The 57671-nt window shown below is 40.4% G+C and carries 59 protein-coding genes and 1 other annotated feature (1 of these 60 running past the window's edge); of the genes, 46 read left to right on the top strand and 13 right to left on the bottom strand.

Annotated features, from left to right (window positions below; all coding sequences use genetic code 11):
* Nucleotides 1-570: 570 nt before the first annotated feature.
* The 4 genes from GPDM_RS13735 to GPDM_RS13750 are packed head-to-tail and all read left to right on the top strand — an operon-like array spanning nucleotide 571 to nucleotide 4194.
* Complete coding sequence (locus GPDM_RS13735) at nucleotides 571-1521, top strand: ABC transporter permease (protein WP_008432293.1); 951 nt, start codon at nucleotides 571-573, stop codon at nucleotides 1519-1521.
* Nucleotides 1514-2464, top strand: a complete 951-nt coding sequence (locus tag GPDM_RS13740; protein WP_008432295.1) for an iron chelate uptake ABC transporter family permease subunit — start codon at nucleotides 1514-1516, stop codon at nucleotides 2462-2464. Before GPDM_RS13735 ends, GPDM_RS13740 begins: the two co-directional genes overlap by 8 nt.
* Nucleotides 2461-3222, top strand: coding sequence for an iron ABC transporter ATP-binding protein (locus GPDM_RS13745; RefSeq protein ID WP_008432297.1), 762 nt, complete (start codon nucleotides 2461-2463; stop codon nucleotides 3220-3222). Before GPDM_RS13740 ends, GPDM_RS13745 begins: the two co-directional genes overlap by 4 nt.
* A gap of 21 nt (nucleotides 3223-3243) precedes the next feature.
* Complete coding sequence (locus tag GPDM_RS13750; RefSeq protein WP_008432298.1) at nucleotides 3244-4194, top strand: siderophore ABC transporter substrate-binding protein; 951 nt, start codon at nucleotides 3244-3246, stop codon at nucleotides 4192-4194.
* Nucleotides 4195-4248: 54 nt separating this feature from the next.
* Here GPDM_RS13750 and GPDM_RS13755 read toward each other — a convergent pair whose 3' ends face one another.
* Nucleotides 4249-5544: an ammonium transporter gene (locus GPDM_RS13755; RefSeq protein WP_008432299.1), complete on the bottom strand. Its 1296-nt coding sequence runs from the start codon at nucleotides 5542-5544 to the stop codon at nucleotides 4249-4251.
* Between the two features lie 12 nt (nucleotides 5545-5556).
* Nucleotides 5557-5898, bottom strand: coding sequence for a P-II family nitrogen regulator (locus GPDM_RS13760; RefSeq protein WP_008432301.1), 342 nt, complete (start codon nucleotides 5896-5898; stop codon nucleotides 5557-5559).
* Between the two features lie 78 nt (nucleotides 5899-5976).
* On the opposite strand from GPDM_RS13760, the gene GPDM_RS13765 reads away from it, so the two are divergent.
* The 18 genes from GPDM_RS13765 (at nucleotide 5977) to GPDM_RS13850 (ending at nucleotide 24610) form a co-directional block, all read left to right on the top strand.
* Nucleotides 5977-6663 (top strand): uracil-DNA glycosylase, encoded by a 687-nt coding sequence (locus GPDM_RS13765; RefSeq protein WP_050789219.1) that lies wholly within the window; start codon nucleotides 5977-5979, stop codon nucleotides 6661-6663.
* Between the two features lie 90 nt (nucleotides 6664-6753).
* Nucleotides 6754-7563: a zinc transporter ZupT gene (gene zupT / locus GPDM_RS13770; RefSeq protein WP_008432305.1), complete on the top strand. Its 810-nt coding sequence runs from the start codon at nucleotides 6754-6756 to the stop codon at nucleotides 7561-7563.
* A 55-nt stretch (nucleotides 7564-7618) separates the two neighbouring features.
* Nucleotides 7619-8566, top strand: a complete 948-nt coding sequence (locus GPDM_RS13775) for a DUF4003 family protein (protein WP_008432307.1) — start codon at nucleotides 7619-7621, stop codon at nucleotides 8564-8566.
* 143 nt (nucleotides 8567-8709) lie between these two features.
* On the top strand, nucleotides 8710-9927 hold the full coding sequence (locus tag GPDM_RS13780) for an MFS transporter (protein ID WP_008432308.1): 1218 nt from the start codon (nucleotides 8710-8712) through the stop codon (nucleotides 9925-9927).
* 134 nt (nucleotides 9928-10061) lie between these two features.
* A complete protein-coding gene (locus tag GPDM_RS13785; protein WP_008432310.1) occupies nucleotides 10062-10910 on the top strand; it encodes a GNAT family N-acetyltransferase in 849 nt (282 codons plus the stop codon).
* Between the two features lie 87 nt (nucleotides 10911-10997).
* Nucleotides 10998-11966, top strand: a complete 969-nt coding sequence (locus tag GPDM_RS13790; protein WP_008432312.1) for an ABC transporter ATP-binding protein — start codon at nucleotides 10998-11000, stop codon at nucleotides 11964-11966.
* On the top strand, nucleotides 11963-12601 hold the full coding sequence (locus GPDM_RS13795) for an ABC transporter permease (RefSeq protein ID WP_008432314.1): 639 nt from the start codon (nucleotides 11963-11965) through the stop codon (nucleotides 12599-12601). The genes GPDM_RS13790 and GPDM_RS13795 overlap by 4 nt, the downstream gene beginning before the upstream one ends.
* A gap of 12 nt (nucleotides 12602-12613) precedes the next feature.
* Nucleotides 12614-13516 carry a glycine betaine ABC transporter substrate-binding protein gene (locus GPDM_RS13800; RefSeq protein WP_008432315.1) on the top strand — a complete coding sequence of 301 codons (903 nt, stop codon included), beginning with the start codon at nucleotides 12614-12616 and terminating at the stop codon, nucleotides 13514-13516.
* A gap of 184 nt (nucleotides 13517-13700) precedes the next feature.
* A complete protein-coding gene (locus tag GPDM_RS13805; RefSeq protein WP_008432317.1) occupies nucleotides 13701-14849 on the top strand; it encodes a thiolase family protein in 1149 nt (382 codons plus the stop codon).
* 26 nt (nucleotides 14850-14875) lie between these two features.
* The gene (locus GPDM_RS13810; RefSeq protein ID WP_008432318.1) at nucleotides 14876-15646 is read left to right on the top strand and encodes a 3-hydroxyacyl-CoA dehydrogenase; all 771 of its coding nucleotides are present in this window, start codon (nucleotides 14876-14878) and stop codon (nucleotides 15644-15646) included.
* A gap of 14 nt (nucleotides 15647-15660) precedes the next feature.
* Nucleotides 15661-16809 (top strand): acyl-CoA dehydrogenase family protein, encoded by a 1149-nt coding sequence (locus GPDM_RS13815; protein WP_008432319.1) that lies wholly within the window; start codon nucleotides 15661-15663, stop codon nucleotides 16807-16809.
* A gap of 440 nt (nucleotides 16810-17249) precedes the next feature.
* Nucleotides 17250-17485, top strand: a binding site (T-box leader).
* Nucleotides 17486-17548: 63 nt separating this feature from the next.
* Nucleotides 17549-18541: an anthranilate phosphoribosyltransferase gene (gene trpD / locus GPDM_RS13820; RefSeq protein WP_008432322.1), complete on the top strand. Its 993-nt coding sequence runs from the start codon at nucleotides 17549-17551 to the stop codon at nucleotides 18539-18541.
* Complete coding sequence (gene trpC, locus GPDM_RS13825; RefSeq protein WP_008432324.1) at nucleotides 18538-19311, top strand: indole-3-glycerol phosphate synthase TrpC; 774 nt, start codon at nucleotides 18538-18540, stop codon at nucleotides 19309-19311. Before trpD ends, trpC begins: the two co-directional genes overlap by 4 nt.
* A complete protein-coding gene (gene trpB, locus GPDM_RS13830) occupies nucleotides 19308-21104 on the top strand; it encodes a tryptophan synthase subunit beta (RefSeq protein WP_008432326.1) in 1797 nt (598 codons plus the stop codon). The genes trpC and trpB overlap by 4 nt, the downstream gene beginning before the upstream one ends.
* Nucleotides 21101-21862 (top strand): tryptophan synthase subunit alpha, encoded by a 762-nt coding sequence (gene trpA / locus GPDM_RS13835; protein WP_008432327.1) that lies wholly within the window; start codon nucleotides 21101-21103, stop codon nucleotides 21860-21862. Before trpB ends, trpA begins: the two co-directional genes overlap by 4 nt.
* Before the next feature lie 29 nt (nucleotides 21863-21891).
* The gene (locus GPDM_RS13840) at nucleotides 21892-22482 is read left to right on the top strand and encodes a DNA-3-methyladenine glycosylase (protein WP_008432328.1); all 591 of its coding nucleotides are present in this window, start codon (nucleotides 21892-21894) and stop codon (nucleotides 22480-22482) included.
* Nucleotides 22483-22551: 69 nt separating this feature from the next.
* On the top strand, nucleotides 22552-23076 hold the full coding sequence (locus GPDM_RS13845; RefSeq protein WP_008432329.1) for a type 1 glutamine amidotransferase domain-containing protein: 525 nt from the start codon (nucleotides 22552-22554) through the stop codon (nucleotides 23074-23076).
* Nucleotides 23077-23314: 238 nt separating this feature from the next.
* Nucleotides 23315-24610 (top strand): arsenic transporter, encoded by a 1296-nt coding sequence (locus GPDM_RS13850; RefSeq protein ID WP_008432330.1) that lies wholly within the window; start codon nucleotides 23315-23317, stop codon nucleotides 24608-24610.
* Between the two features lie 43 nt (nucleotides 24611-24653).
* On the opposite strand, the gene GPDM_RS13855 is transcribed toward GPDM_RS13850, so the two are convergent.
* Nucleotides 24654-25463, bottom strand: a complete 810-nt coding sequence (locus GPDM_RS13855) for a GNAT family N-acetyltransferase (RefSeq protein WP_237704167.1) — start codon at nucleotides 25461-25463, stop codon at nucleotides 24654-24656.
* A 208-nt stretch (nucleotides 25464-25671) separates the two neighbouring features.
* Between GPDM_RS13855 and GPDM_RS13860 the strand changes: the two genes are divergently transcribed.
* From GPDM_RS13860 to GPDM_RS13875, 4 genes are all read left to right on the top strand, one after another.
* Complete coding sequence (locus GPDM_RS13860; protein WP_008432332.1) at nucleotides 25672-26598, top strand: manganese-dependent inorganic pyrophosphatase; 927 nt, start codon at nucleotides 25672-25674, stop codon at nucleotides 26596-26598.
* Nucleotides 26599-26775: 177 nt separating this feature from the next.
* A complete protein-coding gene (locus GPDM_RS13865; protein WP_008432333.1) occupies nucleotides 26776-27483 on the top strand; it encodes a DsbA family oxidoreductase in 708 nt (235 codons plus the stop codon).
* A 110-nt stretch (nucleotides 27484-27593) separates the two neighbouring features.
* On the top strand, nucleotides 27594-28232 hold the full coding sequence (locus tag GPDM_RS13870) for an FMN-dependent NADH-azoreductase (RefSeq protein WP_008432334.1): 639 nt from the start codon (nucleotides 27594-27596) through the stop codon (nucleotides 28230-28232).
* Nucleotides 28233-28651: 419 nt separating this feature from the next.
* Nucleotides 28652-30202, top strand: coding sequence for an FAD-dependent oxidoreductase (locus GPDM_RS13875; protein ID WP_008432335.1), 1551 nt, complete (start codon nucleotides 28652-28654; stop codon nucleotides 30200-30202).
* Between the two features lie 44 nt (nucleotides 30203-30246).
* On the opposite strand, the gene GPDM_RS13880 is transcribed toward GPDM_RS13875, so the two are convergent.
* Nucleotides 30247-30771, bottom strand: coding sequence for a YceI family protein (locus GPDM_RS13880; RefSeq protein WP_008432336.1), 525 nt, complete (start codon nucleotides 30769-30771; stop codon nucleotides 30247-30249).
* Between the two features lie 200 nt (nucleotides 30772-30971).
* Between GPDM_RS13880 and murB the strand changes: the two genes are divergently transcribed.
* The 4 genes from murB (at nucleotide 30972) to GPDM_RS13900 (ending at nucleotide 35074) form a co-directional block, all read left to right on the top strand.
* The gene (gene murB, locus GPDM_RS13885; protein WP_008432337.1) at nucleotides 30972-31883 is read left to right on the top strand and encodes a UDP-N-acetylmuramate dehydrogenase; all 912 of its coding nucleotides are present in this window, start codon (nucleotides 30972-30974) and stop codon (nucleotides 31881-31883) included.
* Between the two features lie 105 nt (nucleotides 31884-31988).
* Nucleotides 31989-34355 (top strand): penicillin acylase family protein, encoded by a 2367-nt coding sequence (locus tag GPDM_RS13890; protein WP_008432338.1) that lies wholly within the window; start codon nucleotides 31989-31991, stop codon nucleotides 34353-34355.
* Between the two features lie 36 nt (nucleotides 34356-34391).
* The gene (locus GPDM_RS13895) at nucleotides 34392-34745 is read left to right on the top strand and encodes a fluoride efflux transporter FluC (protein WP_008432339.1); all 354 of its coding nucleotides are present in this window, start codon (nucleotides 34392-34394) and stop codon (nucleotides 34743-34745) included.
* On the top strand, nucleotides 34742-35074 hold the full coding sequence (locus GPDM_RS13900) for a fluoride efflux transporter FluC (RefSeq protein WP_008432340.1): 333 nt from the start codon (nucleotides 34742-34744) through the stop codon (nucleotides 35072-35074). The genes GPDM_RS13895 and GPDM_RS13900 overlap by 4 nt, the downstream gene beginning before the upstream one ends.
* A gap of 125 nt (nucleotides 35075-35199) precedes the next feature.
* On the opposite strand, the gene GPDM_RS13905 is transcribed toward GPDM_RS13900, so the two are convergent.
* Nucleotides 35200-35619 (bottom strand): universal stress protein, encoded by a 420-nt coding sequence (locus GPDM_RS13905; RefSeq protein ID WP_008432341.1) that lies wholly within the window; start codon nucleotides 35617-35619, stop codon nucleotides 35200-35202.
* 12 nt (nucleotides 35620-35631) lie between these two features.
* Nucleotides 35632-37098: a SulP family inorganic anion transporter gene (locus GPDM_RS13910; RefSeq protein ID WP_008432343.1), complete on the bottom strand. Its 1467-nt coding sequence runs from the start codon at nucleotides 37096-37098 to the stop codon at nucleotides 35632-35634.
* A 270-nt stretch (nucleotides 37099-37368) separates the two neighbouring features.
* Between GPDM_RS13910 and GPDM_RS13915 the strand changes: the two genes are divergently transcribed.
* The 3 genes from GPDM_RS13915 to GPDM_RS13925 are packed head-to-tail and all read left to right on the top strand — an operon-like array spanning nucleotide 37369 to nucleotide 40930.
* Nucleotides 37369-37725 (top strand): ArsR/SmtB family transcription factor, encoded by a 357-nt coding sequence (locus GPDM_RS13915; protein WP_008432345.1) that lies wholly within the window; start codon nucleotides 37369-37371, stop codon nucleotides 37723-37725.
* A complete protein-coding gene (locus GPDM_RS13920; protein ID WP_008432347.1) occupies nucleotides 37718-39787 on the top strand; it encodes a heavy metal translocating P-type ATPase in 2070 nt (689 codons plus the stop codon). The genes GPDM_RS13915 and GPDM_RS13920 overlap by 8 nt, the downstream gene beginning before the upstream one ends.
* Before the next feature lie 21 nt (nucleotides 39788-39808).
* The gene (locus GPDM_RS13925; RefSeq protein ID WP_008432349.1) at nucleotides 39809-40930 is read left to right on the top strand and encodes a GNAT family N-acetyltransferase; all 1122 of its coding nucleotides are present in this window, start codon (nucleotides 39809-39811) and stop codon (nucleotides 40928-40930) included.
* A gap of 139 nt (nucleotides 40931-41069) precedes the next feature.
* Here the strand turns inward: GPDM_RS13925 and GPDM_RS16595 are convergent, their stop codons facing one another.
* Nucleotides 41070-41225: a lmo0937 family membrane protein gene (locus GPDM_RS16595; protein ID WP_008432351.1), complete on the bottom strand. Its 156-nt coding sequence runs from the start codon at nucleotides 41223-41225 to the stop codon at nucleotides 41070-41072.
* 176 nt (nucleotides 41226-41401) lie between these two features.
* Between GPDM_RS16595 and mntR the strand changes: the two genes are divergently transcribed.
* The 6 genes from mntR (at nucleotide 41402) to GPDM_RS13955 (ending at nucleotide 45937) form a co-directional block, all read left to right on the top strand.
* Nucleotides 41402-41824 (top strand): transcriptional regulator MntR, encoded by a 423-nt coding sequence (gene mntR / locus GPDM_RS13930; RefSeq protein WP_008432353.1) that lies wholly within the window; start codon nucleotides 41402-41404, stop codon nucleotides 41822-41824.
* A 21-nt stretch (nucleotides 41825-41845) separates the two neighbouring features.
* A complete protein-coding gene (locus tag GPDM_RS13935) occupies nucleotides 41846-42706 on the top strand; it encodes a CvfB family protein (RefSeq protein ID WP_008432354.1) in 861 nt (286 codons plus the stop codon).
* A gap of 53 nt (nucleotides 42707-42759) precedes the next feature.
* On the top strand, nucleotides 42760-43647 hold the full coding sequence (locus GPDM_RS13940; RefSeq protein WP_008432356.1) for a DUF1002 domain-containing protein: 888 nt from the start codon (nucleotides 42760-42762) through the stop codon (nucleotides 43645-43647).
* 129 nt (nucleotides 43648-43776) lie between these two features.
* Nucleotides 43777-44742, top strand: a complete 966-nt coding sequence (locus GPDM_RS13945) for a ring-cleaving dioxygenase (protein ID WP_008432357.1) — start codon at nucleotides 43777-43779, stop codon at nucleotides 44740-44742.
* Nucleotides 44743-44760: 18 nt separating this feature from the next.
* Nucleotides 44761-45042, top strand: a complete 282-nt coding sequence (locus GPDM_RS13950) for a GNAT family N-acetyltransferase (RefSeq protein ID WP_008432359.1) — start codon at nucleotides 44761-44763, stop codon at nucleotides 45040-45042.
* Nucleotides 45043-45382: 340 nt separating this feature from the next.
* On the top strand, nucleotides 45383-45937 hold the full coding sequence (locus tag GPDM_RS13955) for a DUF4064 domain-containing protein (protein WP_008432362.1): 555 nt from the start codon (nucleotides 45383-45385) through the stop codon (nucleotides 45935-45937).
* A gap of 29 nt (nucleotides 45938-45966) precedes the next feature.
* Here the strand turns inward: GPDM_RS13955 and GPDM_RS13960 are convergent, their stop codons facing one another.
* Nucleotides 45967-46458 carry a GNAT family N-acetyltransferase gene (locus GPDM_RS13960; RefSeq protein ID WP_008432364.1) on the bottom strand — a complete coding sequence of 164 codons (492 nt, stop codon included), beginning with the start codon at nucleotides 46456-46458 and terminating at the stop codon, nucleotides 45967-45969.
* 94 nt (nucleotides 46459-46552) lie between these two features.
* On the opposite strand from GPDM_RS13960, the gene GPDM_RS13965 reads away from it, so the two are divergent.
* The gene (locus GPDM_RS13965) at nucleotides 46553-47005 is read left to right on the top strand and encodes a GNAT family N-acetyltransferase (RefSeq protein WP_008432366.1); all 453 of its coding nucleotides are present in this window, start codon (nucleotides 46553-46555) and stop codon (nucleotides 47003-47005) included.
* 118 nt (nucleotides 47006-47123) lie between these two features.
* A complete protein-coding gene (locus tag GPDM_RS13970) occupies nucleotides 47124-47492 on the top strand; it encodes a hypothetical protein (RefSeq protein ID WP_100069908.1) in 369 nt (122 codons plus the stop codon).
* A gap of 39 nt (nucleotides 47493-47531) precedes the next feature.
* Here the strand turns inward: GPDM_RS13970 and GPDM_RS13975 are convergent, their stop codons facing one another.
* On the bottom strand, nucleotides 47532-48659 hold the full coding sequence (locus GPDM_RS13975; protein WP_008432368.1) for an MFS transporter: 1128 nt from the start codon (nucleotides 48657-48659) through the stop codon (nucleotides 47532-47534).
* Nucleotides 48660-48767: 108 nt separating this feature from the next.
* On the opposite strand from GPDM_RS13975, the gene GPDM_RS13980 reads away from it, so the two are divergent.
* From GPDM_RS13980 to GPDM_RS14000, 5 genes are all read left to right on the top strand, one after another.
* Nucleotides 48768-49664 carry a diacylglycerol/lipid kinase family protein gene (locus tag GPDM_RS13980; RefSeq protein ID WP_008432370.1) on the top strand — a complete coding sequence of 299 codons (897 nt, stop codon included), beginning with the start codon at nucleotides 48768-48770 and terminating at the stop codon, nucleotides 49662-49664.
* Nucleotides 49665-49985: 321 nt separating this feature from the next.
* A complete protein-coding gene (locus GPDM_RS13985; protein ID WP_008432372.1) occupies nucleotides 49986-50771 on the top strand; it encodes an AraC family transcriptional regulator in 786 nt (261 codons plus the stop codon).
* A gap of 169 nt (nucleotides 50772-50940) precedes the next feature.
* Nucleotides 50941-51723 (top strand): membrane protein insertase YidC, encoded by a 783-nt coding sequence (gene yidC / locus GPDM_RS13990; protein WP_008432374.1) that lies wholly within the window; start codon nucleotides 50941-50943, stop codon nucleotides 51721-51723.
* Nucleotides 51724-51772: 49 nt separating this feature from the next.
* Nucleotides 51773-52018, top strand: a complete 246-nt coding sequence (locus GPDM_RS13995; protein ID WP_008432376.1) for a hypothetical protein — start codon at nucleotides 51773-51775, stop codon at nucleotides 52016-52018.
* Nucleotides 52019-52419: 401 nt separating this feature from the next.
* Nucleotides 52420-53265, top strand: a complete 846-nt coding sequence (locus GPDM_RS14000) for a M15 family metallopeptidase (RefSeq protein WP_008432378.1) — start codon at nucleotides 52420-52422, stop codon at nucleotides 53263-53265.
* Nucleotides 53266-53317: 52 nt separating this feature from the next.
* Here GPDM_RS14000 and cls read toward each other — a convergent pair whose 3' ends face one another.
* From cls to GPDM_RS14020, 4 genes are all read right to left on the bottom strand, one after another.
* Nucleotides 53318-54772, bottom strand: coding sequence for a cardiolipin synthase (gene cls, locus GPDM_RS14005; protein WP_008432380.1), 1455 nt, complete (start codon nucleotides 54770-54772; stop codon nucleotides 53318-53320).
* Between the two features lie 143 nt (nucleotides 54773-54915).
* The gene (locus tag GPDM_RS14010) at nucleotides 54916-55746 is read right to left on the bottom strand and encodes a squalene/phytoene synthase family protein (protein WP_008432381.1); all 831 of its coding nucleotides are present in this window, start codon (nucleotides 55744-55746) and stop codon (nucleotides 54916-54918) included.
* Between the two features lie 188 nt (nucleotides 55747-55934).
* Entirely contained in the window at nucleotides 55935-56654 is a 720-nt protein-coding gene (locus GPDM_RS14015; RefSeq protein WP_008432382.1) for an HAD-IIB family hydrolase, read from the bottom strand.
* On the bottom strand, nucleotides 56599-57671 hold the 3' portion of the coding sequence (locus tag GPDM_RS14020; RefSeq protein ID WP_008432383.1) for a glycosyltransferase. It continues 190 nt past the right edge of the window; the window shows 1073 of its 1263 coding nt (coding positions 191-1263); its start codon lies off the right edge, out of view — the gene reads right to left on this strand; the stop codon is at nucleotides 56599-56601. Before GPDM_RS14020 ends, GPDM_RS14015 begins: the two co-directional genes overlap by 56 nt.

The following is a 57671-nucleotide window of genomic DNA, read 5'->3' on the forward strand; positions in this document are numbered from 1 at the left end:
TCTTCGTGGACCAGCCCAGTTGAAGGCTTCTTGCTACAAGAAAAGTGAGATTCTTTACTGTGCTTCATCGTATAAATAACGTGTCAAAAGATTTTTTCCTACTCACTCCAGGATTCGGAGCACCTAGTGGCGAAGGGCAAAGACATGCTCCTGCATCGCTGCGCTAGCTTCGTCGCAAAGCCACTGCACGAAGTCCCTTCGGTCACTGACTTTCCAGCGGAAAAACGAAGTGGTGAGACCCCGCAGGAGCTTGCGACGAGGAGGCTCAGCGCGGAGTCCGCGGAAAGCGTCCACTAGGTGTGGAGAATCCCACATGCATACAAAAAAATGAGTAACTATTCTTTTGTCTACAAGCAGAGAGCCTACCAATTTGGTAGGCTCTCTTTTTTCTAGTGATAACAATGTTGTAAATTTGATGAATTAGTACATATTTATATCTAAATGAAAATTATTCTCATTTAATCATTGACTGGTTTTTAGTGGGTGCTATACTGAAATAGGTAAGTCAGTGATAATGATTATCACTATCAACTAATCAATAGTCGTTATTGGAGACAGATGAGGGCAGCTATGAAAAAACGCTATTTAATACCAATATTAATCATACTGTCGATCATTTCCTTGTTTGTCGGAGTGAGCAGTATCAGCATAGTTGATTTGTTTGACTTCCAATCGGAAGAGACACAAATATTCTTAATTAGCCGTCTGCCGCGGCTGGTTGCGATTTTACTAGCGGGTGCAGGAATGAGTATGGCAGGACTCATTATGCAGCAGTTAAGTCGCAATAAATTCGTGTCTCCGACAACAGCAGGTACATTAGATGCTACTCGGCTTGGGATTCTCGTATCTATGCTTTTGTTCGCGAATGCATCGATGCTAGAAAAAATGACAGTAGCTTTTGCTTTTGCACTTGCTGGGACATTTCTTTTTATGCAAATTCTTAACCGCATCAAATTTAAAGATGCGATATTTATTCCTTTAGTTGGGTTGATGTTTGGAAATATCTTATCATCCATCACAACATTTTTCGCTTATCGAGCAGATGTTATTCAAAACATGTCTGCCTGGTTACAAGGTGACTTTTCCATGGTTATGAAAGGGAGTTATGAACTTCTTTACGTCAGTGTTCCGGTATTTGTTGTCGCCTATCTCTACGCTAATCGATTTACGGTAGCGGGTATGGGGGAAGACTTCTCAAAGAATTTGGGAATGAAATACCGCAGTGTTGTAAACATCGGATTGACACTCGTAGCCTTGATTACTGCGACAGTTGTTTTGACAGTAGGGGTTATCCCGTTTCTTGGGTTGATCATCCCAAACATTGTCTCAATTTTTAAAGGAGATCATCTTCAAAAAACATTGCCGCATACCGCAATGCTTGGCGCGATTTTCTTATTAGTATGCGATATTTTAGGAAGAGTGCTGATTTACCCGTATGAAATTTCCATCAGTTTGATGGTGGGCGTGATTGGCAGCTTTATTTTCCTCTTCTTGTTGTTTAGGAGGAAAGCATATGCGTGATTTACATAAAATGCTCATCCTTATTGGTTTAGCTTTAGCGGCTTGTGCTGTGTATTTGTTTCAAGACTTAAACGGAAGTTTTGATTATGCCTTGCCAAGACGTGGCGTGAAAGTGTTTGCGATGGTGTTAACGGGTGTAGCTATTGCTTATGCAACAGTCGTTTTTCAAACCATTACTCATAACCGGATATTAACACCGAGTATTATGGGCTTGGATTCACTTTATATGTTGCTTCAAACCTTGCTGGTCTTCTTTCTAGGCTCGAGCCACGTGACGATTGTGAACAAGCAAGTAAACTACATGTTGTCGATTGCCGTCATGGTCGTCTTTGCCTTGTTGTTTTACCGTTTACTGTTTAAAAAGAATGATCGCCCCATTTACTTTCTCTTGTTAGTGGGAATTATTTGTGGAACTTTCTTTGGAAGCATTACAACATTCTTACAAGTGCTCATCGACCCAAACGAGTTTTCGATTATTCAAGATCGTATGTTTGCGAGCTTTAACAATGTTAACGCCGATTTAGTTTGGACGTCGCTTGTCATCATCACCTTATTGATCGCTTTTGCTTGGAAGCAAAATGCCTCTTTAGATGTTTTGACACTAGGTCGTGATACAGCGATTAATCTAGGGGTCAATTACGATGCGTTAGTTAAACAAATGCTTGTATTATCAGCCGTTTTAATCGCCATTGCGACTGCACTTGTTGGACCCATTACTTTTTTTGGTTTGATTATCGCAAATTTATCCTACCAGTTTTTCACGTCGTATAAACATTCGGTTTTATTGACGGGAGCGATTATCATCAGTGTCATCGCTTTAGTTGGTGGTCAGTGGGTAGTAGAGCGGATTTTTACTTTTAATACGACGTTGAGTGTCATCATCAATTTCATCGGTGGAATTTACTTTATCTACCTATTACTAAAGGAGAGTCGATCTAAATGATTCAAGTTCGCGAATTGACAAAGCTGTACGGAAAAAAACAAGTTGTCGAAAATGTCTCTGTGGATATCCAACGCGGTCAAATTACATCGTTCATCGGTCCAAATGGTGCAGGTAAGTCTACATTGTTATCGATGGTCAGTCGTTTGTTAGATGCAGATACCGGCGAAGTGCTCATTGATTCAACCAATACCAAAAAGTTGAAATCCAATGAGTTTTCAAAACGCGTATCCATATTAAAACAGTCGAACTACATGAATGTCCGCTTAACGATTCGTGAGCTTGTCTCTTTTGGTCGCTTTCCTTATTCAAAAGGTCGCTTAAATGACGAAGACGAGAAAATGGTCGATCAATCAATTGATTATATGGATTTAAAGGACATGGAAAACGCTTATCTTGATGAATTGTCGGGTGGACAACGCCAACGTGCATTTATCGCCATGGTGATTGCGCAAGACACCGATTATATCTTGCTAGATGAACCGTTAAATAATTTGGACATGAAGCATTCTGTTCAAATTATGAAAATCTTACGTCGCTTGGTTGATGATTTGGGCAAAACAGTAGTGATTGTTTTACATGATATTAACTTTGCTTCTGTTTACTCAGATCGTATCGTGGCGTTGAAAAATGGTCGCGTCGTAAAAGACGGCCCAACTGAAGAGATTATTCAAAGTGCGGCATTAAAAGAAATTTACGATATGGATATCCCCATTCAACAAATGAATAACTGCAGAATTTGTGTGTATTTTAATTCTTAAAAAAGAGGAGCTCGAAACAATATGAAAAAATGGATATTGGTCGCATTTACGTTAATGATGGTAGCAGTTTTAGCTGCTTGTGGGTCAACCGAAGAAACTGCAGAATCCGATACAGCAAATGCAGAAACAGAAGAAATGACAGTAACGCACGAACTAGGTGAAGCAACTTTTACTAAGAATCCAGAAAAAGTAGTGGTTTTTGATTATGGGGTTCTGGATTCACTAGATAAGTTAGGTATTGAAGCGGTTGCTGGAGTGCCTCAAGAATCTTTACCAGCTTACTTAGAAAAATACGAGGATGCGGAAAAATACGAGAATGTTGGGACATTAAAAGAAGCTGACTTTGAGGCAATCCACGCAATGGACCCGGATTTGATTATTATTTCTGGACGTCAAGCAGATATGTACGAAGAGTTTACTGAAATTGCGCCTACGATGTATATGGCTGTAGACACAGAAAAGTACATGGAGTCATTTGAAGAAAATATGACAACGCTTGGTGAAGTTTTCGGGAAAGAAGATCAAGTAGGCGAAGAACTTGCGGCGATTGATGCGCAAATTGAAAAAGTGAAAGCGATAGTAAGTGAGTCGGATGAAAAAGCGTTAATTACGCTTGCGAATGAAGGGAAAGTAAGTGCGTACGGTGCAGCTTCTCGGTTTGGTTTGATCCATGATGTATTTGGTGTCAAACAAGCCGACGAAGGCATTGAAGCGTCGACTCATGGACAAAGCATTTCATATGAATATATTTTGGAAACAAACCCAGACATGATGTTTGTGGTTGACCGCAATGCGGTAGTAGGCAATGGGACAAACGCAGCTGAATCGCTTGAAAATGAATTGGTTCAAAAAACAAACGCTTATAAAAACGATAAAATTATCTACTTAGATCCAGATTACTGGTACCTATCAGGTGGCGGATTGCAGTCTGTCGCTCAAATGGTAACGGATGTCCAATCTGCATTTGAATAAAAATCACAAAAAAGAAGTTCCTGATTTAGTTCAGGAACTTCTTTTTTTGCTGTATTAAGAGATTGATTTTTTAGGAGAAGGAGTAGGTACTTCGCCGAGTTGATTCAATCGGTGCGCAAATGAATTGCTATGTCCAGCAGGCGAACCGTGCAAAACATCTTGCATTGAGTAAGCTTGTGAACCGTGTTCTGAAAAGTCCAATCCAGCTTCTTCATGTTCTGCAGTAACTCGAAGAGGAACGACGCTGCCAATAGCCAATAGCACCAATCCAGTTGATATAGAAGCCCATGCAATAACAGCGAACACCCCGACAGCTTGAATGCCAAGAACTTCAGCGCCGCCTCCGTAAAGTAATCCACCAGTCGTATCAAATAATCCGATGGCAAGTGTTCCCCAAATACCGGCAATTCCGTGAACGGAAATAGCGCCGACTGGATCATCAATGCGAATTTTTGAATCGAGTAAACGAATTGCTTCCGTCATGATAACGCCTGCCAATAAACCGATAGCAATCGCACCGACAAAAGAGACGTTTGCAGCGCCTGCGGTAATACCGACAAGTCCGGCAAGTGCTCCGTTCATGGTTAAAGAAGCATCAATGCGTCCGTAGCGTAGTCGAGTATAGCTGGCAGTAGCGATTATTCCGGCAGAAGCAGCTAATAATGTATTGGCAATGACAATTGGCACGAGTGCAGGGTCAGCCGCTAATGTACTACCGCCATTAAATCCAAACCAACCAAGCCATAGGATGAAAACGCCTAAAGCACCGAGTGGTAAACTGTGTCCTGGAATTGTATTTACGGATTTCCCGCTATATTTCCCAAGACGAGGTCCGATTTTCCAAGCTGCAATCAAAGCAGCTACAGCACCTGTTAAGTGGACGACTGTTGAACCGGCAAAATCGATAAAGCCGATTTGCGCTAACCAACCGCCACCCCATACCCAATGACCAACAATTGGGTAAATAACGGCAGTCATCGCGATAGTTAATAAAATATAGGCAGATAAATTCATGCGTTCTGCTACGGCACCTGAAATGATGGTTGCACAAGTAGCAGCGAAAACAGCTTGGAAGACAAAGAATCCAATGTCTTCAACACCTGACAGTGCGAATCCTTGTGTGCCGATTAATCCAAAAGAAGAAGGGCCGAACATCAGTGCATATCCAACGATAAAGTAAAGAATGGAACCTAATGAAACAGTAATCATATTCTTCATTAATATATTTAATGTATTTTTAGAGCGAGTAAATCCTGATTCCACCATCGCAAATCCTGCGTGCATAAAAAATACCAACATAGCCCCGAGCATCACCCAAATCATATCTACTGAACTTTGAACTGCTTCCATCCAATCTCCTCCTTATCCAATCGCGACTGTGCCGCGTTCTTTTGTTCTAATTCTGATTGCTTCTTCAACCGGGTAAATGAAAATTTTGCCATCCCCGACTTGGCCGGTAGATGCATAGTCGAGTAAAGCTTGGATGATGTCTTCGACTTTGTTGTCATCCACTACCATTTCTAACTTAAGCTTCGGAGAAAATTCCATCGTATAAGCATTACCGCGGAACAAGCCAACCCGACCTTCTTGCTTTCCGATTCCTGCAATTTCCGTTACACTCAATCCGTCTATTCCTTCAAGTGCCAAAGCTTGTCGAACATCTCCAAAAACGGAAGGGCGAATAATCGTTTCAATCTTTTTCATGGTTTTCTCTCCTTCATGTTAGGTTTGTTAACATAATAGTTTATATTTTCTGACAATGCAAGTGTTTTTTGAAATTAAATGTTAGGTTTCCTGACATTAATAAATAGTAGGGGTGATTTTGTGTATAAAATTCCAGAAGAATTAGCTGCCCTCGGCAAGGAAAGAATTGATGGATATCCGGTTGAAGGTTTTGTGTGGGGGAGTGGTCCGGAAAATCCGGCAATTATGCTAGTAGGAGAAGCTCCAGGAGAAAATGAAATCGAAACAGGGATCCCTTTTACAGGGCGGGCAGGAAAAGAATTAATGGCTTCTTTGGAAAGTGTCGGCTTGGTAAGAGAAGATGTTTATATTACAAGTGCAGTCCGCAGCAGACCTTATAAATGGGGAACTAAGAAAAAGCGAAATGGTGAAGTAATTGAACGAAAATACAACCGGGCACCAACAAAAAAAGAAATTATTGCTCATGCGCCAATATTGGATACAGAAATTCGAGACATTCATCCGCCGTTGATTGTGACATTAGGAAATGTTGGTTTACAAAGGTTAATTGGACCGAAGGCTAAAGTTACAGAACTTCATGGGTTGTTGATCGAAACACCGATACTATACTGGGATGATGTAAACAATTGCTTTAAAGAAACCGATGAGGTTTATCATATTTTCCCTACGTTCCATCCAGCTAGCGTTTTTTATAATCCACCTGTTCGGGAATTGAAAGATGAAGATTGGCGCAGGTTAAAAGAACTTTTAGGGAAAGTAGAATGATTATAAAAATTAGGCATGAAAAAAGTTTTGAAGAAAATCTTTTTGACGTATACTATTTGTATTCACTAGAGTTAGAAAAGAGGCGCGTTTATGGATAGTTCTGTTTTATTTGCACTTGGTTTGACTCTTTTTGCTGGACTCGCTACAGGAATCGGCAGTTTAATCGCATTTTTTGCGTCTCGTACGAATACGAAGTTTTTGTCGATTTCATTGGGCTTTTCAGCTGGAGTTATGATTTATGTTTCCATGATTGAAATTTTCTTCAAAGCAAAAGATGCCTTGACGAACGCGCAAGGTGAAGTTGTTGGGTATTGGCTGACTCTTGCAGGTTTTTTTGGTGGGATGATTTTCATGGCGATGGTCGATCGAATCCTGCCAAAATTGGGAAACCCGCATGAAGTAAAAAAAGTGGAGGACATGGATGAAGGGCCAACAAATGATGAATATGCCCGATTACGAAAAATGGGTATTTTTACAGCGTTGGCGATCGGTATTCATAATTTCCCTGAAGGCATAGCTACGTTTATGTCGGCTATACAAGACCCGGCTCTTGGTATTGCGATTGCAATCGCCGTAGCAATACACAATATTCCTGAAGGGATTGCAGTTTCGGTACCAATTTACTACGCAACTGGAAGTCGGTTAAAAGCTTTACAATACAGTTTTCTATCGGGTATTTCAGAGCCGGTTGGAGCGCTTGCTGCATGGTTGTTCTTAATGCCATTCTTAAGTGATACATTGTTTGGTGTTATATTTGCGGGTGTTGCAGGGATTATGGTCTTTATCTCGCTTGATGAATTATTACCTGCTGCAAAACGGTATGATGAAGCTCATTTATCTATTTATGGACTAGTAGCCGGTATGGCTGTTATGGCTGTTAGCTTAGTGCTGATTGTTTAAAAGTGAAACTTAACGCCTCCCTTTCTCGTAATAAAGAGAAAGGGAGGCGTTTTTGATGGATAGTAAGCGCATTGAACAAACTTTCTCAGAAGTGTCGAAAACAACTGGTTGGGCAGTAGACAAACGAATATCATTAGCTGTGACGAATATATACTTAGGGCGTGGGCAAAAGTTTGACGCCGGCTTGCATGAGGGAGCCGTCAATATTATTAAAAAAAATGAAGGATGGACGTCCCCATTACGATCTCATTTACTTCATGTTGCAGCTGCTTTTATAGTGTTAAAAGAAGAAAGTATAGAAAGCTCGTTAAAATTGGTGAATCAAAACCAACAAGCTCTTAACGATGCAGGATTTTGGAAAACATCGTATACGTATTTAGCTGCGTTAATGATGAAAAACCCTGAAGAAGCAACACGTGCAAGAGCCTTATATGAAGAAATGAAGAAACATCATAAATTTCTAACATCGAATGAAGATATTCCTTACGCAGCCTTATTGGGGAGCAGAGAAGGAACGGTTGAAGAACGAGCGGCGACTATGAATATGTATTACAAAGACTTACGGGAACAAGGGTTTTCGATGGGGAATGACCTGCAGTGGTTGTCTCAAATTATGACGTTTGAATCTCCTGCTTATAATCCGGAAATGGTCGGAAAAGTATTGGCGATCCAGCAATTCTTTAAAGATGAAAAAATCAAAATTAAGTATGCGCAATATCCTACTCTTGGTTTTTTGGCAGTAACAGGAGTAGGTGGCAATGCACTAAACGAAATTGTGTCAAATACCCGTGAACTTGAAAGCAACAAAATTTTTCGTTGGTACAAAGATATGGCATTTTCAACGGCAGTTCAACAGACGATGGCTGACAATATAAAAGGTCAAGATATTGTCGATATGGCTTTTTCAACATCACTGGAAGCGTTGATGCAGGCGCAACAAGCAGCCATGATGGTCAGTATTAATGCTGCAATTATCTCAACCACTAATAATTCATCCACTTAACGAGGAGTGTCGAAAATGAACTAAGTTTCTATTTTAGTTGCTTGAAAAAATAGACTTTATTTCATAGCTTGTCATCATTCTTTCATCGGAGTATAGTGGTATAAAGATGTAACTATACATGTGTAAAGACAAGGGGAATGATGATGTCAACTTCAGTTGAGAAAAAAACAGGTGCGATATCAAGAAATAAATTGTTAGGGATTGCGGGGCTTGGATGGCTCTTTGATGCAATGGATGTCGGCATCTTAGCGTTTGTAATCGCAGCGCTCCATGCAGATTGGGGATTAACTTCTAACCAAATGGGATGGATTGGCAGCGTGAACTCAATCGGAATGGCGGTTGGCGCATTTGTTTTCGGTATTTACGCTGACCGTGTAGGTAGAAAGAAAATATTTATCATCACGCTTTTATTGTTTTCGATTGCAAGCGGTATTTCTGCTTTCACTACCACTCTTGCAGCATTTCTGATTTTGCGATTTTTTGTCGGAATGGGATTGGGCGGAGAACTTCCGGTAGCTTCTACTTTAGTGGCGGAAAGTGTACCGGCAAGAGAACGTGGTCGCGTGATTGTGTTATTGGAAAGTTTCTGGGCGGCTGGTTGGTTAGTTGCTGCGATCATTTCGTATTTTATCATTCCTTCTTTCGGATGGCGCGTAGCGCTGTTGTTGACTGCTTTACCGGCATTTTACGCATTATACTTGCGCATTAATTTACCGGATTCTCCACAGTTTTCGGCCAAAAAAGATGTCTTACGCTCGATATCTACAAATATTAAAGACGTATGGTCAAAAAAGTACAGACGACCTACAATAATGTTGTGGATTGTTTGGTTTATGGTCGTCTTTTCATATTACGGAATGTTCTTATGGTTACCGAGTGTGATGGTATTAAAAGGATTTACGCTTATTAAGAGTTTTCAATATGTGTTAATCATGACTCTTGCACAGTTGCCGGGGTATTTTACAGCAGCGTGGCTAATTGAGCGTATTGGACGAAAATTTGTACTAGTGACTTATTTAACCGGGACCGCTGCCAGTGCTTTAGCTTTCGGTAATGCTGATTCTATTACAGGCTTGATTGTTGCGGGTGCTTTCTTATCCTTCTTTAACTTAGGAGCTTGGGGTGCTTTATACGCTTATTCTCCAGAACAGTATCCGACGATTATTCGTGGAACTGGGACGGGGATGGCTGCTGCGTTTGGGCGTATTGGGGGTATTCTCGGACCGCTATTGGTTGGGTCGCTTTTAACTGCGGGAATTGGAATCAATATAATTTTTGCGATTTTCTGTGGGGCCATTCTTATTGGCGCTATGGCTGTAGCCTTTCTTGGTACCGAAACAAAACAAATGGAATTAGAATAACTTAAAAAACAACGTCTTCAGTGCAAACTTGGAGGACGTTGTTTTTTTTCTCCAAAATAAAAAAAGGGTATTGTTCGTAGTTTAGCTAATACCTTTATATAGGGATAAAACATGGTAGAAATGGACGTGGAGATATGGAATTGATCATTTACTCGGATTCGTCGGTTTTTGAAGAGCGAGTATCGCCTTTGTTAAATCGGAATGAAGACCGTAATAGTTTGTTTTTAGGGATACTTGGACAAATCCAAGCCAATCGGTACGACGATTATTTTCTAGCACTAGCCGAAACAGAAGATGAAGTTGTCGCGGCGTGCTTAATGACGCCGCCGCATGCTTTGCAATTAGTAATATTTCGTCGGTTGCCTGAAATTGAAAAGGAAATTGCCGGCCATTTACAAAATCTCGGAGTTAAAGTTAGCGGCATTGTAGGTGAGCATGATACATCTCGTCTTTTTGCTAAAGCTTGGACCGATCATACCGGTGAGCAAGTGAAAATACTAATGGATCAAGGCTTGTATCGCATTGATGCAGTTAATAAGGGCTTGCAGAAAAGTGGAGGCTCTTGGCGAGTTGCAAGTAATAAAGACGCAAAATTATTAATAGAATGGTATAAACTGTTTGAAGAAGAAACGGGAATCGATCGTCGTTCTACCCAGGAACAAGCTACACAACGAATTGAGGAGTTTTTAGAGAGGAAAGAAGTTTATGTGTGGGAAGTAGACGGGGAGGTTGTCTCTTGTATGAAAAAAGCACGCCCTTCGAAAAACGGCATAACCGTGTCTTTTGTTTTCACACCCGTGGCTTACAGAAAGAAGGGGTATGCGCGGACCTTAGTCGCTGAGGTCACAGACGAATTGTTGCTAGAGTATGATTTTGTTATGCTTTATACGGATCTTGCCAACCCAACGTCCAATAAAATTTACCGAGAAATTGGCTACGAACAAATTTCAAATCCAGTTCACCTCATTTTTTCAGATAAATAAAATTTCCTTAAGTAATTTTAGGAGTAAAAAGGTACTTTATAGGGTATAAAAAAGCTAGGCTTAAAGAAGCAGGAAGGAGTGAGGGCTATGATTCGTTTTGAAAATGTCACGAAGCGGTTTTCAGATGGTACAGAAGCATTAAAAGACATTTCGCTTGTTTTACCGACCCATCAATTGACTGCTATCATTGGTCCTAGTGGCTGTGGAAAAACTACGTTGATGAAAATGATTAATAAATTAGAAAAACCTACCGAAGGAAGCATCTATATTGATGAAAAACCTATTAATGACATGGATGAAGTTCAGTTGAGGCGCTCGATTGGCTATGTTATTCAACGCATTGGGTTGTTTCCTCATATGACCATCTCAGATAATGTGGCATTAGTACCAAAATTACTTGAATGGTCTAAAGAAAAAAAGGAAGAACGAGTACGCGAATTGCTCCAACTGGTTGGTTTGGATCCTGAAGTTTATATGGAACGTTACCCCCTCGAATTAAGTGGAGGGCAACAGCAACGTGTGGGAGTAGTCCGAGCGCTTGCTGGAGATCCTAACATTGTTTTAATGGATGAACCCTTCTCAGCACTTGACCCCATTAGCAGGGAACAACTGCAAGATGAACTTCGAAACCTTCAACAAACCATCAATAAAACCATCGTTTTTGTAACTCATGATATGGATGAGGCATTAAAAATTGCCGATACTATTATCGTCATGCGCGCTGGAAAAGTAGAGCAGACGGGAACCCCGCAACAGCTAATTGATAATCCCGCGAACGAATTTGTTCAAAACTTTATTGGTATCGAACGGATCAGTCAAAAGCGAACATTTGGCGAGCGGAAATTAGTAGAGTTTCTGTCTATTTTCACATCGGATTGGTCGGGAGAGTTTAAAGAAATATCAGCAGAATCAACGTTTGAAGACGCGTTTGCGAAATTAGACGAAAGCGATCAAGAATATTTAGCGATTACTCATAACGATCAAATTGTAGCTTACGCTAATGAACGTGATTTGTTGAAAGCGGCCCTCGCTAAAGAAACGGGGGTATTAACATGACAAACTTTTTCGACACGCTTGTCAGTCGTCAAGATATGATTATTAGCGCACTTATTGAACATATGTATTTGTCTTTTGTCGCAGTAGCTGTTGGTATAGCGATTGCATTGCCGCTAGGGATACTGATAACGCGCTACCGACGCTATGCCGAATCGATTATTGGTGTAACGGCTGTATTTCAAACGATTCCGAGTCTTGCTTTGTTTGGATTTTTAGTTCCTATATTAGGAATTGGATCGCCTACAGCGCTAATCGCACTTATCATTTATGCATTGTTGCCGATTTTACGAAATACTTATGCAGGAATTGCAGGGGTTGATGGGTCTACTATTGAAGCAGGTCGAGGTATGGGCATGACACGTACACAAATTCTTAGACAAATCGAATTGCCGCTAGCATTGCCGTTTATCATGGCGGGAATACGCACAGCTACGGTATTGACGGTGGGAATCGCAACACTTGCAACATTTGTTGGAGCAGGTGGTTTAGGTGATATCATTTACCGAGGATTACAATCATATAATAATTCATTAGTGCTAGCAGGTGCGCTTCCAGTAGCGCTGTTAGCGATTGGGTTTGACCAAATCTTAAAGTGGATTGAAAAACGCGCAACACCAAAAGGGCTAAAAATTTAGGGGGAAAACAAAGTGAAAAAAGCGACATTAGGAATAGTTTTAGCTGCAACAACTGTTATTGCAGGATGTGGTTCGGGTGGAGATGAATTAGATCCATTAGTTATCGGTGGTAAGCCGTGGACCGAGCAGTATATATTGCCTTATATTCTTGGGGAATACATTGAAGCAAATTCAGATTACACTGTGGAATATGAAGATGGATTAGGAGAAGTATCGATTTTAACGCCTGCTTTGGAAAAAGGTGACATCGATATGTACGTAGAATATACCGGTACCGGCATGAAAGATGTATTGAAAGAAGAATCAGTTCCGGGTCAAACGTCTGAAGAAGTGCTAGAAATTGTGCGTGCAGGTTATGAAGAGACGTTAGGCGCGACTTGGTTAGAGCCGCTTGGTTTTGAAAATGGCTACACACTTGCTTATTCAAAAGACAGTGGTTACGATGCAGAAACTTATTCAGACTTAGCTGAAATTTCACAGTCAGAAGCGATGAGTTTTGGAGCGCCGCATCCTTTTTACGAACGGAAAGGTGATGGCTTTGATGATTTAGTTTCCACATATCCGTTTGAGTTTGCAGAAACAGACAGCTTTGATCCTGCTATTATGTACGAGGCTGTTGAAAGTGGAGAAGTAGATGTCATTCCGGCATTCACAACAGATAGCCGAATTGGATTGTTTGATCTAGAAACAACGAAAGACGATCTTTCGTTCTTCCCGAAATATGATGCTGCTCCTGTTGTACGATTAGAAACGCTTGAAGAGTACCCAGAGCTTGAAGAGGTATTGAACGAATTGGCTGGAAAAATTTCTGAAGAAGAAATGCTCAAGATGAATTCTCGGGTAGATGTAGATCAAGAGGTAGCTAGCGATGTAGCTCGTGAATTCTTGATTGAAAAAGGATTAATCGAAGAATAATGGCAAATTCCGTAGCTTAGGCTACGGAATTTTTTTGTGGAGATTGTTTATCATCCTAGTTTTAACTTCTGCTCTTTTCTAATAGCATTTAAGAAATGGTTCTTGTACAATAGAATAAATGAGTGAATAGTCATTCAATTCAGTTAAATGTAAGCGATTTCAACTAAATAATGAGGTGGATAAAGTGAGAGAAGTTGTAATTATAGAGGGTGTGCGCTCGCCAGTAGCAAGAAGAAAAGGTGGTTTTGTTAACACACGCCCCGATGAGTTAGCGGCCATCGTATTAGATGAGCTAGTTTCACGGGCTGGAGTTGCAAAAAGTGACGTAGAAGATGTTATTTTAGGGTGTGTTTCTCAAGCAGGTGAACAAGGCGGCAATATTGCGCGGACTGTAGCGTTAATTGCAGGATTTCCGGATTATGTTCCTGGAGTCACGATTGATCGTCAATGTGGTTCGAGTCAGCAAGCGGTTCACTTTGGTGCACAAGCAATTTTGGCAGGAGATATGGATATTGTTATTGCGGGCGGCGTAGAAAGCATGACGCGCGTGCCGATGTTTTCCAATATGCAAGGAGCAAAACCAAGTAAGAAATTAACCGATCAATACGAAATTATCAACCAAGGACTATCGGCAGAACGCATTGCCGACAAATGGGGATTTACCCGTGAGCAACTCGACGCGTTCTCGGTGCAAAGTCATGAACGAGCGCAACATGCGATTAAAGAAGGTCGCTATAAGCGAGAAATTGTTCCGATCCAAACTGAAGGACCAAACAATGAAGCGCTTATAGTGACCGAAGATGAAGGTCCGCGTCCCGGAACAACACAAGAAGTTTTAGGGAGTCTGAAAACAGTGTTTGATGAAAATGGAGTTATTACTGCAGGAAATGCGAGTCAAATGAGTGACGGTGCATCTGCTGTTTTATTGATGTCAGCTGACAAAGCAAGGGAACTTGGTTTAAAGCCAAAAGCGCGAATTATCGCACGTTCAGTAGTTGGGTCTGATCCGACGTTAATGCTAACAGGACCTATTGCTGCGACAAGAAAAGTACTCGCAAAAACAGGTCTGGAAATTGGAGATATGGATCGTTACGAAGTAAATGAAGCCTTTGCACCAGTTCCGCTTGCATGGTTGCACGATATTGGAGGAGATCCTGAAAAGTTAAATGTTAATGGTGGTGCGATTTCGCTAGGGCATCCACTCGGTGCAACGGGCACCAAATTGCTTGTGTCATTATTGCACGAATTAGAGCGGACAAATGGACGCTATGGATTGTTGGCGATTTGTGAGGGAATGGGCATGGCGAACGCTACGATTATTGAGAAGTTATAATCGCTTGAAACTAAGGGGGAGTAATAGTGGATTTATCAAAAGTTAAAGCAGTGGTTACAGGTGGAGCATCTGGACTTGGTGAAGCGACCGTTCGTCGAATTGTTAAAAGTGGTGGGAAAGTCGCGATTTTTGATTTGAATGCCGATCGTGCCAAAAAGTTGATTGATGAATTAGGTAAAGAATCTATCATCTATATAGAAACTGATGTGACGAATGGTTCGCAAGTTGAACAAAGTATCGACAAAGCAGTTGAACAGCTTGGCGGTATTAATTTGGTTGTGAATTGTGCGGGTATCGGAACTCCTGGAAAAGTTTTGTCTAAAGGGACACCCATTGCGCTAGATCAGTTTGAAAAAGTCATCAAAGTCAATTTGGTCGGCAGTTTTAACGTGATTCGAGTGGCGGCGTCAGCGATGCAGAAGAATAAACCGAACGAAAAAGGCGAGCGTGGCGTTATTGTTTCGACAGCGTCTGTTGCGGCTTATGAGGGGCAAATTGGTCAAGCAGCTTATAGCGCATCAAAAGGTGGAGTTGTTTCCATGACCTTACCGATTGCGAGAGAACTAGCAAGAGATGGAATACGCGTAATGGCGATTGCGCCTGGTTTAATGGAAACGCCAATGGTCGAAGGGTTACCAGATTCAGCTATTGCTTCCTTGTCTGCAGCTGTACCGTTTCCGCAGCGACTCGGAAAACCGGATGAATTTGCGCAGTTGGTAGAAAGTATTGTGACAAATCCGATGTTAAACGGTGAAACGATACGCCTCGACGGAGCGATCCGCATGCAACCGAAATAAGGAGGGTGAAAAAGATGGCGAAATACCGTTTTGAAGAAGAAGAACATGTTATGTTCCGTAAATCGTTGCGTAAGTTTTTAGAAAAAGAAGCAATTCCAAACTACGATCAATGGGAAAAGGATCGTATCATTCCTAAATCTTTTTGGAAAAAGCTTGGAGATATGGGCTTTCTTTGTCCGCAAGTAGAAGAACAATACGATGGACTTGGATTGGATTTTCGTTATGCGGTTGTGATTGGAGAAGAAATGGAACGAGTTGGTGCGAGTTTAACGGGTGTAGGGTTACATAATGACATCACAGTTCCTTATATTGAAGCTTACGGAAACGAAGAGCAAAAACAACGTTGGTTACCGGGGTGTGTTTCGGGGGACCACATTACAGCTATCGCTATGACGGAACCCGGAACAGGATCTGATTTGGCGAACATCTCAACAACTGCTGTTCGAGATGGTGACAATTACATTGTGAATGGTCAAAAAACCTTTATCACTAATGGCATTAATTCGACATTGGTGTTGGTGGTTGTGAAGACGGATCCGAAAGCCGAACCAAAGCACCGCGGAATTTCATTATTAATGGTTGAAGAAGGAACGCCGGGGTTTGAGAAAGGGCGGAAACTCGATAAAGTCGGACTGCATGCTCAAGATACGTCCGAACTGTATTTTGAAGATTGTGTTGTGCCGGCGGCAAATTTAATCGGTGAAGAAAACAAAGGATTTACGTACTTAATGGAAAAATTGCAGCAAGAACGTTTAGTGGTTGCCTTAGCAGCGCAGATTGCATCAGAAGACATGCTTGATATGACCTTAGAATACGTGAAATCGAGAAAAGCCTTTGGAAAGCCGATTGGTTCGTTTCAGAATTCTCAATTTAAGTTGGTAGAAATGGCAACAGAAATTGAATTGGGTCATTCGTTTTTAGAATCGTTAATTGAAGATCATATGGCTGGAAAAGATATTGTGTCAAAAGTGTCAATGGCAAAGTATTGGCTAACCGATACAGCGAAGAAAATTTCGGGTGAATGCATGCAGCTACACGGTGGATATGGCTACATGGAAGAATACAAAATTGCGCGCCGTTACAGAGACATTCCGGTAGCGGCAATTTACGCGGGGTCTAATGAAATAATGAAAACCATTATAGCGAAACGCATGGGTCTTTAAAAGAAGCTACTTTAAGAAGGTGTAATCCTTACCTATTATCTGTTAGGTTTGTCTGCAAATATTTTTGTGGGCGGAAGTCATCAAAGTTGGACCTTCTGAGATCGCAGCAACTTGTTGTATAAATGTAAACATATTGGAATTAGTGAAAAGAGCACCACTCAGCTGGTCTGTCTTATGCCCGTCGAATCTACACGGGCGCTTACGCTTTTCAGTGTCCAGGCTCCAGCAGCCAGCCCCTCGAGTCGCTTCAGCCTAGTCAGCAATGGCAAACCCCGCCATTACCGCCTAGGCTTCCAGCGCTTGTCGGGGCTAAACGGCTGCTTACGCTTTTCTTTATACTTGACAGAATATACGAAACCTTTTAGTATAAGGGACAACTTGTTGAACGGAAACAAGTCTGTTTGAGAGTAGAGCCTAGAGAAGATGAGAATAGAAGAGTGTATAAATCGAGGATTGAGACGAGTAGGCAGGGAAATCTATTTAGAGAGTCAGCGGCTGGTGGGAGCTGATTAGATAAACTGCGCGAATGGACTTAGGAGAGCTGACCTGAAAGCGGAAGCGAGTAAGGGAGACGTAAGCCCTGCGTTAAAGGGAAAGGTGAAGAGCCTGTTTAAGTGAATGTAGAGTAACTCTGCATTAATGCGTGGTGGTACCGCGGTTTTAACCCGTCCCCGCAATCAGATAGCTATCTGATTGCGGGGATTTTTGTATTCAAAAAACGAGATGAGGAGAGATTAGCGTGAGCAGAGCAGAGAATATGAGTGAACAAGTGATGTACGAAAAATCAATGGAAATATTGAACGGCGATATAAATGAACAACAAGTGAAAAAGTTTTTGTCTGATTTGCACGAAAAAGGAGAAACGGCAGACGAGCTAGTTGGATTGGTTAAAGCGATGCGTGAAAAAGCTGTAACTCTTCCAAAAGTGGAAGGAGAACTTGTGGATGTTTGTGGAACAGGCGGCGATCGTTCGAATAGCTTTAACATCAGTACGCTGACAGCTTTTGTTTTAGCAGGATGCGGCTTAACGGTTGCCAAGCATGGCAACCGCAGCGTTTCGAGTAAAACAGGCAGTTCAGATGTATTAGAGGCACTTGGGATTTCCACTGAAGCGGATGTTTCTTCCATTCCAACAATGCTTGAGCAAACTGGCATTGCGCTCCTTTTCGCACCAGCGATTCATCCAGCGCTTGGCGGTCTGCGTCACATTCGCAAGGAGATTGGAACACCGACTATTTTTAATTTAGTTGGACCTTTAGCCAACCCACTCCCTATTACAATTCAAATGACCGGTGTTTACCGCCGTGATATGTTAGAACCGATGGCAGATGCTTTAATTCGACTGGGTCGAAAAAAAGGTGCGTTGGTTCATGGGGCAGGGGGATTAGATGAATTATCTCTTGCAGGAACTAATGAGTTGCTCATTTTTGATGAACATGGCAAGCGAAAGATGACGATTCATCCGCACGAAGTGGGATTAGAAGTTGCGCCAGTAGAAGCGATTCGCGGGGGTGACCCAAAACGCAACGCAGAAATTTTCATGGATGTATTGTCAGGGGCCGACAGTCCATATTTAGATACGGTAGCATTAAATGCAGGTGTTGTATTATACGTAAGCGGCAAAGCAGGGACAGTGGCTGAAGGTGTGAAAAGAGCGAGAACTTCAATTCAATCAGGCGAAACCGCGCGGGTCTTCGACTTGCACCGGTTAGCGGCGGAGGTATTGGTATGACGATATTAGATAAAATCATTGCGACAAAACACGAAGAAATTAAAAACTATGAATCACTTTCATTTGAAGATCATGTTTTTCCAAAAAAATCTAAGTTGCTGCAACGTCTATTAGATGGAAATGGTGTCATTTCAGAAATTAAACGAGCTTCTCCTTCTAAAGGAGATATCCAAACAGAAGTGGATATTGTAGCGCAAGCGAAAAAGTACGAAGAAGCAGGGGCTGCAGCTATTTCAGTGCTGACGGATGAAACGTATTTTAAAGGATCCATTCATGACTTGCACGAAGTGACACAAGTTGTCTCAATTCCTGTTCTTTGTAAAGATTTTATGGTGAGCGAAATTCAAATCGATCGTGCTAAACAAGCAGGCGCAACAATTATCTTATTGATTGTAGCGGCGTTAGAAAAACAGCAACTAAAAAGCCTAAATGACTATGCTCTTTCTAAAGGACTTGAAGTATTAGTAGAAGTTCACGATGAGGAAGAGCTACATATAGCATTAGCGCTAGATGCCAAGTTAATCGGAGTTAATAATCGGAATTTAAAGACCTTCGAAGTGTCGATTGAACGTACTGCGCAATTGGCTAAGGAATTTCCATTTGACGAAGGTCGCGTATTAATTAGTGAAAGTGGCATGAATACAAAAGAAGATGCACAATTTGCTTATGCTAAAGGAGCATCTGGCATTTTGGTAGGTGAAGCCTTAATGCGATCTGAAGATCCAGGCCGCTGGATTCGTGAAGCGACGAGTGAGGAGGCGTTAAAATGACTAAAGTAAAGATTTGTGGTTTAAAAGAAGAACAACATGTCCAAGCGGCAAGTCGAGCGGATGCCATTGGGTTTGTGTTTGCTCCAAGCAAGCGCCAAGTGACAATTGAACAAGCAGCCGAACTAGCGAAGCATGTACCGATAGATGCTGAAAAAATCGGGGTATTTGTAAATGCGACTTTAAAAGAAATTGAAGAGACCGTAGCAGGTGTTCCCTTAACAATGGTTCAACTTCACGGGGACGAGTCGGACGAATTAGTTAGAGCCATTCGAGTTCCAGTTATTCAAGCGTTCTCGATTCGAACAAAAGAAGATGTGGTGAAATTAAAACAATCGTTAGCTGATTATGTATTGGTGGATGCGCCAGGTACGGATTACCGCGGAGGTAGTGGCAACGTTTTCGATTGGTCATTGCTTGAGGGGGCGGATATTGATCCTGCTCGACTGATTGTAGCAGGTGGCTTGAATCCCGGAAATGTTCATGCAGCGATTGAACAAACAACTCCTTATATGGTGGACGTTTCAAGCGGTGTAGAAACAGATAACCGAAAAGATACAGTGAAAATACAAGAGTTTATTAAAAGCGTAAAGGGTGATTTTGTGGAAGAGACAATGGAGAAAGTCGGTTTTTTCGGCAAATACGGTGGCCAATTTGTGCCTGAAACTTTGATGAAAGCAGTGAAAGAATTAGAAGATGCATATAATGAGGTGAAAGAAGATCCAGAATTTCACAAAGAGTACCATCATTATTTATCGGAATATGTTGGACGTGAACAACCTTTAACATATGCGCAGCGAATGACAGAAGCATATGGTGGGCCGAAGATTTATTTGAAGCGAGAAGATTTAAATCACACAGGCGCGCATAAAGTAAACAATGCCATTGGACAAGCGTTACTTGCGATGCGCATGGGCAAACGTAAAATTGTAGCAGAAACAGGAGCGGGACAACACGGCGTTGCAACAGCGACAATTTGTGCGCTGTTCGATTTGGATTGCGTTATTTTCATGGGTGAAGAAGACATTAAGCGTCAACAACTAAATGTATTCCGTATGAAATTATTGGGAGCACGCGTTGAAAGTGTCACGAAAGGCAGTGCTACGTTAAAAGATGCGGTCAATGAAGCTTTGCGTTACTGGGTAGCGAATGTCGAAGATACACATTATTTAATTGGTTCGGCTCTTGGGCCTCACCCGTTCCCAACAATGGTTCGTGATTTCCAAAGTGTTATTGGTGAAGAAACAAAGCGTCAAATTTTAGCAAAAGAAGGACGGTTACCGGATGCGATTTTAGCATGTATTGGCGGCGGTAGTAACGCGATTGGAATGTTTTATCCATTTATTCAAGATAAAGAAGTCGAGTTGATTGGTGTTGAAGCGGCTGGTCAAGGTGTCGATACAGCTAAACACGCGGCCACCTTAACAAAAGGGACAGATGGAGTTCTTCATGGTGCACTGATGAAATTATTGCAAGATGATGCGGGTCAAGTACAAGAAGCGCATTCGATTTCAGCGGGCCTTGATTATCCCGGCATTGGTCCGGAACACGCTCATTTAGCGGACACGGGACGTGTGGAATATCGTTCAATTACAGATGATGAAGCATTAGCGGCTGTAATTAGCATGTCACGTCTTGAAGGTATTATTCCGGCGCTTGAATCTGCTCATGCTATTGCAGAAGCTGAGAAACAAGCGAAACAAATGACGGCTGATCAAATTTTGGTTATTTGTGTATCTGGGCGCGGTGACAAAGATATGGCGACATATGCGGAAAAACTGGAGGGACTGGCATGAATCGATTAGAGCAACTGAAAAGTTCAGGAAAAAAAGCGTTCGTCGCTTATGTAATGGCAGGTGATGGCGGTCTTGATCGCTTGAAAGAGCAAGTTCAATACTTACAAAGTGCAGGTGTAACAGCTATTGAAATTGGCATTCCGTTTTCAGATCCAGTAGCGGATGGCCCGACCATTGAAGCAGCTGGAAATCGTGCCTTGAACCAAGGTGTGACCCTCCAAAAAGTATTAGAAGAACTACAAAGTTGGACATTTGATATTAAAATTCCATTGCTAGTAATGACGTATTTGAATCCTGTGCTGAGATTTGGTGTGGAGCGCTTTACAACTGAATGTAAAAAAGCGGGAATTTCGGGTGTGATTATTCCGGACCTTCCATATGAGCATAAACAATTGGTTCACCCGTATTTGGATAAAGAAAACATCAAATTAATTCAATTAGTGACGTTAACGACAACGGATATACGACTAGATGAAATTCTGCGCGAGGCAGAAGGTTTTGTTTATGCGGTAACCATTAAAGGAATTACGGGGTCGCGCGATGAATTATCACACGACGTAAAAACGTTCATGCAAAAAATTCGTAAGAAAAGTCCAGTTCCCGTGTATGCAGGATTCGGAATTTCAAAAAGCAGTCACGTAGATATGCTTCGTGATGATGTGGATGGCTTTATTGTAGGTAGTGCAATTGTGGAGGCATTTAATGCAGGCAAAATCGAAGAAATTGAACCCCTTATCCGTGCAGTAACTACCGCTTAATCGGTATACTACCGATAGGAGGGGATTTGATGTTTACACCAGTAACCGAGGAATTTTTTGATGCTCCAACTTTGGAGTTGTCTCGTAGTTTGCTTGGTCAAATTCTTGTTCATGAGTTACCTGAAGGAATAATTGCGGGGCGCATTGTAGAAACCGAAGCTTATATGGGTGCAGAAGATCGAGCGGCTCATAGTTTTGGCAATCGTCGTACAAAGCGTACAGAGATTATGTTTGGCAAACCAGGACTTGTTTATACGTATCAAATGCATACTCATACATTAATCAATGTGGTTGCTGAAGCTGAAGGAACTCCGCGAGCGATTTTGATTCGTGCGGTTGAACCAGTAGATGGTATTGAACTGATGGAAGAGCTTCGAGGCATTCATATGCCGGTGAAGCAGTGGACAAGCGGACCAGGTAAATTAACGAAGGCGATGGCTATCACAATGGATTATTACGGTCATCACTTTACGGAAAAACCACTTTATATTGCTCAAGGAACTCCGGTTCAGGATGTATCAGTTGGTCCGCGCGTGGGTATTGGTAATTCGTTAGAAGCGGTGCATTATCCTTATCGCTTTTGGGAAACGAAAAATCCGTTTGTATCGAAATTCCGCTGAGTTTTGTTTAAATTCATCCTTTTGTGGAATACTGAAAGAGAATGAACAAAACAGAAGGAGTGGAAGATAGTGGCAAAAATTGCAACGTTAATTACCGATATGTTTGAAGATGTGGAATATACAGATCCCTCAAAATCATTTAATGAGGCAGGTCACGAAGTTTTCACGATCGAAAAAGAAGCAGGTAAAGAAGTAAAGGGTAAACAAGGCGAAGCGGTTGTAACAATTGATAAAAGCATTGACGATGTCAGCCTAGAAGATTTTGATGCATTGTTCTTACCGGGCGGATTTTCACCAGATTTACTACGGGAAGATGAGCGGTTTGTGAAATTTGCAAAAGCATTTATGGACGCAAAAAAACCGGTCTTTGCCATTTGTCATGGACCTCAATTATTGATTACAGCCAAAGCATTAGAAGGCCGTAAAGCCACAGGTTATAAATCGATTCAAGTTGATATGGAATATGCAGGTGCTACTGTAGTCGATGAAGAAGTCGTTGTATGCCAAGATCAGTTGGTGACAAGTCGTCAACCCGATGATATTCCAGCATTCAGCAAAGAATCGCTACGTATTCTTGAACAGTTAAACAACTAAACATTCAAGCTCAAACCCGAACCAGCAGGGCTGGTTCGGGTTTTTTATGAGCGATGAAAGTTAAGGAAATACGATTAGCTCTTGAATACATAAGTGACTGCTTATATAATGGGAGAAGTGTTGCAGTGGGACCGGGAATTTTGGTCTGCTATCTATACAAAAAAGCATTTTCGATATCAGTATAAACTCATCTAAAGAGTTGTTGATTAGAGAAGAGAGAATAAGGAGTTGTGTACAAGTGGATGTATGGTTAGCAAGTTTTATTTTTATTGTGACATTGATCTTTGTCATTTGGCAGCCGAGGGGTTTGTCGATTGGTTGGTCTGCGATTGCAGGAGCCGTTGTTGCCCTTTTATTTGGAGTAGTTGATTTTGGTGATGTGTGGGATGTGACTGGCATTGTTTGGAATGCGACATTAACGTTTGTTGCGTTAATAATAATTTCATTAATTCTTGATGAAATCGGCTTTTTTGAGTGGGCAGCATTACATATGGCGCGCTTCGCAAAAGGAAGCGGCTTACGAATGTTTTTCCTCGTAACAATGTTGGGGGCATTTGTCGCAGCATTATTTGCCAATGATGGCGCGGCGCTAATTTTGACACCTATTGTTTTGGCGATGGTTCGCGCATTGAAATTTAAAGATGCGATGATTTTGCCATTTATTATGGCTAGTGGATTTATTGCAGATACAGCATCGCTTCCATTTGTGGTAAGTAATTTGGTCAATATCGTCTCTGCTGACTTTTTTGATATTGGTTTTACTGAATACGCTATTAAGATGGTTGTGCCAAACTTGTTTAGTATTGCTGCAAGTATGCTTGTACTGTATTTGTATTTCAGAAAAGATATACCAAAACATTTTGACGACAGCATTTTAAAAACCCCGGCTTCTGCGATAAAAGATATCCGTATTTTCCGTATATCTTGGGTTGTGCTCGTCATTCTACTAATTGGTTACTTTAGCAGTGAGGCGTTCGGAATTCCGGTATCCTTTATTGCTGGATCAGTAGCGATTATTTTCTTAGCTATTGCTCGAAACAGTAAGTCAGTAGAAACAATGACTGTGTTAAAAGGGGCACCTTGGGCAGTTGTCTTTTTCTCTATTGGTATGTATGTAGTTGTGTACGGTTTGAGAAATGTAGGGCTTACGTCGGTACTAGCCACGGCAATTGAGTGGACATCAAGTCATGGTTTGTACGCTGCGACTATCGGCATGGGCTTTATCGCGGCAATACTATCTTCTGTTATGAATAATATGCCAACAGTTATGATTGATGCGCTAGCAATTGCTGAAACCAATACGACAGGGGTTGTTAGAGAAGCATTGATCTATGCCAACGTAATTGGTTCAGATTTGGGGCCGAAAATCACGCCAATCGGTTCATTGGCGACATTGTTGTGGTTACATGTGTTAAAGACAAAAGGGGTAGAAATTTCGTGGGGGTATTACTTTAAGATTGGGATTATCTTAACGGTGCCTACGCTGTTCATTACGCTAACAGGACTATATTTGTGGTTGACGATTTTAACTTAAACACATAGAAAAAGGAGCTTGCCTTTGGGCATGCTCCTTTTCATTAGTCTAAAAACTTAGCTAAATACAATTCGTTATGGGGTTTGTCGTCAATCATCATCGATTTTTCACGAATGCCTTCAGATTTAAACCCAGCTTTTTCGTATAAATTACGTGCAGCTTCGTTTTCTTCGACAATTGATACTTCGAGTCGAGAAATGCCTTTTTCTTTAGACCATTCTTCTGCCTTTTTCAAAAGTGCTTTGGCAATACCTTTGCCTTGAGCACCTTTTTGTAGACCAAGCTCAATAGTAGCGCGATGCGCAGCACGTTTTGCATCATTGCCGATAATCATTAAAAAGCCTACATGCTGACCGTTAAGTATAGCGAGAATAATAGTGGAGTGACCACTTTGCTTCCATTCGATAATTTGTTTGCGAACTTTTTGGGTCGATTGTGTACGCTCGTCTTTAGCGTAGAGCATATAATCAGATTCAGACTCTACTGTTTTTTGTAAGGCGGCAAGAGAGCGTGCATCTCCGTGCTCTGCTGTTCGAATTAATAAAATATCTTGATCTTCTTCATCTGTGCCTGTGCCTGTCCCGTTAGTAGAATCGATTCTTTCGAATACCACAAACCGGTCAGGTTCAACTGTCGTGACAAAATAGCCCGCATCTACCCAGGCGTGAAAATGTTTAGCAGGTGCCTTTACTTTTTTCCACCAACTTTTGTTTAAGTAAGCGGCATTGGGCAAATTTTGACCCATAATTTGTTCGATTTCAGAAAATGTTAATTTTATTGAGGAATTAGTCGCTCCAGAAAAATAATTAGCTAGAGGAATGTATTTCTTTTCCAGTAAAATAGTCACAGGCATCTCTTCCTTCCACATAACTTAGAATTAGTTAGTCATATTATACCATTGAACTATGCTAAAGTACACAATAAATTTTAAATATACAGATAATTCTATAAACTTAGACCTTTTTTATATTTGTTAACAATTTATAAGGTGTAATTTTTTCAAATGCTTATATTATGATAGAATAAACACAGAAACTAAGTTTTTCAGGAGGCTATTATTCATGTCAAAAGTTTTAGTATTAGGTCATAAAAATCCGGACACCGATTCTATTTGTTCGGCCATTTCGTACGCATATTTAAAAAATGAAATGGGCATGGTTGCTGAACCGATTCGTTTAGGTGAAGTTAACAATGAAACGTTGTTTGCTTTAGAAAGCTTTAAATTCGACCAGCCTAGACTTGTGACACAAGTTGCTAAAGAAGCAGAGCAAGTAATCTTAGTAGATCATAACGAACGCCAACAAAGTGCGGATGATATTGATGAAGTACAAGTGATTGAAGTTGTAGACCATCATCGTATCGCAAACTTTGAAACAACTGATCCGTTGTACTTCCGTGCTGAGCCGGTAGGGTGCACAACGACAATTCTCCTTAAGCTATTCAAAGAAAACGGTGTAGAAGTTCCTACTAATATTGCAGGCTTGATGTTATCTGCGATTATTTCAGATTCACTTCTTTTTAAATCGCCAACATGCACACAACAAGATATTGATGCTGCAGCTGAACTAGCGAAGATTGCCAATGTTGATGCAGAAAGCTATGGTCTCGACCTTTTAAAAGCTGGAGCAGATTTAAGCAATAAAACATTAGAAGACTTAATTTCATTAGATGCAAAAGAATTCGAAGCAGGCGATCATCGATTTGAAGTAGCGCAAGTGAACGCTATTGATGTCGAAGAAGTTATGGTCCGCCAAAAAGAGCTTGAAGTCTTAATGGCTAATGCCATTTCTACTAAAGAGTTAGGGTTGTTTATGTTTGTTGTGACAGACATACTGAATAACAATTCAGTAGCCATCGTTCTTGGAGAAAGAGCAAACGTTGTAGAAGCTGCTTTCAAATCAAGTGTGATTGATAACCGCGTCCTATTGCCAGGTGTAGTATCACGAAAAAAACAAATCGTTCCTGTTATTACAGAAGCGTTAAGCTGATTCCCTATGTGGAGTCAGTTTTTTTGTGGGTGTAATAGGAGCAGAGGGTATAATATTCCCTTGTTGATATTTTATAAACCCATGTATAGAAGGGGTTTACACTTGATTTCCTTTTTATAGGCAAAAAAATTGAGGGTTGTTGTTTTCGTTGCTATAGTTAATGGCGAGGTGGAATATATGAAAATTGAAGTTTGGTCAGATTACGTATGCCCATTCTGTTATATAGGCAAGCGAACATTAGAAAAGGCATTAGTTCAAGCAGGTTTTGATAGCCAGGCAGAAGTCTCATATAAGGCTTATCAGTTAAATCCAAATACGCCAATCGATTCGGCTGTTCCAACATATGAAAGCTTAGCGAAAAAATTTGGGCAGTCTGTTGAACAGGCAAAAGAAATGACTAAAGGTGTGGCAGAACATGCTCGCACGGTCGGTTTAGAATATGATTTTGATAACATGGTAGAAGCGAATACGTTAGCAGCTCACCGTTTAGTGAAATGGGCTGAAACGCATGGCAAAGATGGAGAACTTACGGAAAAGCTAATGGATGAATACTTTATCCAAGCGAAAAACGTAGGCAATCATGAAGTGTTAGTTTCGATTGCGGAATCGATTGGTTTACCAAAAGATGAAGCGGTAAAAGTACTTGAATCCGATCAATTTATGGGGCAAGTTCAAGTAGATATTGCTGAAGCGGGTCAAATCGGTGTTCAAGGTGTACCGTTCTTCGTCGTTAACCGCAAATATGCAATTTCGGGTGCTCAACCAGTAGAAGCATTTGTGGAAGCGTTAGAGCAAATCGCGGAAGAAGAAGGCATTCGTCCGAAACTAAAACCGATGGGCAAGAAAACGAGTTTTTGCACAGGCGATTCATGTGATGGTCTTTAATGAGTTCAAGCAGAGTAATTGACTTTTACTCTGCTTTTTCTTATGATAAGAAAGTGCTTTTAATTCGAGATAAATATTTTTAGTATAATTACGGAAGGAGTTTTAAAATAATGACCAATGTATTAGTAGTAAAAGCAAATAACCGCCCTGCAACTGAAGGGGTTTCAAGTAAAATGTATGAAATATTCATGGATGCAATCGGAACGGGTACAGAACTGAACGTCAATACGTTTGATGTTTTCAAAGAAGACATGCCGTATTTTGGCCAAGATTTTTTTGACGCTATGCAAAAATCAGCTCAGGCTGAACCGTTAAACGAGCTGGAGCAACGCATTTTGACTGCAGCAAACAAAGCGATGGATGCTTTCATGGAGGCAGATGTTGTGGTTTTCGCATTCCCATTATGGAATAAAACCATTCCAGCACCATTGCAAACATTTATTGATTATGTTTACCGTGCGGGTGTGACATTTAAATACACAGCAGAAGGCCCAGTTGGTCTTGTGCCAGAGAAAAAAGTCATCATTTTAAATGCACGCGGTGGCGTGTATTCAACACCTGAAATGGCACCAGCTGAAATGAGCGTTAACTATATTCGATTGATCATGGATTTCTTCGGAATTACCGATATCGAAGAAGTCATCATTGAAGGGCATAATATGTATCCTGATCGTGCTGAAGAAATTAAAGCTGAAGGCATGAAACGCGTAGAACAAGCAGCAAGCTCGTTAGTTAAAGTGTACGCTTAATGATTGTGCGAAAGGACAACCTTAATTGGTTGTCCTTTTTTCGTTTGGACAGTAAATGTGGTGAATTGGCTAGTATTTCGTGGATTTGGACAGTATTTGAGTCGAATCGGACAGTATTCAACTCAAACTGGACGGTATGTCCAATTTTTTCCTCTTGAATCAACTACCCCTCAATGCCCAAGACAGGGAAAGCGCGAAGTCGCGCTTTCCACTAAACCTATGTGAATTTTTGATTTGGACAGTATTTTGTGTAATTTGGACAGTAAACCATCTGAAACGGACAGTATTTTAGAAATTTGGACAGTATTTAATGTCAACTCGACAGTAAGCCCAAATAACTGGAAAAAGAACCGGTTTTGGATTAGGAATTACCAATAGGGGTAGATAGGTGATAAAAGCAATTGAGGAGGAATGACAAGGTGCAAAACGAACGCGAGAGTCAAATTTCACAGGAACAGAAATCGTATTGGAGAGAATATAAGGACATTCCGAGCTACCCTGCGCTACAGGCAAACGAGTCGACTGATATCGCCGTGGTTGGTGGAGGAATGGTCGGTGTCATTAGTGCGTACTTATTAACGAAAGCTGGCAAAAAAGTAACATTAATTGAAGCAGGAAAGTTAGTGGACGGGGTAACGGGACGAACCACTGCAAAAATAACGGCGCAACATGGTTTGTATTATGACTCCTTAATTCAAATAGTGGGAGAAGAACAAGCGAAACTGTACTACCAAGCCAATATAGATGGGTTGAAATTTATTGAAGACACCGCTAAAGAGCTGTCAATCGATTGTGATTTCTCTCATCACAATGCATTTGTTTATGCCAATACAGCTGCTGGAGCTAAGCAAATTGAAAAAGAAGCTGAAGCTTATAGGAAGTTAGGCATTGACGGTGAATTGGCAAAAGATGAAGTGGAATTGCCATTTCCAGTGGAAGAAGCCATTGTCATGCGCAATCAAGCGCAATTTCACCCAGTGAAATTTTTAGCAGGCTTAGTAAAAGAAATTGAACGGCTCGGCGGGAAGATTTACGAACAAACGCGAGCGATGAAAATTTTAAGCAAAAACGATCCGGTCATCCAAACCGAAAACCTATCCCATTTGTCGTGCAATAAAGTTATTGTCGCCAGTCATTATCCTTTTAATGATTTCGATGGCGTGTATTTTTCGCGTTTAACGGTCAACCGTTCGTATGCCATTGCGGCTAAAGTGAGTGGGAAAGTTCCAAATGATATGTACATTAGTGGAGACATGCCTTCTCGATCCTTGCGTTATGCACCAGGTGAAAACGGTGAAAAATTATTATTAATTGGTGGCGATGGCCACGCTACAGGTAAAAGTTCGAGCGAAACGATCGAGCATTATTACAATCTTGAAAAATTCGGCAACGAGCATTTTGGAATTGAGGAAATTCCGTACCGCTGGTCATCACAAGATATGACCACACTTGATACGATTCCTTATATCGGGACCATCACAGCCGGGTACAACAATATTTTAGTGGCTACTGGATTTCACAAATGGGGAATGTCAAATGGCGCATTAGCTGGAATGTTACTCAGTGATCAAGTACTCGGCAACGAAAATCGGTATGCACCGGTGTTTGATCCGACGCGCACAAAAGTGAAAACCAAAGATGCAATGAGTTTCGCAAAAGACAATGCTTCAGTTGCGAAGTCGTTAGTTACTGGGAAATTAAAAAGGCCATCTAAAACAGTGGATGACTTGGCTAAAGACGAGGGTTCACTCGTCAAAGTGGGCAAGAAAAAAGCAGGAGGTTACCGCGATGAATACGGGCAAGTTCATCTAGTTGATACGGCGTGTACGCATATGGGGTGTGACGTTAAGTGGAATGATGCCGAACGTTCGTGGGATTGTCCTTGCCACGGCTCGCGTTTTTCGTATACGGGAGATGTGTTAAATGGACCAGCTGTAAAACCTCTTAAAAAAATAGAAACAGAACGATAGAAAAAAGGCAGTGAGGAAATTTTTCCTCACTGCCTTTTTAAAAGTTATTCAGCTGGGTTAGCTTGAATTTCTAAATGAATTTTAATGTCTTCGCCCACCATTACGCCGCCTGTTTCAAGCGCTTGGTTCCATGTAAGGCCGAAATCTTTGCGGTTTACTTTACCATCTACATTGTATGCAACAACTTCAACGCCCCATGGGTTCGTGCCTTTACCGTTATATTCTACATCGAAAGTTACTGGATGCGTTACACCTTTCATCGTAAGGTCGCCAGTCATTGTATATTCATCGCCTTTTTTAACGATTTCATTTGCGTTAAACGTAATATACGGAAATTGCTCTGCATCAAAGAAATCTGCAGAACGCAAGTGAGCGTCACGATCTTTGTTTTTCGTGCTGATGCTTGCTACCTCGATTTTAAAATCGATCAATGCGCCTTGCAAATCTTCTGCGTCTGCTTCAATTGTTGCTTCATAAGACGTAAAAGTACCTCTTACTTTTGAAATCATCATATGTTTTACTGAAAATCCGATTTCTGAGTGTGCTGTGTCTACGTTCCATTTTTTCATGTTCAATTCCTCCTAAATTTAATATCTATCGTTAATATATCAAGATTAAATCTCGAAGTCAATACTCTTTAATTAATAAGTCTTTAATTCGAGATTAAATTAACTAGTCTTTTGTACTGAACTTTACATTATTGCTTGTCAAATCAAGATGAAAATTAGATACTAATAGAAGCTATAAGTTAAGAAGGGATTTGCATTAAATGACGAAACAACAATGGTTGACGGATTTACGTAGTTTCTTAACAGACGATCACGTCAAAGTGGATGAGCCGCTACACCTTCATACACTAACTAAAATGGGTGGGCCTGCTGATATTTTTGTGGCACCAACGACTGAAGAAGAAACTGCTTTCACTGTAAAGTATGCATATAAAAATAATATACCTCTATTACTTCTTGGGAACGGATCGAATATGGTCGTCCGAGATGGAGGATTTCGTGGAATTGTTCTCACTCTAAAAGGGTTACAGACAATCCGCATAGAAGGTACGAAAGTATATGCTCAAGGCGGAGCAAACATTAAAAAAGTATCGAAAGCAGCTGCAGCCAAACAATTAACTGGTTTTGAGTTTGCTTGTGGGATTCCAGGATCGATTGGTGGAGCGATGGCGATGAATGCCGGAGCTTACGGTGGAGAAATTAAAGACATCATAAAACAAGCGACGGTTCTTTCGAAAGAAGGAGATTTGCTCGTTTTATCTAAAGAAGATTTAGGTCTTGGTTATCGGAAAAGCGTGATTACCAAAAAAGGTTTTTATGTGTTATCGGCCGAGTTCGACTTAGAAGTGGGCAAACAAATGGTGATCGATGCGAAAATGAGCGAATTGACGTATCAACGAGAATCAAAACAGCCTTTAGAATTTCCTTCTGCCGGTAGTGTGTTTAAACGCCCACCTGGTAATTTTGCAGGAAAGTTGATACAAGATAGTGGCTTGCAAGGAAAAGGATTTGGCGGTGCAGAAGTTTCTACAAAGCACGCTGGATTTATCGTGAATAAAGATAATGCAACGGCCAATGACTATATTAAAACCATTGAAATGGTTAAAACAACAGTGTTCAACAATTTTGGTATTGATTTAGAGCTTGAAGTGAAAATTGTTGGAGAAGATTGAATATGAGTAATGCGGATGTCCTTTTAAAGGGCATCTTTTTTTATGCAGAAAAGGGATTTATCCTTCGGTAGTCGAATAAAGCACTAAAGAAAAGGGGGAAGATTCATGAGGGGGAAAGTGAAAAACAAAAGATGGCTAAAGTGGTTACTGGGCACGTTAGGTATAATTGTCATTGTAATAGTGGCATTGCTGATTTTTATAAATGTTTTCCTAAACAAGTCTAAACCGCTTATTGAAGGAGAAGTAGCAGTAGAGATTTTAGATAAGGATGCAACAGTGGTTCGTGATGATATAGGAGTTCCACATATTAAAGCAGATACGGATGCTGATTTATATCGTGCACAAGGGTACGTGCAAGCGCAAGATCGCATGTTCCAAATGGATCTTTCTCGTAGACAAGCAAGCGGTCAGTTAGCAGAAGTTATTGGAGCAGATGCGGTCGATACTGATAAGTTTTTTAGAACCTTTAGTTTACGTGATGCAGCTGAAAAATCTTGGGACGGATATGATGATGAAGCACAGCAAGTATTAGAATGGTATGCAGAAGGCGTTAATGCTTATATGGAAGAAGCAAAAGCAAACAACAGTTTAAGCTTTGAATTTTCTATTCTTGGATACGAACCAACTGAATGGACACCTGTTGACTCGTTGACGATTGGCAAGTTTATGGCTTACGACCTTGGCGGACATTGGAATACACTCGCCGTTCGTCATTGGGCGTTGAACGAGTTTCCAGAAGACAAAGCACGTGAGTTGTTTATAGAGTACCCTGATAATGCACCTGCAATTTTAGCGGCAAACAAACAGCAACAAGTTCAAGTAGCTGGTGAGTTTGATGCGTCAGTGATTTCGCCAGAATTTAACGGCAGCAATAACTGGGTAGTGTCAGGAGATAAAACAGCAAGTGGCAAGCCTTTACTGGCGGACGATCCGCATCTTGGGCTGAGCACACCATCTATTTGGTACCAAATGCATTTAGAGTCTCCAGAACAAAATGTCAGTGGCGTTATTTTTGCTGGAATCCCGGGAATTATTCTAGGACACAATGAAGAAATTGCTTGGGGAGTAACAAATGTTGGCCCTGATGTTCAAGACCTTTACATTGAAACGCCAAACCCCGAAGACCCTACACAGTTCGAATACGAAGGACAGTGGGAGCAAGCAGAAGTACGAAAAGAACCAATTAAAATAAAAGACGAAGAAACAGAAGATTTCGAAGTACTAGTAACAAGGCACGGACCTGTTGTTTCAAATATTCTTTATGATAAAGAACAACCAGGCGCGGTATTTTCAATGCAATGGACAGCATTAGAGCCGACGCTCGAACTGCAAGCAGTTTTGAATTTCAATAAAGCATCTAATTGGGAAGAGTTTGAATTAGCACTCGAGGATTTCCAGGCACCTGCGCAAAACTTTGTTTTTGCATCTACAGATGGCACCATTGCCTATAAAGCGAATGGACGCATTCCAATTCGTAAAACGGGAGATGGTCAATTGCCGGTTCCGGGGAATTCAGCAGACTATGGATGGGAAGGCTATGTGCCTTTTGATGAATTGCCACGATCAGTAAATCCGGAAAATGGGTTTATTGCAACAGCAAACAATGAAGTCATTGATGATTCGTATCCTTACCACATTACGGATTTTTGGGCACAACCTTATCGTTATGAACGAATTGCTGAGGTATTAGAAGCGTCAGATAATCTGACGGCTGAAGATATGATGAACTTGCAAATGGATCAAAAGAATTTATATGCAGCTGAATTTTTAGAAGATATGATTGCTACCGTACGTGACAGTACAAAAGATTATGACGAAGTTCTGTCGATGCTAGAAGATTGGGACCAAGTAGATAGCAAAGATCAAGGCGCGCCACTAATCTTCCATAAATGGATAAAGCAATTGCCTGAAACTTTACTAGCAGATGAATTTCCGAAAGACGTTTATAAAATGCTAGATGGAAAAAATCATATTACAGATGAAATGATGCGAGATGCTTTTGCTGGAAACGAAGGAGTGTGGGTAAGCGAGTACGGAGGCGCAGCAAAATGGCTGGTGGATTCATTGGAAACAGTTGTCGCTGAAATTGAAGAAGAGCAAGGGAACGACTTGGCTGACTGGAGTTGGGGAGAACACCATCAATTAACCTTCCCACACCCACTAGCAGGCGCATCTCCAATTTTCGCAGAGTTTCTAAATCCAGAGCCGGTACCAATCGGAGGTTCGAATATCACCGTTCAAGCAGCGGCGTTCACGCCAGATGGCGACGTCGACCACGGGGCATCTTGGCGATTTGTTGCGGACCTATCTGATTTATCGAGTGCTTATCATATTGTAGGACCTGGATTAAGCGGTCATATGAAATCGGATTACTTCCATAACCAAGTAGACGATTGGGCGCAAGGTGATTTTCATAAAACAGAAATAGAAGACGACGTTAAAGGTTCGACATTAATATTAAATGCCGAATAAGTTATACTGGGGAAAAACGGATGTGAGGAATAACCAATGAAACAGATACTAGCGGTAGGACTTGGTGGAATGATCGGAGCACTTTTGCGTTCCGGAATATACATGGTAGCTGCTGACGGTCTGGGGCTTTGGCTTGTTAACATGATTGGCAGTTTTTTAATCGGCGTGGCAGCCATTCGTTTGTCCCATAAATCAGCGGAACTGCGATTGTTGATTTCGACAGGTCTGCTAGGATCTTTCACAACGTTTTCAGCATTTTCTTCTGCGTGGTTCCATTACCTGGAGTCTTCTATTTGGCTAGGTATTGCATTTGCTTTCAGCATGACACTGGCATGTATTGTAGCAGCAGGTGCAGGATTATGGGTAGGTAGAAAAGAGGTGTCCTCGTGATTGGCATTGCAATCGGTGGATTTTTAGGAGCGATTACACGCTATTTATTTTATTTATTCGTTGAAAGCCGGGCTTGGCAACCAAAAGTTGCTACCTGGCTGGTAAACAGCCTGGGTTCATTTGTGTTAGGTTTATTAATTGGAAGTGGAAGCTTATCGGTTTTCTGGATTACTGGATTTTTAGGAGCATTTACAACGTTCTCAACAATGGCTTTAGATGTTGTGAAAGATATGGAAGACGGCAAATGGCTAAAAGGTGGATTCTATATTACGGCTACTTTAACTTCCGGAATTGCGTTGTTCAGCTTAGGATATATTTTAATGCAGTAAAAACCTCATTATAATAAATGAGGGGGCTAGGCAGATACTTCACTAAACTACTTAGTCAATTTAGATATTTCTTCGAAAACGTTAAAAGAGCCCTTTGCGAAAATCGCAAAGGGCTCTTCTTTAATTTATTTAACGATAATAACAGGTGATTGTACACGTTTCGCCACTTTATGGCTAACGCTGCCAAGCACCATTTCTTGCAGTGAGTTTAATCCGCGGCTACCGATTAGTACAACGTCATAGCCAACTTCATTTGCATGCTTGACGATCGTAGGTCCTGGAATGCCATGAAGCGTTTTTGTTTCGAAGTTAATACCAGCAGAACGGAAAATTTCTTCGAGCGGTACTAAATGCTTGCGACGTTCCAAATGAACTTCGTCGCTGCTTTGGCCATGAAGAATCTCAGTACGAGCTTTTTCATAATCAATCACATAAAGTAATGTGACAAATGCTTGGGGATTGGCTTTCGCCATTCTTACTGCTTCATGAGCAGCACGTTTTGAATGATCCGAGCCATCTGCTGCAACTAAAATTTTCTCATACATAGAGCATCCTCCTTATGATGTACCTTTACCCGCATTGCTGTAAGTTGCCAACTTATCAACAAGCTTTTGGCTTGAAGAGTTTAACCCGACAATTGTAACGGTTTGCCCCTGTGCTTGTAGTTTGTTCATAACTCGGTCGATTGCACCGACACCTGAGTCGTCCCAAACGGTAGCATCTGTAAAGTCTAAAACAACTTCTTTCGAAACTTCTACATCGTCGAATTCGGAGACGAAGTCTTGAGAAGAAGCGAAAAACAATTGTCCGTGTATCGTATATCTATTCGACACATTGCTTTCCAATCCTTCTTTGCGTACTTCCACTTTGGAAATTTTAGCAGCAAACAGCACTGCACTTAAAATAACACCTGCAAATACACCTTTAGATAAATCATGTGTATAAACTACAACAACAACCGTTAACAACATAACAATTGCATCAGCTTTTGGAGCCGTCGCTAAATACTTGAAAGAACCCCAGTCAAAAGTACCGATACACACCATTACCATAATACCGGCTAAAACTGGCATTGGAATTTGAATAACCCAGTTGCCCAAAACGATAATTAAGAACATCAAGAACACACCAGCAACAAAACTCGATAATCGTCCACGACCACCAGAACGAACGTTAATGCCCGATTGACCGATCATCGCACAACCTGCCATTCCGCCGAAAAAGCCTGTGATAATGTTCGCGATTCCTTGTCCACGTGCTTCTTGGTTTTTATCTGATCCGGTTTCTGTTGCATCATCAATAATCGATGCCGTTAATAAAGACTCTAGTAAACCGATTACAGAAAGTGCCAATGCAGTCGGAAAAATGATTTGCAAAGTTTCAAAGTTAAACGGTACGCTTGGGATAAAGAAACTTGGCAATGTTTGCGAAATCGTGCCCAGACTGCCAACGTTTTGCATATCAATACCCGTGTAGATGACAACCCCTGTTAAGACGAGGATAGCAATTAAGGGAGCCGGAATAGCGGTAAAGAAGCGAGGTAAAATATAAACAATCGCTAACGTAACGCCGACAAAAACATAAGTGATTGTATTAATGCCGAAGATAAATGGCACTTGTGCCATAAAGATTAAAATAGCTAATGAGTTAACAAAGCCAATCATGACCGCTCTAGGGATAAATTTCATAAAGCGCGCAACCTTTAAAACGCCAAAAATCAATTGCAGCACACCTGTTAAAACAGTAGCTGCTAGTAAGTAATCCAATCCGTGATCGCGGACCAATAGCACCATTGCAAGCGCCATAGCACCTGTTGCTGCAGAAATCATACCCGGTCGACCGCCGACAAAAGCGATAATAACAGAGATAGAAAACGATGCGTACAAGCCAACCATCGGGTCAACACCAGCGATGATAGAGAAAGCAATCGCTTCTGGTATAAGAGCAAGTGCGACAACAATTCCGGCTAAAATGTCTCCGCGAATGTTTCCGAACCATTGCTCTTTGTAAGATAAAGTATTCAAAAATTCCCACTTCCTTCTATATTAATTTGTATTAATACCGTATCCAATAAACTAGTATGCAGCTTGTTGAAAATAGGTGAAAAGAAAAATTCATTCTTCATTCCTTTTCCTCAAGCTAGAAATGTTTTTTCAATTATAGGCTATAAAACTGTATCACCTTTTTTTTCAGATGTAAATACAATTCATTCAAACGCAGGTTTGACTGTGAAGGTTTGAGCGAATATACTAAAAGGAACAATCAAACTCTTATTTGAATGAAAGAGGTGCCATATGAAAGAGTTATGTGAAGTGACAAAAGTCCATCCGGAAGTTGTAGATCGTGTCCAGCAAAATATGCCTGACTTAGGGGACGTAGCCAATTTATTTAAAGCATTGGCAGATGAAACAAGATTAAGCATTGCGTATGCTTTAACAATAGAAGAAGAAATGTGTGTTTGTGACATTGCAGCGGTTATCGGCTCTTCAATGGCGACAGCCTCTCATCATTTACGGTATTTGAGAGAACGGTCATTAGCGAAGTCTGAGCGCAAAGGAAAGCAAATTTATTACTCGTTATCCGACAACCATGTACGTCAATTGGTGAAAATTGCTCACGAACATACGAAAGAAGGTGTGGAAATTGGTTAAAACTTATCGTCTAGAGAATTTATCATGCACGAGTTGTGCGGCCAAATTCGAAAAAAATCTACGAGGGTTGCCTAATATAAAAAATGTCGATTTAAATTTTGGAGCTTCTAAGTTAACAATTGATGGGGATGTCTCTATTGAAGCACTTGAAAAAGCTGGGGCTTTTGATCATATTCGTGTTTATCCCGAAAAAGAAAAAGTTAAAGCAGTTCCATTTTATCAACGCAGACAAACGGTAGAGACAGCTTTTTCTTTGCTATTGCTAATCGCAGGGATTATTGTTTCGTTTCAAACGAGTGAAACAAATCCTTGGGCCATCACATTCTTTGCAGGTTCTATGACAATTGGTGGATACCATATGTTTTGGACTGGCTTAAAAAACTTACGTGAGTTTCAGTTTGATATGAAAACGTTAATGACTATCGCCATTATTGGGGCGGTCATTATTGGCGAATGGCGAGAAGGGGCAGTTGTTGTCTTTCTCTTTGCTGTCAGTGAAACATTAGAGTCATTTTCGATGAACAAAGCGCGTCAGTCGATTCGCAGTTTAATGGATTTAGCACCAGCACGAGCGTTAATTCAACGTGCTGGTGAATTGATCGAGTTGGATACAGAAGATATTCGCATCGGGGACATTTTAATCGTCAAACCGGGACAGAAAATTGCAATGGACGGCACGGTTCTTCGCGGAGAATCTGCTGTTAACCAAGCGGCAATTACTGGAGAATCGATTCCCGCGTTTAAAACTGTGGGGGATGAAGTATTTGCCGGCACCATGAACGAAGAAGGTGCGTTAGAAGTTACTGTCACAAAGCGAGTTGAAGATACGACGATCACCAAAATTATTCATTTGGTTGAAGAAGCGCAAGCTGAAAAAGCACCAACTCAGAAGTTTGTGGATCAATTCGCCAAATATTATACACCTGCGATTATTGTCATCGCATTTTTAGTAGCACTAGTACCTGGCTTTATAACCGGTAATTGGGAACTATGGGTTTATCAAGGATTGGCAGTACTTGTTGTCGGTTGTCCGTGTGCTTTAGTTGTTTCAACACCTGTAGCAATCGTAACCGCAATCGGTAACGCCGCGCGACAAGGTGTACTGATTAAAGGTGGTATTCACCTGGAAGAAACGGGACAGATTAAGGCAGTTGCTTTTGATAAAACTGGAACCTTAACAAAAGGTTATCCCGAAGTAACAGACGTAATCGCTCAAGACATTACTACAAAAGAAGAGTTATTAAAGCTAGCGTCATCTGTAGAAACCATGTCGCAGCATCCTTTAGCAAAAGCGATTTCGAAAAAATCTGCAAGCACGTATCCTTCAGAGAATTTTAATTCGGTCACAGGAAAAGGTGCATATGCCACAGTTAATGAAGAAACCATTTATGTTGGCAGTTTAATTTGGGCAGAAGAAAAGGGCTTACGCATTCCTGAAAAAGCGCGTAAACTTCAAGAGAGTGGAAAATCTGTCACTGCTGTCTTTTCAGAAACGGTATTGTTAGGCATTATCGCAATCGCTGATGCTATTCGTGTAGAAAGTCCATCTATTATTAAGCAGTTAAAAGCGATGGGCATCGAGCAAACCATCATGCTTACAGGAGATCATCCAGCAACGGCAACGGCCATTGGTGCAGAAATCGGGATGACAGATGTTCGAGCCGGTCTCATGCCAGAAGATAAATTAGCTGCGATAAAGGATCTTCAAAAACAATATGGGCGAGTCGCTATGGTTGGAGACGGCATTAATGACGCACCTGCGTTAGCTGCTTCAAGTATTGGTATTGCGATGGGTGGTGCAGGAACAGATGCAGCTCTAGAAACAGCAGATATTGCGTTAATGGCGGATGATTTGGAAAAACTTCCTTATACGATTCGACTCAGCCGAAAGACATTGCGTATAATAAAAGAAAACATCGTCTTTGCATTAGGGCTCAAGGTGTTGGCATTGCTATTAATTATTCCTGGCTGGTTAACTTTATGGATCGCAATTTTTGCGGATATGGGTGCCACGCTATTGGTGATTTTAAATGCACTACGTCTTGTGAAAGTTCAGAAGTAAGGTACGCTTGGAGGTTATGTATTGAGATTAACAGAATGGACAATGGAAGAGCAGGAACAGCTAATTCATTTTATGACAACAAATTCTTGGCCTTTTCATGGTCATGAACACCCAGTCCGAGCTTTGATTGAAAAAACAATTGAAGAAGGCGGCTATAAATCAGATCAAGTTACAACGTTTTGGATTGAAGATGAAGATAAAAAGCAAGTAGGTTTAGTGCAAATCTTTGATTTGCAAGACGACATTCCATTGTTTGACTTGAGAATTGCGGATCCGTATCGAAACAAAGGGTACGGACCTAAAGCTTTGAAGATGGTAGCAGATTATGTGTTTTCACTACCTGAAAAGAAAATTCGTTTAGAAGGCAATACACGCCATGATAATTTTGCCATGCGTAAAGCGTTTGAACGTACAGGTTTTGTTAAAGAAGCGCATTTACGACAAGCTTGGTTTTCGCCACGAGAAAATCGCTATTACGATGCAGTAATTTATGGCATGACACGTGAAGACTGGCAAGCTGGAATTACCACACCCGTTCTTTGGGATGATGCTGTGATTGAGAAGAAGTCACGACCATTTAATCCTGTCTTACTCGATTTCCCGGAAGAATTTGAATCAGAACGACTGCTGATTCGGGCACCTAGAAGAGAAGATGCAAAGGCTAATTATGAAGCAGTCATGCATTCGCTAGAATCATTTCGACCGTGGTTGCAATTTGCGCAACAAAAACCAGACCTTGCACAAACCGAGGCAACATTAATTGAAGCAGAAGCAAACTTTAAATTACGTAAAGATTTGCGCTTGCATTTTTTCTTGAAAGAAACCGGACAATTTATCGGTTCTACAGGGTTGCATCGCATCGACTGGGAAGTGCGTAAATTTGAAATTGGCTATTGGGTAGACAGCCGCTACGAAGGCAAGGGCTTTGTCTCAGAAGCAGTAGACCGCATTACGCGTTTTGCGTTTGAAGAGTTAGGGGCAAATCGTGTCGAGATTCGTTGCGACCCAGATAATGTTCGGAGCCGCGCAGTAGCGAACCGACTCAATTTTGAATTAGAAGGTATTTTGCGTAACGATACAATTTCTCGTGTTGGAAACAAACTACGCGATACATGCGTATATGCGAAAATTCGGGAAGAATAGCAATTATACAAACAGGAAGGGCAATTACGTAATTGCCCTTCCTGTTTGTATATAATAATCTAGTAAACAAAAAGGGTTGACCACAAAGCCGTTTATTACGACTTTTGGGTCAACCCTTTGAGTATTTATCATGCTATGGTTATAAACCTTTACGACCGGTAACCAAATTGATAACTAAAATGATTGCAGCAATAATTAATAGAATGTGTATTAGACCGCCTGCTACGTCCATTAAGAATCCGATAAGCCATATTACAATAACAACTGCAAGAATAATCCAAAGAATACGTGCCATGTTTTTTCACCTAACCTTTCTGTAATCGTTATTTTGATTATAGTAATAAGTACCCCAGCGATAATTAGCTTAAACCTTTCTGAAAAAATGAATTGTTTAAAGTGAGACTCAGTCCAGTTGTTTCAATGATGGCGGTATAGTAAACTGAACATAGCTAAGTGAGGGAGGAAAGAATTTTGCCTACTCCAAGTATGGAAGACCATATTGAAATCATATATTCTTTAATTGAGCAAAAAGGCTATGCGCGAGTATCAGATATCGCGGAGGCCTTATCCGTGTTACCATCTTCTGTGACTAAGATGGTGCAGAAGCTAGATAAAGACGGATACTTAATATACGAACGCTACAGAGGTCTCGTGTTGACCCCCAAAGGCCAAAAGCTAGGTAAACGGCTATTAGAACGACATGGCTTACTGGAGCAGTTTCTACAGCTAATCGGTGTGGAAGAAGAACGGATTTATGAAGATGTTGAAGGTATTGAACATCATTTGAGCTGGAATTCAATCGATCGGATTGCTGATTTGGTCCAACTACTGGAAGAAAGCCCGGATTTTACGGAAAAACTTAAGAAAATGAAAGCAGCAGGAAAAGATAGTTAAAGAAAATAGGAGGAACTAATTATGGCTTTGCACCCAGGGTTAAAAGCAACATTACAAGTAAAAGATCGTTCAACGTCGCAATGGATCTTATCAGATGGTTCAGGCGATGAAGTAATGATGAACGCATCAGAAATAGAAGAAGGTCAGGAAATTGGAGAGGAAATTGAAGTTTTTCTTTACCGCAATCGCCAAGGTGGCGTTTCGGCAACACCAATGATTCCGCATATTTTGCCAAGTGAATATGGCTGGGCGAAAATTTTGAAAGTATCGCAACGTGAAGGAGCGGTAGTTGATATTGGCACAACACGCGAAGTGTATTTGTTGCCAGCGGATCTGCCACAAATTTTAGAGTTGTGGCCAAAACAAGGTGATCATATCTTTATGACACTTCGTACAGATCGCCATGGTGATTTATATGGCCGTTTAGCTACGGAAGAAAAAGTATTGGAATTAATGGAGCCAGCTCCAGAAACGCTTTTTAACCAAAACATACAAGCGCGTGCTTATCGTCTATTACCAGTGGGTACATTCATGTTATCGGTACCAGAAATGCACCGAATCTTTGTTCATGAAACAGAGCGTAGTGAAGAACCGCGCTTAGGTGAAGAAAAAACAGTACGCATTATCGGCGTAAAAGACGATGGTACATTGAATGGTTCGTTACTTCCTAGAAAACAAGAACGATTAGCAGACGATGCCGAAGAAATTATGCGTTATTTAGAAGAGTCAGGCGGGAAAATGCCGTTTACGGATAAATCTTCACCAGACGAAATCCAAGAAATTTTCGGTATGAGTAAAGCTGCTTTTAAACGTGCACTCGGGAAATTGTACAAAAACCGTCAAATCATTCAAGAAGAAGGCTGGACAAAGTCCACAAAGTAAAGGAACCTTTTCAAGTTAATTTCGTATTAATTTGAAGAAAGGGGCAAGTTCAAATGAAAAAAATAATTACTGTTATAGCATTACTGTTTACACTATCAGTTGTACTACCTTCTTATAGTTCGGCAAATGTCGGCATCAATGAGAAGTTCGGTTTGCCAATCGTAGTTTACGGAGGCAATTTATCAGCTGATGAAAAAGCATCTGTAGCTGAGAGTTTAGATGTTGCAGGAGAAGTAGATGTAGAAGAAATTGAAGTAACGGGTCAAGATTTGATCAAGTACATTAAAGACGGTGATTCTCGCGCCAATATGTATTCATCAGCAAAAATCACACGTAAAGATGAAGGTGCGGGCTTAGTCATTGAAATCGTAACACCTGATAACATTACACAAGTAACAACAGAAATGTATGCCAATGCGATGTTGACTGCTGGTATTGAAAACGCAACAGTAGAAGTAGCAGCACCAAAAGCCGTTACCGGACATTCAGCACTTGTTGGAATTTATAAAGCTTACGAAGTGAATGGAGAAGCACTAGATCCTGAGCGTACTGACGTAGCTAACGATGAATTGACAGTAGCTACGGAGCTTGTAGACGGTGGTGTTGGGGACGATGAAGTTAGCGAGTTGTTAACAGAAATCAAAAAGCAAATTGCTGAAAAAAACCCAGCTTCGCGTGAAGAAGTAGAACAGATTGTTGAAGAGCAATTAGATAAGCTTCAAATTGAGTTGAGCCCGGAAGATCGTCAATTATTAGTGGATTTGATGGACCGTATTCGCCAACTAGATATTGATTTTTCGAAATGGTCAACTCAACTAGAAGATTTGAGTAAAACAATTGAAGATAAAATCACTACAATCGTTAATGACGAAGGATTTTGGGCAAGTGTAAAAAAATTCTTTAAAAATATAGCAGATACAGTAAGTGGTTGGTTCAATTAAATGAAAACAGGCAAACCTTAAAAAAGGTTTGCCTGTTTTTTGTTAAAGTTCAATATCTTGAGGAGAACAAAAGTCAGTGATAGTATAAAGTTAATATCTTGAATTGGAGATAAATAGGGAGGGGTAATAATGAAGTTGGAAGGTATTCATCACGTTTCAGCGATAACAGCAAATGCGGTTGCCAACCATGATTTTTTTACTCGGATTCTTGGGTTGCGTTTAGTTAAAAAAACGGTCAATCAAGATAATCCCTCTTCTTATCATTTATTTTATGCGGATGCTGTTGGGACGCCGGGTACGGATATGACGTATTTTGATATCCCTATGGCAGGACGTACTTATCCCGGTGTATCAAGTATAAGTAATACGGCATTTCGTGTGAAAAACGTTGAGGCATTAGATTATTGGATAGATCGTTTTGAACGATTTAACGTACCTCATGGAAAAAAAGAGCAACGCTTTAACCGCTCGACTTTAACATTTCAAGATTTTGAAGGTTCTAGATTAATGTTAGTTGTAGACGATGGCAGTGGAATTGAATACGGCATTCCATGGACAAAAAGTGGAGTTCCAGAAGATTTTGCGATTGTTGGATTAGGTCCCGTTAGGTTGACGGTTCGAAAAAGCGATAAAACGGTAGCTGTCTTAACTACTGTTATGGGATTTGAACAAATTGGCGAATATCCATCAACTGTAGAGGGGCAAAAAGATATTTTAGTCTTTTCAACAGGAAATGGCGGTCCTGCTGGCGAAATACATGTAGAAGAACGATCGGACCTTCCGCCAGAACGCCCTGGTAGAGGAAGTGTTCATCATGTTGCATTCCGTATCAAGACAGATGAAGAATATAGTAAATGGAATGAGCATTTGCGTGCAAATGGATTGATGACTTCAGGAGAAATCGATCGTCATTATTTTAAGGCTATTTACTTTAGAGAACCAAATGGAATTCTCTTTGAATTATCAACAGATGGGCCAGGGTTTGCAACAGACGAACCGATTGACCGCTTAGGAAATGGACTTGCGTTACCACCATTTTTAGAAGCAAAGCGCAGTCAAATCGAAGCATCTTTAAAACCATTGGACACCGAATAGAATAGGGGGAAATAGAATATGGATTTTCAATTAGTAGAATTAGGCAGTGATGAATTTGCTTATCGTCTTGAAGACGAAGGTGTGACAAAAGGTGAAATTGCTTGGACACAATTGGCCGATGTGATGGTCATTGAACATACATTTGTTGAAGAATCGTTACGCCACCAAGGCTTGGCAAAAAAACTTTTAGACCAAACAGCAAACTTTGCTCGTGAACATGGATATAAAGTAGAACCTGTTTGTTCTTACGCAGTATCGGCTTTTGATCGTTACAACGACTATGATGACATTAAAATATAAAAATAAACACACAAAAAGCAATCCGCTATCAGTTGAGTGGATTGCTTTTGCTAATGCTCTACTATGTAGTTTTTCATTGGTTACCTCCGTTTTAAATGGTTGTCATTAAGAAAACGATGGCTGTTAAAATTGAAGCTCCACCAACACCGTACATAAAATCTGCCTGACTAAAAATTAGGTTTTTTTCCATTATTTAGCTCCCCTTTCAAATCTTTGTTATTAATAAAGTACCCGCTTGAGAGCTCGTTAAACAGGTTTTATTAACTTTATTAAGGGAAAAGAAAAAGAAAGGCATTGTTTTGTTTTTCGAGTACAAAACTAACTAGAAGGGGTGAAAAGAATGGTTCAGGAAACTGTAAATAGAGCAGGGGAAAAAGTTCTTGGTATTATTGGAATCGTCTTTAACATTTTAGCAATGGCATTCATCGGCTTTGCAATGGCCAGTTACTCAAGCACACCAGAATTCCGACAATCGATTGAAGATGCAATTAGAGCAGATCCAACTATGGCAAATCCTGAAGATGTAGACAGGATAATGGATATGATGTCTTCAGGTTTTAATGTGATGGGTTGGGTTATGATTGCAGTGCTCGCACTTAGCACAGTGTTAGCAATTATTGCTATTGTAAATCTTCGCAAAAAAGGAAACGCATCTGCAGCAGGTGTCTTATTTATCTTGGCAGGTTTGTTTGCAGGATTGTTATCATTAACATCTATTCTATTTTATATAGCAGCTATCATGTGTTTCGTTCGTAAACCGCGAGTGCAAAACAAACAAAGCTTGCGTGACGATGATTTCAAGTACCAAGAAGATGAATTTCATCGCAAAGAAGATTCGTTTAATAACGAACATACTACGCACAAAGACGATGACACGCCCTATCGTCCGCTCTAAAAATTTATGAGTTTTAAAAAAACCGCTACCTATAAGGTAGTGGTTTTTAAATCGTAAACGTATTTAACTGTTTGCAAAGGATGTCCTTCGAATAATTCTTCGAATTCTTCCAAGAACTGAAAGCCGTTTGCTTCATAAAAGTTACGGCCTTTCTTATTTTCGCTTTCAACGTAAACAAATAATTGGTTGCCGTTAAGTAAATGGCTTAAGCCAGTCGTGAACAGTTGTTTGCCATAACCAGAGCGTTGAAATTCAGGTTTCATATAAATCGCAATTAGTTCAGCATCGCCATCTTCATCTACTTTCGTGAAATTGGCGAAACCGACAGGCTCTCCTTCGTGTTCTGCAAGCAATATAATCGTTCTCTTTAAACGCATCTCCATCATAGGAGTAGAATATGATTTATCTAGAAAACTTTCTTGGACTGTAGAGGGAATGATTCCAGCGTATGTGTCATTCCAACTAACTTTGGCAATTTCCTGAACAGATGTGATATCTGCGGATGTACCGGTGCGAATCATACAATCACCTCTAAAATTCTTTATGCAATCATACCAAAAAAAAGGGGGAATAGCCACTAATGTAGAATAAGTAACAACAAAAGGGGGATGTAATATGGAGTGGAAGGTTTATCATTTTGAGGATTTAAGCACAAGACAATTATACGATGTGCTTAAATTGCGTGTTGATGTGTTTGTGGTGGAGCAAAACTGCCCCTATCCAGAGTTGGATGGTTTGGATCAGCAATCGATTCATCTTGTATGTAGTGAAAAGGAAGATGTGCTAGCTTATGCGCGTTTAGTGCCAGCTGGTGCCAAATATGAAGTGCCTTCTATAGGTCGTGTTATTGTACATAAAGATGCCAGAGGGCGTGGTTTGGCAAAAGAGTTGCTAGAGCGCAGTATTGATTATATTTCAAATGAATGGCATGCTGAGGCGATTAAACTGCAAGGGCAAGTTTATCTACAGGAGTTTTACGAATCTTTTGGTTTTCAGCCGATATCAGAAAGCTATGACGAAGATGGCATTCCTCATGTAGATATGAAACGAACTCTTGTAGAAATGTAATGTCTTTGACATATAAAAAAGGATTAACAGCATAAATATTAGGGTAAACATTGGTATTAGACAAATACGAAAACAGAAAAAGGAGTGCTGCAAAATGGCAAGAGGAAGAGGTCTCCTAATGGCAGGTTTAGCTGCCGGAGCATATGCATATTTTAAAAATCCTGAAAACCGTGAAAAAGCCACTAAGGCTTTTAATGATGCGAAAGTGAAGGTGAACTCTTATATGGAATCACAAAACCTAGATAAGTCAGAAAACACAAATCCAAATCCGGATAAACCATCAGACGCTTTGCAAGATCCACAAGAAGATATGGTTGCAGAAGGTGGAGCAACAACGACTATTCAATATTACAATGAGCAACAACAAAAGAAAAAAGAAACAGATTCAGAAGATGTAAAGCTATCATCAAATGACGTTAGTGAAGAAAAAGCTGAAAATACGGATTCTGCAACTCCAGAAAACAAAGTAAATACGGATAATTTATAAGAAAAAGGATGGTCTTTGACCATCCTTTTTTGCTGCTATTCATTTTTTAGAAGTCAGTCCATTTGTACTGGCTGCAATAAGTAATAAGGACCCACTAACGATAAATCCTTGATTGGGGTTTAGTGCTAGAACGCCAGTAATACCAGAACCGACAACAACCCCCGCAGAGAAAAATGCATAAAAATAACCGTAAGAACGTCCACGGGAAGCGGTGTTAGTTGAATCAATCAAAATAGAGTTGATAGAAGGAAATAATAAGGCAAAGCCTAGTCCGTAGGTACACATGCCGATATACAGTAAGGGTTCAGTTGATACTGCGCTTAAGTAGAATAAGGAAGTGCCCATGACTGCGAATCCTGCGATCAATGTATAAATCGGTTTAACAAGATCGAAAATACGATTGACTGGAAGCAAGAATACCAATATAGCAGAAATTCCGAATGCACTTAACAATAAGCCACTGAGTTGAGATTCCAAACTGAGTGCTTCAACTTTAAGTGGGAGCATATAAGCTAAAACCCCTTGGGAGAACATCAAGAAAAAAGCACCTGAAAAAGAACGAAGCAAGCCAACGTTTCTCAAGATATCCGTTAAAGAAGAAGGATTTTTAGTAGAGCTTTCTTTTTTTACAAGCGTTTGGCGCAAGAGCAAAAATGCGGCGAGACCAATAGAAAAGATTAAAATCCCGGTTAACAGCATCGTTTCTGGAACACTGTTACGGCTTGTGTAAATTGCTCCATACGCAGGACCCAGAATGGCTGCTAAACCAATAAATGCACCGGATACTGCAGATTCTTTCCCGCGCTTTTCCGATTTTGTTCTGTTGGCTAAGTAAGTAAAAGCGGCGGGAACTGTTAAACCGGCTGCGAGACCGTGAAGAAATCGTACTGCTAACAAACTATAAGAATCACCAATTAACGAATAGCTAAATAGCGTGACACTTGTTGATAATAAGCCAATCACTAAAATGGCAAAGGGACCTTTGCGATCTGAGAAAATTCCTGAAAGGATATTGCCGAACGTATTAGATAACGAATACATGCCGACCGCTAACCCGGCGATAAAAGGACTTGCGCCTAGCGATACCGCGTAAGGACTTATAATGGGAAGCTGTGCAAACAAGTCAAAGAAAGAAAAAAAGATAATAAGGTAAATAAAAATACGCAAGACAGTTCCTACTTTCCTAAACAAATTGCAGTTTTTTGGGTTTGTTCACCCTGATGTAGGGGGAAAGACAGCTATAGTTGCTTATATTATACCATCGGAGGTCTTATGATGAAAAAAGCCATGTTTATATTAAATCCATCGTCGGGAAAAGAACGTGCTTCTGAGTACCGTGGACAAGTAGAAGAAACGCTTGCCTCAATGGGATACGAAGTAGATACAAGAGAAACAGAAAAAGAAAAAGATGCTACAAATTTTGCAACAGAAGCTTGCGAAAAGGAATATGATTTCATTGTAGCAATGGGAGGAGACGGCACCATTAACGAAGCTGTCTCGGGGATAGCGGAACAGCCACATGAACCTTTGTTTTCATTAATCCCGCTGGGCACCGTTAATGATTTTGCGCGCGCTTTAGGAATTTCTTTAGATCCACCTGAAGCAATTGAAGCACTCAAAACAGGTTATGAAAAACGAGTGGATATTGCTAAAGTTGGTGATCACTACTTTATGAATATATTAGCAATCGGAGATGTAGCTGAATCCACATATGACGTAGATCCTGAGAAGAAAACCAAATTAGGAGCGTTAGCTTACTTCATCGAAGGAGTAAAAGCGATCTCTAATGACACTGAGACGTTTTTTGAAGTTGAACATGATCATGGAATATGGTCTGGTGAAGCGAAATTGATATTAGTCGCATTAACTAATTCGGTAGGCGGATTTGAAAAGTTGGCTCCAGAAGCTTTAACAGACGATGGATTGTTGCATCTTTATATCGTGAAAAATGCAGCTTTACCCGGATTTCTACGAATAGCTACGTCGGTCATCAGAGGGAAATTAGAAGAAGACCCAGCTGTTGAGGTAGTTCACACAACAAGAATTTCTATCAAAACAAACGAACCTTTATCTAGTAATATTGATGGGGATGAAGGGTGTACAACTCCGTTTGTAATTGATATTTTACCTCGTCATATTCGTGCGCTCATTCCACCGGATAAAGAGGAATAACGGCATTTTCTTTTCGCCATTCTGTATGACAAACCAAATATACCGCGGGGCTGGCAATCTGTTTGCTGGGGTTTACATTGTTTTCCTGTTAAAATTAAGTTGTATAAAGTAATAATGAAACTTTTACCCATTGAAATCGTCTGATATAGTATAAATTTTGTATTAAAACATTACTGAAGGCATATGGTTGAGAAAATATTCATAGAGCAAATGACACAAAAAAAATACAAAAATAGCAGTTTTACTCTATTATTTCGTCTTATTTCAGTATATAGTTGAAATAATGTCGGAAAAACTTGTACAAAGAAAGACGGGGAAAACATGAATATTATCACTGCACCAACTATCCAAGAAACTATTTCCAAAATTTTTATGAATGAAACAGAAAATTTAAATCAAATTGATGGTTTGGATAAATTTTTTGAAGTTGAGACACAATTAATGTACGAAATTCACCACCTGGAAAAAGAGCGTGCTAAAGAGACGTTGAGAGAATTGATTGATATGTTGTCACTTCGTTCAGAAAAGAATATCATTCGATCTATTCGCAACTATTACATTATCTTGTCTTCTGTTATGGCAAGAAAACTTTATGAGATGCGCGTACCACCTAAAAAAGCATTTGCTTTTAACGCTGCTTGTGTGGAATTAGTAGATAAACACATGAATGATTCAGAATTTATGTTTGTTGCAGACGAATTGATTGAGTTTTTTGTATCGATTATTTCGGAACGCAAGCAGCCTTCTTTTGGTCATCAAACCGTTAACAAAGTGGTAATCTACATCAACGATGAAGTAGAGCGCGATTTATCGGTCGAGGAGATTGCTAAGCATTTCAATATTTCTACAAGTCATTTATCGCGCATCTTTAGAGAACATGCTGGGATTACGCTTGTTGAATACTTGAATGTCCGCCGAGTAGAAGAATCACAATATTATCTTCGTCACTCGGACAAAGGCATTTCAGAGATCTCTAAGCAATTTCATTTCTGCAATCAAAGTTACTTTACGCGAATCTTTAAAAAGTATACGGAAGTCACGCCAAAACAATTTCGTGACAGTCAGCACATTCCGTATTTCCGTTATACATTACCAAACGCTAAGTAAGGAGAAGAAATTCTCCTTTTTTTTTGATTTTTTTATTGGTATACTATTGAGAGATGCCGTAATTTTGTCACAAAAATGAAAAAAATTATCCGTGTTCTCTTCATGGATTGAATTTTGTTCTGCTTATCGTTATACTTCATAGTAGCTAAAAAAGGTGAAGGTGACTAAATTGAAAAAGAAAATTACATTATTAATGATGATGGCATTAGCCGTTGTTTTGTTGAGTGGATGTTCAGCTGTAGAAAACAAAGAAGGTATGTTTTATACTGTTTTTGTTAAACCATTTGACGTATCACTGAATTATTTAGGTGACTTATTTGGTGGGAGTTATGGCTTAGCGATTGTAGTTATTACCATTATTATTCGTTTAGTATTAATGCCGTTTATGCTACGTACATATAAACGTCAGCAAGGGATGAAAGTCAAAATGGATGCGATGCGTCCTGAAATGGAAGATATCCAAAAGCGTTTGAAAGAAACGAAAGACAAAGAAGAACAAATGAAGTTGCAACAAGAAATGATGGGTCTTTACAAAAAGCACGAAGTAAACCCATTGAACATGGGATGTTTGCCGGTTGTTATCCAAATGCCGATTATTATGGGTCTGTATTTTGCCATTTTGCATTCACCGGATGTTCAAGCACACGAATTCTTGTGGTTTAGCCTAGGTTCACCGGATATCATCATGACGTTGATTGCTGGAGCGGTTTATTTCTTCCAAGCAAAAGTATCGTTATGGACGATGCCAGAACAACAACAAAAGCAGATGAAGTTGTTTATTTACATTTCACCGATTATGATCATGTTCATTTCATTTACATCGATGGCGGCTTTACCGGTTTACTGGACAGTCGGAGGGATTTTGTTGATCATCCAAACCTTTATCGGTCGTAAATTTTATTCGAATCATCCAGAAAAAGCACTTGAGTCAGTAGAAGAGAAAAAAGAATAATGGTGAGCCGGCAATTGTTGCCGGCTTTCTTTTTATGGGGGATGTTTAGATGAATATGAAATTAGTGCAAGGTGTGATAATTGCTCTTTTGAGCGTAACGTCACTTACTTGTTTAATATTTGGTTATTTAGAAGTGGCCGTACTGTTTATGACTGTGCTTTTCGCCATGACAAATAGCTTTCGCTATCGCCAGATGAAAGCGCAAGGTATGCACCGAGAAGCAAAGTGGATGTTCGGAATGTCCGTCACTTTTGGGGTATTGTTCTTTGTCGTGTTAGCCACTATTCTGTTTTAAAAGTAAAAGCACAATCTCTTTTATAGAGATTGTGCTTTTTGTGTGTATTCATATTTTTCTTTCATGCGTTCTTCAAGTAATGTATCCAATTGACTCATCAATGCTTGAATATCATTTTCAGATATTTGATTCACTGTCGACAGCTCCTTAGGTGTTTATACACAGTTATTCGAAGTGGAATTGGATTTATGGGGGTATTTAGTTTTGAAAGCTAAATTTATTTTAAGGGTCTAATGTAATTGGTGAAGGGAATACTAGAATATAAGCGAGACGATAAATTAATGCTAAAAAACAGGTTGAAATTTCATGCGAATTTTAAAAGAGAATGGCATAGGTTAACAAAGAATTTCAATCATAGAAATGGTAGAATAAGAAAGATATCAATAGAAGGAAGGCTTACGATGAAGTTTTTAGATCAATTCAAACAAAAAAATAAAAAGTTTTATATAAAATGGACGGTGATTGGGATGTCAGCAATTATGGCCGCGCTAGCAGCCCTCTGGTTATATATCAATGATTGGGACGCTCAACAAAGCATGAATGCATTGGTAGAGACTGTGACAGTTGAAGAACCTGCTACAGAAGCTCCAAAAGAGCAAGTTACGAAAGTTCCGGAATCTCCAGAGGTGGTAGAAGAACCGACAGAAGAAAAGCCGGTAATAGAAGAGCCTGTAGAAGAAACAGTAACCGATGCAACTGTTTATTCCGAAAAAGCATTACCGAAAGAACCGACGATTATTAACGGTATCTTGTTAGCGAATAAACAACACCCCCTACCAGAAACTTATGCTCCTGGAGAAGTACCGGAAGCGCACGCAGCTTTTGAAGCAATGAAAGCTGAGGCGGCAAAAGTAGGGATTAACTTAAATGCATTTAGTACGTATCGTAATTTCGCACGACAAAAGCAGTTATACGAAAGTTACGTAGCGAAAGATGGCCAACAAGCGGCGGATCGTTACAGTGCGAGACCTGGATATTCTGAGCATCAAACCGGATTATCATTTGATATTGGCGAATCTGGGCAAGAACAGCACTGGGCTTCAGCTTCATTTGGCGACACTGAAGGTGGCAAGTGGTTAGCGGTTAATGCTCATAACTATGGATTTATTCTTCGTTATCCTGAAGGTAAAGAAAAAATTACGGGGTATATGCATGAATCTTGGCATTTCCGATATGTCGGAAAAGATGTAGCTACGCAAATTTATGAAAAAGGTATTACACTAGAGGAATATTTAGGGGTTAATTAAACACAAAAGCGTCTTCGTAAAAATTACGAAGACGCTTTTTCTATGGAGGAAATTATAATATCGGAGCCAACAAGCGCGCGATAGATTCTTTTGTCTTGATCCAACTTGTACGGTGTAAGTACATTTCATGCGTTAATTCGGTTGAAAGTTTCATATCTTGATGGAAAAGTTCGGCAAGGTCTGTTGATACTTTTTGATCGTAAATAAACGCATTTACTTCAAAGTTTAATTTGAAGCTTCTCACATCAATATTAGCGGTACCAACAGTAGACGCTTTATTGTCTGTGACAATCATTTTTGTGTGCAAAAAGCCATTTTCATAAGTAAATATACGTGCTCCAGCTCTTAGCATTTGACCCACATAAGAATAAGTAGCCCAGTAAACAAAAGGGTGATCTGGTTTATTTGGAATCATAATTCGAACGTCAACCCCAGATAAAGCAGCAATGCGAATAGCATCATAAAAAGTAGCGTCCGGTATAAAATAAGGAGTTTGCACATAAATATATTCTTTTGCAGAATTTATAAGTTTAACATAGCCATCTTTAATCTGTTCCCAATCTTCATCGGGGCCACTAGAAACAATTTGCATAGAAGTGTTTCCTTTAGCAGGTTTAATCGGAAAGAAAAATTCATTATGTGCAATATCATGGCGAGTAGATGCCTGATTCCAGTCGCGTATAAAACGGGTTTGTAAAGGGTTAAGCGCACTGCCTTCTATACGCAAATGCGTATCCCGCCAATAGCCAAACTTGCGACTCAATCCAATGTATTCATTACCTACGTTAAAGCCGCCAAGATAACCAACCTGTCCATCGATTACAACAATTTTACGGTGATTCCGGTAGTTTAATCGAGGATTGATGATAGGTAAAATAGATGGGAAGAAGGTTTCAACTTCTCCTCCTGCAGCAATTAACTCTTTGAAATGACGCTTTCTCAAACTACGAGACCCCATATCATCGTAAAGCAAACGCACTCTGACGCCTTCTTTTGCTTTCGCGGTTAACGCATCCACAATTCGAGTGCCTAGTTCATCCAAACGGAAAATATAATATTGGACGTGAATGTGGTTGGTTGCTTTTTCGATGTCCTCAAGGAGGGCATCGAATTTCTTTCGGCCATCATTAAATATTTGGATGCTGTTATCTTCGGTGAGTAAAGCCCCGTTATTCCGTAAGTGAAGATAAATCAAATCGGCATAGTCTTTTGTGTCAGGATCTATAAATTCGAAGTTCTCATCATGCAATTCGTTCATTTGATGAGCGATTAAACTTTCGATTCCAACTCTTTTTGTGCCTTCCCATTTGAAAAGCGTTTTTTTGCGCAGTCTTCTGCCTAAAAACAAATAAATGAAGAAACCGAAAATCGGGATAAAGAATAATACCAATAACCAAGCCCATGTACTTGAAGCATCGCGTCTTTCAAGAAATACAAGAGCTGCAGCAAGAAGCACGTTCAAGATAAAAATAAATGCAGTAAAAAAGCTGAGAATAGTTACAGTCATGGGGATTCTCCTAACGTGAAATTCATGGGTAGATACACTTTTTGATCTTTGTTACCCAGCAAGGAAAATTTGCCTGGTTTATTTGAAACGCGTTTAGTGGTTGAGCGATTTAAAAAACTCCAGCCAGATAAGGCTGGAGACAATTAGCTTAATCGTTCTTCTTGTTTTAATTGCTCTACAATGCCTTCAACCTCTACACGACTCATCTTTTCTTTCCCTGATTTCAATGCTTTGAGAGTGCTGTGAGCTAATGCCAAAGGCACTTTACAAAACATCAAAATTCGTTTGTTTTTAATAGGCTTTACATAAAGGTCCGCTTTTGCCAAGTTGTTTTTAGCGTAGTTGAACATATCTTCGCGTGTCCAACCTTCAGGAACAAAAGTCACGCCCCGCTCAAAATCTTCATCGTAATTCCGTAACATATTGACCGCTTGTAACCCGCGACCGAAAGCGATGGCGTGGTCTGGGTCTGTTACCGTCCCATCATGCCAATGCCAAATATCTGAAAGCATTGTGCCGACAAGGCCAGCCACATAATACGTATACTCATCTAAGTCTTCTTTTGTTTGGATTACCCAGTTTTTTTCAACCCACTTGGACATGCCGCCCGCCATAATCGCTGTGGATTCTATTACTTTCCCTCTAATTTCTTCAGGACAAACATGGATCCAATCTGCTAAGCGCATTGTAACAGGTGGCAAAAATGCTTGATAAGGCGTAACGAGTTCTAAATAAGCATCCTCATCAAAATTTGTTTCCAGCATTGTTTGAATCGTGCTCAGTAATTTGATTTTAGCTTGATCATCCAGTTCTGGGTGATCTTCAATTTCATCAATCGCTCGCATACAAAGATAAGCCGAGCCGACGGTTTTCTTTAACGTAGGTTCTAAAAAGCTTATTGGGATGAAAAAGGTCCGGCTCGTTTCCTTTAGCATGATTAAGGACTCTTTTTGTAAATTCGAAACTTTGCTCATCTCAATTTCCTCCTGTTGTGTGTATTGACGTTCCATAATTTTATGTATATGACAACGCGTCTAATTACAAAATGGCTTCCTACTAAATATAAACCATCTAGATGAAAAAACAAACAAATACCCCACAAGCTAGAACATTGTGCATAAAAAAGCCCTTTAAACAAATTGAGTTGCTTAAAGGGAGAGGGTTAATCTGTGTAAAAATAACGCCAAGCTTCATGGATTCCGCCGGCATAACTTTCTGTAGCTCGGTAAATAGAAGGGTGATGTGGTTGTTCAAGTAGCTCGGGCTGTGCATTTCCAACGATAACAGAGGGGAATCCCATCGTTAGCATTTCTGCATCATTTCCCGAATCGCCAGCTACTAGTAGTTTCGCGTCATCTAGCTGGTACTTGTTTAAAATATATTGAAGTGCTTGTCCTTTTCCACTACCTGCTGGAAGAATATCGACATCACGTCCTCCACTATAGATTAACTTGTACGAAACTTCCGCTTGATCAAGTGCCGCACGGAAATCTTCTACAACAGTAGGGTCAGTTGCATAATAAGAGCAGCGGTTTGTAATGGGGAGCTCTTGGGAAACCAAACCGGAAATCTGACGGGCAATGGCATCTATTTTTTTAGGCATCCACGACTGCTCTAGATGTTGTGACCATACGACATCTGGTGCTAATGATTCTCCTATATAAATAGCGGTTCCTACGTCTGTAATCAGCACGTCAGGAACCGGTAAGTTTTCTTCATCAATAAGGGTTAAGGCAGATTGATAATGTCTGCCTGTAATGTAAACTAACGACACATCGTACGGTTGATTGGTGTAAAAATCGAGTAGCATTTGCAAACTATTTTGATCACCGACGAGCGTCCCGTCCAGATCTGTTGCTAATAAATGCGTTGCTGCGTGCATGAATAATCACCTCATATAAAGTATTGATGCGAGAAGAGATAGAATCCCAATCAAAGTCTTTGCGAGCAATCTTTTCAGCTTGGCGACTTAATCGCTCTGTTAATAATGCATTTGCTGACAAAATATCCATCGCAATGGCTAAATCTATTTCGTTTTTTGTTTCAACTAATAATCCTGAAATTCCATCTTGGACGACATTTTTTAATCCGCCCACGTTTGAAGCGATAACGGGACTTCCGCAAGCTTGGGCTTCTGCAGCTACCATGCCGAAAGATTCATAGAAACTTGGCACAATTGTAGCGGTAGCCGAATTGAATAATAAAGCCAATTCTTCTTGGCTTTGAGGACCTAAAAACTCTACTCGATTTTCAATGCCTTTAATGGCTTCACGCAGCTTGTCGTCTTTAGGCAATCCTGTTTTCGAGTCAAAGTCTTCCGTATCTCCACCCGCAATGACTAAGTAAGGGGGTTCGGCAGATTTGTTTTTTTCAACCAACAACTGGAAAGCTTTTAATAAAGTGAAAATCCCTTTTGTTACTTCTAATCTTCCGGCAAAAACGTAAAGAGGGCTGCCGTAACCAAATCTTTTACGTAAATGTGTTCGATTGCTACGTACTTTGAACGCTTCATCCACTCCAATTGGAATAACTTGAATAGGAGAAGGTGCGTTTATATGAGATTCGATTAATTGTTTCTCATTTTTAGTAGTAGCTATTACATGATCTGTATTTTTCAAAATTGCTTTTTCTGCGTTTATCCGGCGCTGGTCGTGAACACCTGTGGCCCGCTCTTTTGCCCATGCAAGCGAATGAGTGGTGTGTACATATGGCAATCCAAATTCTTTCTTTAATCTTTTTCCGATTAAGCCTGATAACCAATAGTGTGTGTGGACAATATCATAAGACGCTAAATTTAACGTAGTTTTCAACTCTCTATAAAATGCTGGAAGCATGGCATACATTTCATCTTTTGAAACAAACCCTTTATGTCCAGCTTCTAATCTGATGACGCGACACT

It is taken from the genome of Planococcus donghaensis MPA1U2, from assembly GCF_000189395.1.
GTDB lineage: Bacteria > Bacillota > Bacilli > Bacillales_A > Planococcaceae > Planococcus > Planococcus donghaensis_B.

Bases quoted from the DNA above. Each gene is read 5' to 3' on its own strand.
- GPDM_RS13735 (WP_008432293.1), top strand. From the start codon at position 571: ATGAAAAAACGCTATTTAATACCAATATTAATCATACTGTCGATCATT.
- GPDM_RS13740 (WP_008432295.1), top strand. From the start codon at position 1,514: ATGCGTGATTTACATAAAATGCTCATCCTTATTGGTTTAGCTTTAGCG.
- GPDM_RS13745 (WP_008432297.1), top strand. From the start codon at position 2,461: ATGATTCAAGTTCGCGAATTGACAAAGCTGTACGGAAAAAAACAAGTT.
- GPDM_RS13750 (WP_008432298.1), top strand. From the start codon at position 3,244: ATGAAAAAATGGATATTGGTCGCATTTACGTTAATGATGGTAGCAGTT.
- GPDM_RS13755 (WP_008432299.1), bottom strand. From the start codon at position 5,544: ATGGAAGCAGTTCAAAGTTCAGTAGATATGATTTGGGTGATGCTCGGG.
- GPDM_RS13760 (WP_008432301.1), bottom strand. From the start codon at position 5,898: ATGAAAAAGATTGAAACGATTATTCGCCCTTCCGTTTTTGGAGATGTT.
- GPDM_RS13765 (WP_050789219.1), top strand. From the start codon at position 5,977: ATGTTAGGTTTCCTGACATTAATAAATAGTAGGGGTGATTTTGTGTAT.
- zupT (WP_008432305.1), top strand. From the start codon at position 6,754: ATGGATAGTTCTGTTTTATTTGCACTTGGTTTGACTCTTTTTGCTGGA.
- GPDM_RS13775 (WP_008432307.1), top strand. From the start codon at position 7,619: ATGGATAGTAAGCGCATTGAACAAACTTTCTCAGAAGTGTCGAAAACA.
- GPDM_RS13780 (WP_008432308.1), top strand. From the start codon at position 8,710: ATGTCAACTTCAGTTGAGAAAAAAACAGGTGCGATATCAAGAAATAAA.
- GPDM_RS13785 (WP_008432310.1), top strand. From the start codon at position 10,062: ATGGAATTGATCATTTACTCGGATTCGTCGGTTTTTGAAGAGCGAGTA.
- GPDM_RS13790 (WP_008432312.1), top strand. From the start codon at position 10,998: ATGATTCGTTTTGAAAATGTCACGAAGCGGTTTTCAGATGGTACAGAA.
- GPDM_RS13795 (WP_008432314.1), top strand. From the start codon at position 11,963: ATGACAAACTTTTTCGACACGCTTGTCAGTCGTCAAGATATGATTATT.
- GPDM_RS13815 (WP_008432319.1), top strand. From the start codon at position 15,661: ATGGCGAAATACCGTTTTGAAGAAGAAGAACATGTTATGTTCCGTAAA.
- trpC (WP_008432324.1), top strand. From the start codon at position 18,538: ATGACGATATTAGATAAAATCATTGCGACAAAACACGAAGAAATTAAA.
- trpB (WP_008432326.1), top strand. From the start codon at position 19,308: ATGACTAAAGTAAAGATTTGTGGTTTAAAAGAAGAACAACATGTCCAA.
- trpA (WP_008432327.1), top strand. From the start codon at position 21,101: ATGAATCGATTAGAGCAACTGAAAAGTTCAGGAAAAAAAGCGTTCGTC.
- GPDM_RS13840 (WP_008432328.1), top strand. From the start codon at position 21,892: ATGTTTACACCAGTAACCGAGGAATTTTTTGATGCTCCAACTTTGGAG.
- GPDM_RS13855 (WP_237704167.1), bottom strand. From the start codon at position 25,463: ATGCCTGTGACTATTTTACTGGAAAAGAAATACATTCCTCTAGCTAAT.
- GPDM_RS13860 (WP_008432332.1), top strand. From the start codon at position 25,672: ATGTCAAAAGTTTTAGTATTAGGTCATAAAAATCCGGACACCGATTCT.
- GPDM_RS13865 (WP_008432333.1), top strand. From the start codon at position 26,776: ATGAAAATTGAAGTTTGGTCAGATTACGTATGCCCATTCTGTTATATA.
- GPDM_RS13870 (WP_008432334.1), top strand. From the start codon at position 27,594: ATGACCAATGTATTAGTAGTAAAAGCAAATAACCGCCCTGCAACTGAA.
- GPDM_RS13880 (WP_008432336.1), bottom strand. From the start codon at position 30,771: ATGAAAAAATGGAACGTAGACACAGCACACTCAGAAATCGGATTTTCA.
- murB (WP_008432337.1), top strand. From the start codon at position 30,972: ATGACGAAACAACAATGGTTGACGGATTTACGTAGTTTCTTAACAGAC.
- GPDM_RS13890 (WP_008432338.1), top strand. From the start codon at position 31,989: ATGAGGGGGAAAGTGAAAAACAAAAGATGGCTAAAGTGGTTACTGGGC.
- GPDM_RS13895 (WP_008432339.1), top strand. From the start codon at position 34,392: ATGAAACAGATACTAGCGGTAGGACTTGGTGGAATGATCGGAGCACTT.
- GPDM_RS13905 (WP_008432341.1), bottom strand. From the start codon at position 35,619: ATGTATGAGAAAATTTTAGTTGCAGCAGATGGCTCGGATCATTCAAAA.
- GPDM_RS13915 (WP_008432345.1), top strand. From the start codon at position 37,369: ATGAAAGAGTTATGTGAAGTGACAAAAGTCCATCCGGAAGTTGTAGAT.
- GPDM_RS16595 (WP_008432351.1), bottom strand. From the start codon at position 41,225: ATGGCACGTATTCTTTGGATTATTCTTGCAGTTGTTATTGTAATATGG.
- GPDM_RS13935 (WP_008432354.1), top strand. From the start codon at position 41,846: ATGGCTTTGCACCCAGGGTTAAAAGCAACATTACAAGTAAAAGATCGT.
- GPDM_RS13940 (WP_008432356.1), top strand. From the start codon at position 42,760: ATGAAAAAAATAATTACTGTTATAGCATTACTGTTTACACTATCAGTT.
- GPDM_RS13945 (WP_008432357.1), top strand. From the start codon at position 43,777: ATGAAGTTGGAAGGTATTCATCACGTTTCAGCGATAACAGCAAATGCG.
- GPDM_RS13950 (WP_008432359.1), top strand. From the start codon at position 44,761: ATGGATTTTCAATTAGTAGAATTAGGCAGTGATGAATTTGCTTATCGT.
- GPDM_RS13955 (WP_008432362.1), top strand. From the start codon at position 45,383: ATGGTTCAGGAAACTGTAAATAGAGCAGGGGAAAAAGTTCTTGGTATT.
- GPDM_RS13960 (WP_008432364.1), bottom strand. From the start codon at position 46,458: ATGATTCGCACCGGTACATCCGCAGATATCACATCTGTTCAGGAAATT.
- GPDM_RS13965 (WP_008432366.1), top strand. From the start codon at position 46,553: ATGGAGTGGAAGGTTTATCATTTTGAGGATTTAAGCACAAGACAATTA.
- GPDM_RS13970 (WP_100069908.1), top strand. From the start codon at position 47,124: ATGGCAGGTTTAGCTGCCGGAGCATATGCATATTTTAAAAATCCTGAA.
- GPDM_RS13980 (WP_008432370.1), top strand. From the start codon at position 48,768: ATGAAAAAAGCCATGTTTATATTAAATCCATCGTCGGGAAAAGAACGT.
- GPDM_RS13985 (WP_008432372.1), top strand. From the start codon at position 49,986: ATGAATATTATCACTGCACCAACTATCCAAGAAACTATTTCCAAAATT.
- GPDM_RS13995 (WP_008432376.1), top strand. From the start codon at position 51,773: ATGAATATGAAATTAGTGCAAGGTGTGATAATTGCTCTTTTGAGCGTA.
- GPDM_RS14000 (WP_008432378.1), top strand. From the start codon at position 52,420: ATGAAGTTTTTAGATCAATTCAAACAAAAAAATAAAAAGTTTTATATA.
- cls (WP_008432380.1), bottom strand. From the start codon at position 54,772: ATGACTGTAACTATTCTCAGCTTTTTTACTGCATTTATTTTTATCTTG.
- GPDM_RS14010 (WP_008432381.1), bottom strand. From the start codon at position 55,746: ATGAGCAAAGTTTCGAATTTACAAAAAGAGTCCTTAATCATGCTAAAG.
- GPDM_RS14015 (WP_008432382.1), bottom strand. From the start codon at position 56,654: ATGCACGCAGCAACGCATTTATTAGCAACAGATCTGGACGGGACGCTC.